The sequence below is a fragment of the Xenorhabdus sp. SGI 60 genome, assembly GCF_056632175.1.
Genome location: NZ_CP196860.1, coordinates 1,318,695 through 1,376,365 on the forward strand (window position 1 = coordinate 1,318,695; position 57,671 = coordinate 1,376,365).

The window sequence follows — 57,671 nt, forward strand, 5'->3', positions numbered from 1 at the left end:
TCACCACATTTGGTGAGTCTCACGGAATCGCACTGGGATGCATTGTCGATGGTGTTCCTCCGGGCATTGCTATTACAGAAGCTGATTTACAAATCGACTTAGACAGGCGTCGTCCGGGAACTTCCCGCTATACGACACAACGTCGTGAACCAGATCAAGTTCGCATTCTTTCTGGTGTTTTTAACGGTGTGACAACAGGTACTAGCATTGGTCTGATGATTGAAAACACCGATCAGCGTTCACAAGATTACAGTGCAATTAAAGATGTTTTCCGTCCGGGCCATGCTGACTATACCTACGAACAGAAATATGGGTTGCGTGATTACCGTGGGGGGGGGCGTTCGTCTGCCCGTGAAACCGCCATGCGCGTTGCAGCAGGGGCAATTGCTAAAAAATATCTGTTCGAAAAACACGGCATCCTTATTCGTGCTTGCCTCACTCAGATGGGCGATATTCATTGTGAACTGAAAGATTGGGATCTGGTTGAACATAACCCTTTTTTCTGCCCGGATGCAAGTAAGTTAACTCAGCTTGATGAATTACTCCGCACATTGAAAAAAGAGGGGGATTCTATCGGTGCGAAAGTCAGTGTAATTGCTGAAAACGTACCGGCCGGATTGGGAGAGCCAGTTTTTGACCGTTTGGATGCAGACATCGCTCATGCTTTGATGAGCATTAACGCGGTCAAAGGTGTTGAAATTGGTGATGGTTTCGGTGTTATCAATTTACGTGGCAGCGAAAACCGCGATGAAATGACGACGCAGGGATTTACCAGTAACCATGCTGGCGGCATTTTAGGCGGAATTAGCAGTAGTCAGTCAATTATTGCACATATTGCTTTGAAACCGACATCCAGCATTATGGTGCCAGGCAGGACTATTAATCGTCAGGGAGAGGAAGTGGATATGGTGACTCGCGGCCGCCACGATCCTTGTGTTGGTATTCGTGCCGTACCTATTGCAGAAGCCATGATGGCGATTGTGCTGATGGACCACTTATTACGCCAGCGGGCACAATGTGCCGATGTGATACCATCGCTTCCGCGCTGGTAATCGGGAAGAGACTCCTGATACCCACTTCGGTTAGTGCTGAAAGGTATCATGAGAATAGGCAAGCAGTTTTCTGGTGAAATGCATAATGGAATGGTCATTATTGGGGCCGGAAATTTACGGTTTCCTCTTTTTGGTTGCGATGGTGGCGGGGTTTATCGATTCTATTGCAGGAGGCGGTGGATTATTAACCATTCCTGCGTTGCTATCGGTGGGGGTTTCTCCTGTCCAGGCACTGGCAACAAGTAAGTTACAGGCTATAGGTAGCTCTTTCTCTGCCAGCCTTTATTTTATCCGCCGTGGTGTAGTGGATTTGCGTTCCCAGCGTTTTGCTATCTTCATGACGATAATTGGCGCTATGCTGGGAGCTTTGCTGGTTCAATTTGTGTCACCGGATTTTCTGCGTTATTTATTGCCGGCATTAGTGATTATTATCGGCCTTTATTTCCTCTTAGTACCGAATATTGGAGCAGAAGATCGGCAGCATCGTCTTGGCCCAATTGCATTTGGTTGCCTTGCCGGATGTGGTATTGGCTTTTACGATGGTGTGTTTGGGCCGGGAACGGGATCTTTTTTCGCACTCTCTTATGTCATGCTGTGTGGCTACAATTTGGCGAAAGCGACGGCCCATGCCAAGGTACTGAACTTCGCATCTAACATCGGAGCCTTGGGATTCTTTGTGCTGGGTGGACAGATCTTATGGCTGGCGGGCGTTGTGATGTTGGTAGGCCAGATCATCGGCGCGCGATTAGGGGCGAGTTTGGTGTTGAGCAAAGGGAAGAAACTCATTCGTCCGCTGTTGGTGACAATTTCCTTTTTGATGAGCATCAAACTTCTTTATGATCAGCACGGAGATACCGTCCGTTCTTGGCTGGCATTTTATTTTTGATTTAGGATCTGGCATTAATACATGACCGCACATCATTATCAACAACTGATTGAAATTTTTGATAATTGCTTTAGCAATGACTATAACACCCGCCTGATAAAAGGTGATGATGAGCCGATTTATCTGCCTGTAGATGATGAAGTTAACTATAACCGGATAGTGTTCGCCCACGGTTTTTATGCCAGTGGATTACATGAAATTTCTCATTGGTGCATTGCGGGTAAAGAGCGTCGCAAACTGATCGATTTTGGTTACTGGTATTGTCCTGATGGGCGTGATGCCCAAACTCAGGGAGAGTTTGAAAAGGTGGAGATTAAACCACAGTCACTGGAGTGGTTATTCTGTGTAGCTGCGGGGTTTCCCTTTAATGTCAGTTGTGACAACCTTGAAGGCGATTTTGAGCCGGATCGCCTTACTTTTCAGCGGAAAGTGTATGCGCAAGTCATGCAATACCTTGAAAAGGGGATACCCGCACGAGCAGCACGCTTTATTCAAGGTCTGCAATCGTTTTACAATACGCCACCATTAAAAGCAGAGCATTTTCCTTATTCGGAAGATCTCTTTGCTAACAGAAATTGATTTTGAGGAAAAAAATGATGCTCGCAGAGTTTGAAACACGTATTCTGGCGCAAATTGATGATATGGTTGAACATGCCAGTGATGACGACTTATTTGCTGGTGGTTACCTCCGCGGGCACCTGACATTAGCTGTTGCTGAATTAGAGGAAGAAGGCGCGAATACGATTGAACAGCTCCATCAACGTGTTGAAGAAAGCATCCACAAAGCCATTAAAGTGGGAGAACTGACTCCACCAGATCAGGTTTTGGTTTTGGCAACTTGGCAAAAACTGCTGGATGGTGCAAAAGACTAATTATTTGATATAAAAATAACTTTATTTAGGGCTATGCATATAGCCCTTTATTTTTTGCTTGAATTGAGTAACTCTCCATCTTCAATTACAAAAAAATTCGTAGTGCATCTCAATAATGATAATAAATAGTGATAATTAAATCTTTATTGATCTTTTTATAGTAAATATAAAGTACAGTTATCTGGTTGTTCAATTTATTTCAGATACAGCTTTAAGTACTCTTTGGCGGAATAACATTGGTTTTAATTATTTATAATTAAAACAATTAGGATGTTAATATATTGAATGTGATTAAATATAAACAGCACATAAAAATGATATTCTATTTATTACTATAATCTAAGGATGTTTTTTTATGTCACGTCAAAATGACGTATAAATATATTAAGTTTTAACGAGTATGAATATGATTGTTTATCATTGCTTTTAAATAATCATGTTATTAGTAGAACAACTGATGATTAAAATAAAGAGTAATGCTAAATTTTAGGTAATGATATGCAGGGAAATAAAGTGACTTTTACTTGATTAACTAACTGAAGCAAGGGCACGAACTCTAAGTAAAAAATCAATAAGAGTTCATATTAAAAAACAGATAAGTTCCTCTTTGGAAGTCAAGATTAGAAAAGGATATTTCAGGAGATAGTGACATGAAACTGGAAAGTAGCTTTGTTCAAAGTGGTTACAGAGAGTATGCTGAAAATAGTAAAGTACTTTTATTACCTGAATCGATAAATTCTGACTCATTAACATTTGCTGAGAAAAAGGCGATGAATACAACATTGGAAAAAAGAGTTGAAAATCTGGAACCAGACGTTGTTCAAATCAAAATGGATGTTGCTGTTATAAAATCAAATTATGCAACAAAAACAGATATTGAAATAGTCAGTTCTTTGATTTACAAAGAAATATCCTCTGTACGTAGTGATATCTCATCTATACATCAAAAAATATCAACTTTAAATGAGGAGCTATCCAATAAAATAGTTGCTCAAACCAAATGGATGGTCACAATGCTGTTTGGTTTTTCTGGTGCCATTATTGCCGCAATGAGGTTTATGATTTGAACACAATGCCTTCTATTCGCTTAACACAAAAATCAGATGTAACCCAATTACCCGCAGTAGAACGTTCTGCTGCGAAATTATTTAGGTTTATACCTGAATTGGCTTGGATAACCGAGGGGCACGTGCAAACTGAGCAGCAACATTTGAGCTATATTGCGCAAGGCAATAGCTGGATTGCCCTTAATGAAGATGCCCTGCCTATTGGTTTTATTTTGGCTAAGCTGTTAGATGATGGACTCCATATTATAGAGCTTTCTGTGCATGAAAATTGGCAGAGAAAAGGGATTGGAAAGATATTGATTGAAAAAGTCATTCAGGTTGCTGAACAGCGTCATCTTAACGCTGTGACATTGACAACTTTTCGTTATGTTAACTGGAACGCTCCCTTTTATCATAAATTGGGATTTGAGATCTTAGATTCGCAGCAACTTTCTAGGTCATTACAGCAAATACTACAAAGTGAAGTCGATTATGGGTTTGCTGAAGAACAACGTTGTGCAATGAGACGATTGCTTAAGATAACCACTGCACCTGAATAATTTACTGAATTTGAAATAATAACAATTTTGAAAATAAAGATTGTAGGAGGTTGCATCAGACATAATTTTTCCATGCCTGATGCAACAGAATAAACTACTTCAAGGTTTTTCTGTTCTTACTGCCTTGCCGCGTAATAACTTCCTGACCCAAAAGCGATTTGGGTGTAAAGCCACCAATGTCTCATCATCAAGCGGTAGAGCTTCCCCAAAAATCTGGCTAGCCAATAATTCTGCGCTTAAAGGAGCGGAACATAATCCACGTGAACCCAACGCGCCAAGAATAAATAAGTCTGGGTAACAAGGAGATTCTTCAATCATTTTATTAGTGTTTATTTGCAGAGATAAATTTGCATATTTATCCATAAGTTCACTGAAAGCAGGAACATTCCCGACCATTGGCATATGATCTCGAATGACACACCGGATACCCTGACGAGACTTCTCTTCTGAAATGTCAACTTCCTGTGGCCAATCAACATCCGGGAAACATTTTAATAAACGATCTCGGTTTTCTTGTTGCTCGATAGAAGAGTACAGTGTATCCAACCGATTGCGTTGATAACTGGCACCGATACAGTGATATTGGTTATTAGGATTAACAGGAGTCATGTAGCCATCGTAACACAGTACACTTTTCAATTGGCTCAGGTTATCTGTAGTTGGAATATGGCTAACTTGACCGCGAACAGCGGTTACAGGGAGTTTTTTAGTCTGTTCAAATTGTGGCAGACAGTGACCATTGGCAATAATGACAACGTTGTGACCCTTGCATTGCAGGTTTTCCTTATGTTCAATCTGCAATTGCCAGCCGTTTTCACTTTGAATAAGCTGAGTTATTTTATGATTAAAATAAAATTGCATTCCACGTTGTTCAGCCAGTTTAATTACTGCTTGAGTCAGTTGTGCGGGGTATAACCATCCGCCTTGTGGATAGTGAATGCCATCATAATTCACATCTATTCCACTGACATGGCTTAATTGGTTACGGTTCATGCCGAGGGCAATTTCTTCTGGCCATGTTGTCCGTAGCATTTTGCTAATTTTCTTCGCGCTTTTTTCATCATAAGCTAGTTGGCTGACACCACACCATTGATGGTCAAACGATACATTTTCGTCAATTAATTGATCGTACTGACGGCGGGCAAAAGTAAATGCTGATGTAAAGAAACGTTCTAATGGATCGTCATTACCATTCAGTAAGGGATAAATGGCCCCTTGTTGATTGCCGGATGCATTTTGGGCTGGTTGGGCATCCTGGCAATATAGTGTGACTTTGGCGCCACGGCGCAATAGGGCAAGTGCAGTGAGTGCGCTGGCAATACCACCACCAATGATGGCTATATCATCAGTATGAGTAGCGGCTTTGCGAGAAAACCAGGGTTCATAAGGTAAGTGAAGTGGGCCACTTGATGAAGATAACGTACCGGTCAGCATCTCTCTTTTACGTCCAAAGCCTTTAACCTTAGTGACATTAAAGCCAGCTGCCTGCAATCCTCGGCGGACTATTCCGGCGGAGGTAAAGGTTGCAAACGTACCTTCAGGACGACAAAATTTTGCCATTGCAGCGAACAACTGTTCACTCCACATTTGTGGATTTTTTGCTGGCGCAAAACCATCTAAAAACCAGGCATCAATTTTCTCTGTCAGGCTTGAACTTATTTTCGGTAATAGATCATTTACATCCCCAAACCAAAGATCCAGGGTGATAGCGCCATTATCCAGCATTAATCTATGGCAACCCGCCAGTGGTAAGGGCCATTGTTGGCATAATTGCGCAGAAAATGCCTTAAACTCTGGCCAACGTTGGTGTGCTGTTTTCAGGTCAGATGGTTTTAATGGGTATTTTTCAAAACTGATATAATGTAGCCGTTTTAATGCAGATTCAGGATATTGTTGTTTAAAATGGGAGAAAGATCGCCAAAGTGTCAGGAAATTCAATCCAGTACCGAATCCCGTTTCTGCAATAACACATTCTGAACGGGAATGTGTATTAAAACGTTGAGGAAAATGATTACCTTTCAAAAATACATATAATGTTTCTTCCAAGCCATCTTGATTTGAAAAATAAACATCATCAAACTGTTCTGAAATGGGGGTGCCCTGCTCATTCCAGCTTAGGGTTGCGTTGCTGATAGCACTGTTTTTCACAATAATGCCTGTACTGTTGATAACAATAATAGGTGGATTTTAACGGTCTTCGTTTAGTTGCACCACCCATGACAAAGCTTCAAAGTTGAGTCAAGATCAATTTTTCTTTGAATTTTTAACCTGATCGGACTTGTTCGGCTTACAAGTGTAAGCTAAAGTGCAGGTGAATAAATCCCGCAGGTAAACATATTGATGAGGTAAGTAATGAAACGTGCAGTGATCACCGGTCTGGGTATTGTTTCCAGTATTGGTAATAACCAGAAAGAGGTGTTGGAATCTCTGAAAGAGGGCCGTTCCGGGATAACTTTCTCAGAAAAATTTAAAGAAATGGGCATGCGCAGCCATGTTTGGGGAAATGTAAAACTGGATACCTCTGGTTTGATTGACCGCAAAACTTTACGTTTCATGAGTGACGCATCGATTTATGCTTATCTGGCAATGGATGAGGCAATTAAAGATTCCGGCCTGTCCGATGAACAAGTTTCTAACCTTCGTACTGGATTAGTTGTCGGTTCAGGAGGAGGCTCTCCCTATAACCAAGTCGCAGGTTCAGATGGTATGCGTGCCCGTGGATTGCGTGGCGTTGGGCCTTATATGGTCACACGGGCAATGGCTTCTGGTGTATCAGCGTGTTTGGCAACACCGTTTAAGATCAAGGGAGTCAACTACTCCATCAGTTCTGCCTGCTCAACTTCTGCACACTGTATCGGCCATGCCGTTGAATTAATCCAACTCGGTAAGCAGGATATTATTTTTGCCGGCGGTGGTGAAGAATTAAGTTGGGAAATGGCTTGTGAATTTGATGCAATGGGAGCACTTTCCACTAAATATAATGAAACACCAGAACAAGCCTCCCGTACTTATGATCAAAACCGTGATGGTTTCGTGATCGCTGGTGGTGGCGGTATTGTGGTTGTTGAAGAGTTAGAGCACGCATTAGCCCGTGGTGCGCATATTTATGCTGAAATTATCGGTTACGGGGCAAATTCAGATGGCGCAGATATGGTCGCTCCTTCTGGAGAAGGCGCTGTGCGTTGTATGAAGATGGCATTAGATGGTGTTGAAGGTGGGGTCGATTACATTAATACTCACGGAACTTCGACACCAATTGGTGATTTGAAAGAGTTGGAAGCCATTAGAGAGGTTTTTGGCGACAATACACCAGCCATTTCCGCCACTAAAGCGATGACAGGGCATTCATTGGGTGCAGCAGGTGCCCATGAAGCGATTTATAGCTTGTTGATGTTGGAGCATGGAATTATTGCACCAAGTATTAATATTGAAGATCTGGATGAAAAAGCACAGGGCATGAATATTATTACTGAACCTACCGAACGCGAGCTAAAGACAGTGATGTCCAATAGCTTCGGGTTCGGTGGTACAAATGCATCCCTGGTGATGCGCAAGCATTCAAACTGATTTTTTAAGTAATAAAAAATTTATAGCCAATCCATTGATTTTGTGGATTGGCTATTTTTATTAAGGCGCCACAATTTTATTGCGGCGTTTATTAATGATGCGCAGAATGGGTGGAATAACAATTACCAATACTGCCAGAGTCAGCAAAACTTGTGTGATAGTACTACTCCATAGGATCTCAAAATCTCCATTACTGATTGATAGTGCCCGTCGTAGGTTTTGTTCCAGCATTTCGCCTAAGACGAAACCTAAAATCAGTGGTGACATTGGGAAATTCATTTTTCGCAGTATGTAGCCGAAAACACCTAATCCGACCATCAACATAAGGTCAAAAGTGGTACTGTGGATGGCATATACTCCAACTGCGGAAACGATGGCTATTGAAGGAACCAAGAACCACATTGGTATACTCAACATACGGGTAAATAGCCCAATCATCGGGATGTTCATGATCAGTAACAAAATATTGGCGATCAACAAAGCAGCAATAAGTCCCCAGACGATATCAGGTTGCTCGGTGAACATGGTAGGACCGGGAGTGATGTTATAAAGTGTCAAAGCGCCCAGCATCACAGCGGTTGTACCTGAGCCGGGGACACCGAGAGTCAGCATGGGAATAAATGAACCACAGGCTGATGCGTTATTGGCGGCCTCTGGTGCAGCGACACCGCGGATATCACATTTACCAAATGAATCACTGTTACCGCTGATCCGTTTTTCTGTCATGTAGGTTATTGCACTGGCAATGGTAGCCCCTGCACCGGGTAATATTCCCACAAAAAAGCCAATCACTGATGAGCGTAAGGTTGGTCCTACACACGTTGCCGCTTCTTTCCGATTGAATAGCAAACGCCCTGTTTGGCGAATGACTTTTTGCCCCGCAGAAGTACTCTCCAACATCAATAAAATTTCACTGACGGAAAATAGCCCAATAACGACAACAATAAATTGAATACCATCGGAGAGATGCACGTTATCAAAGGTGAAACGATAAACGCCGGTGTTGGCATCCACGCCCACGGTTGCTAAGGCCAAACCGATTAAGGCTGCAAGAAGTGACTTTATGGGATTTTGGCTCATCATGCTGCCGAGGCAAGCAATGGCAAATACCATGAGTGCAAAATACTCAGCAGGCCCAAATGCTAAAGACCACTGTGCTAAAAGTGGAGCAAATAAAATGATACCCATGATAGCCAAAAGTGAGCCACAAAACGAACTAACAGCAGAGATAGAGAGTGCAATCCCCGCTCGTCCCTGTTTTGCCATCGGGTAACCATCAAGCGTTGTCATAATGGCAGCGGCATCTCCCGGTACATTCAGTAAGATTGAAGAGATACGGCCCCCATACTCACAACCAATGTAGACAGTTGCCAATAAAATTAGGGCAGATTCAGCGGGTAATTTTAACGCAAAAGCCAATGGCAGCAGGATCGCCACCCCATTTATGGGACCAAGACCAGGTAGTAACCCAACAACAGTACCGATAAAACAGCCGATTAATGCAATGACCAAGTTTTTAGGCACTAATGCGACTTCAAAACCATGGATCAGATATATCCAAGTATCCATTGTTGTCTCCTTAGCTGAACCAACTGCCGACGGGCAGAGTGACTTCTAGCAGACGATCAAAGGCAAAAAAGAGCGAAATACCGAGAAATACCCCAGAAAAAATCGCTGTAAGGAGCGTGGCGTTAAAGAGTAGTGCCACACAGATAGTCAATAGCGTGGTTGCGAGTGGAAAACCTAACCATTCAAATGACCATGCGTAAATGGCTAGTGTGGCAATTAATAAAACTAAGCGACGTAACGCTTGTGGTGTCGGCCAGTAAACAGGATCAGGTTTTTTAAACAGCAACAGTAAAGCACAGAGTGCCATCAATGAAATAATAGCAACTGGAAATGGACGAGGACCCAGAGGTTCATAGCTATATTCACTATGGATACCCCATCCAATCACCAACCCTATTCCACATAGCACCAGCCATACAGTAGCAAAGATACGATCGCTCATGATGCTATCCCTGTTATTTTGCTAAACCAAAGGATTTGGCCATTTCATGGTATTGAATAACTTGTTTTTTCACATAGTCATCCAGCTCTTTACCAGTCATATTGAATTCAAATAATCCACGCAGTTCACGCTGTTTTTTAAATTCGTCAGTTTGTTGGAGTGTTTTAAAGGTATCTACCCACCATTGATATTGTTCATCAGAAACTTTGGGTCCCATATAAAAGCCGCGAATAATTGGCCAAACAAAGTCATAACCCTGTTCTTTTGCGGTCGGAATTTTTGCCAAGTTGCCGTCCAGACGTTTATCAGCATAAACCGCGAGTATGCGAATTTTATCGCCACTGAGATAAGGTAAAGTTTCACTTAGATCACCGGATACGACTTGGATATGATTACCCAACAGGGCAGTGATAGGTTCACCGCCACCTTCAAACGCGACATAGCGCATTTTGCGGGGATCAACACCTACCTCTTTTGCCAGTAATGCGGTTTTCATCCAGTCTTGACTACCGATGGAAGCACCTGCACCAAACACAATACTATCGGGCGCTTTTTTAAACGCCTCCATCAAATCTGTCAGCGTCTTGTAAGGCGAATCATTGCGTACAGCAATCATGCCGTAGTCTGTGCCGACACTGGCTAGCCAGCGTACATCATTGACGTTGTAGCGACCAAATTTGCCTTGTGCAAGATTCAATAAGGAACCGCCGGAAAAGGCAACGATAGTACCGGGTTCCGCAGGCCGTTGAGCAATAATGGCATTATAAGCAACTGCGCCGACACCGCCGGGCATAAATGTCACCCGCATGGGAGAATCGATAGTTTTAGTTTCTAATAGTGAAATTTGGATGAGTTTGCAGGTTAAATCAAAGCCTCCGCCAGGTTTGGCGGGTGCAATACATTCGGTTCTATTGGGAGCAGAAGTTGCAAAAGCGCAGGCACAAATAAACAGGCTTGCAACGGTTAATAATGTTTTAAAAGTTCTCATTTTTATTCCTCACATAGCACCAGTAAAGGATATGAATGACAAATTTCTGGTGCATGTTCATTTATAGAAAGGAAACCTTTCAATTACCTTTCATTAACAACAAAAGTTGTCTGGATGTGACTTCAATCGCTTAATTTGCGTAGTGTTTTACATAATTTTGTTAATTAATTGTTTGTATTAATGTTTTTTGTTAACTCCTAAGCAATTGTTAAATCTTAATATTGCAATTATGTGATATCTCCGCTTTATTTCTCTGGTTAATTTTTAACAATAGGTATTATTCAATGCGGCTATTATTGGTTGAAGATCACTCAGAATTATCACATTGGTTACAGAGGGCATTGAATAATGCCGGGTTTGTGGTGGATCTGGCGCAAGATGGTATCGTGGCAGATCAGCTTTTGCAGACTGAAAATTATGCGTTGTTGATTCTGGATGTGGCCTTACCCAGATTGGATGGTTTGTCTCTGTTATCACGACTGCGTAAGCGTGGTCAAAACTTACCCGTATTGTTATTGACTGCTAAAACAGAGGTTACGGATCGTGTGAAAGGATTGAATTCCGGTGCCGATGATTATTTGACTAAGCCTTTTGATTTTCAGGAATTGGAAGCCCGTATTCGTGCATTGTTACGCCGTAGTTCAGCTATACCACAAGAAGCACAGAAATTTGGTTCATTAGCTTATGAAAGCGAAGGGTATTTTGTATTGAACAATGTACTGCTGGCACTGACACCCAGAGAATTGTCTGTTTTAACAACACTATTTCATCGTCGAGGGCGTCCGGTCTCTAAACAGCAATTGTTTGAGCAGGTGTTTTCCCTATCGGATGAGGCAAATCCACAAAGCATAGAGCTATATGTTCATCGGTTGCGGAAAAAATTAATCAACAGTGACGTAGAAATCAGGACATTACGTGGATTGGGATATCGATTGGAGCGGCTGGCATAATGAAGTATCTGAAAGTACCGCGATCGTTATTCCACCAATTATTGCTGTTCCTGGGCGTCCCTTTACTATTACTGGGTTGTGTTTCTGTTTATAGCCAGTATATCGGTGTGAAAAATGCAGCTATGTTGGCTTATGACAGAACACTGCTTGCTTCAGCAAGAACAGTCGCTGAACGTTTGATTGTCAGAGATCAAAACTTGCTCGTTGATGTACCTTATGTTGTTTTGGACAGTTTCGAACGCAATACAAATGATCGCCTGTACTATCAGGTCATATCGCCGAAAGGAAAGACGATTTCCGGTTATGACGACCTCCCGCGAATACCGCAGAACGTCCAGCGTTCACCCTTGTATACGGCATTAGCCTATTTTTATGATGCGGAATATCAGGGTCAGCCTATACGTGTAGTGGGGTTATACCAACCCGTCAATGAAGGCAACATAATGGGGATGGCGTTGATATTGGTGGCAGAAACTGTGTCTTCCCGCCAATATATGGCTCAACAGTTACTGCTGTCTTCGCTGGTTAATCAGGGGACGGTCGTATTGTTGACATTACTCCTTGCTTACATTCTGCTCAAGTTCCTGCTGAAACCGTTGCGAAGGCTTTCAGACATTATGATCCGCCGTTCAGCTAATGATCTAACACCATTACCAAATATTTTACCGTGGTCCGAACTTGTTCCATTACTGCAATCGCTTAACCGATATATTGGGCGGTTGGGTTTAATGGTTGGACGCCAAGAGCGATTCAGTGCGGATGCTTCTCATCAACTGAGAACACCTTTAGCGGTATTGAAAACACAGGTTGCAGTAGCGCGTGGCAACCAGGATCCAGAACAGAGGGATAACATACTGACGGCGATTGATAAGAGTTTGGATAATATGATCTTGCTGACTGATCGTCTGCTGCAACTTTCACAACTTAAAGTGCATGAAAAAGAAGCAATACAAAATTATCAGCCGGTCAATATCGTGGAGCTGTTGCAACAAGTCTGCTTTTCTCGCTTACAGCAAGCAGAAAGCAAAAACATTGACTTAGGTTACGAAGGGGAAGATGCCTTATGGATCAGAGGAGATCCCCTGTTGTTAGCCGAAATGAGCGCTAACTTGCTGGACAATGCCATCAAATATACCCCGCAAATGGGAGTGGTGACGGGAAGGGTGAGCATCATGCCAGATAAAAAATACGTTTGCCTTGAGATCGATGATTCAGGGTCGGGTATCGCCCAAGAAGATATTCGTCAATCGCTAATGGCATTTAACCGTTTGGACAACGCTGCTGGGCTGGAGGGGGCAGGATTAGGGCTGACTATTGTTAAAGAAATTTGCCAGTATCACAGTGCCACTCTCCAGCTTTTACCCAGTGAGGTATTGGGGGGATTATTGGTAAGAATTGTGTTCAGGCTTTCTGCGAGTGAGCGGGATGCGTAACTGTTGTGCAAGTATCACACCAGCTAACACAATGCCTCCCCCAATTAAGTGGTAACTGTGCATTTCCTCATGAAGAGCCACGATAGCAATGATGGCAGTAAATACAGGCGCCAGGTTCATAAAAATAGAAGTCATATTTGCGCCAATGCGGGTGACACCTTGTATCCACAAATAGGGCGCAAGAATGGAGGCGGGAATGCCAGCAAATAGAACAAGGGAAAGATTATCGGCTGTTAACTGAACATTGTCCGTTATCATAAAATTAGGCAGAAGCAATAAAACGCCAAACCCAATTTGTACATAGAGTGATTGCCAGTTGGGTAATGGAATTGCCCAGCGTTTGGTTAAAACCCCATATAAGGCATAAGAAGCTGCGGCAATAAACATCATCACTTCCCCAATACCCAGGCCATGTTGCAATAAGGAAGAGGGTTCCCCTTTGCTGACCAGCCACACAAGGCCAAACAGAGATAGCACGGTGCCGAGAGTGATACCAACCGTGGGGGTAACCCGTAAGGCAAAGATACTGATGATGACGGTTAATAAGGGTATCAATGAAGTGAAAATGCCGATGATTGTCGCGCTGACGGTGTGAGCGGCATAATATGCCAGGCTTTGGTTAAGGACCATGCCCAGAGAACCCAAAATCAATAGCTTCCACCAATATTGAGCAACGATTTTCCGCTGCTTTAGGGCTGGCAATAAGAGAAAAGGCGTCAAGGCCAGAAAGGCAATAAACCATCGGTAAAAAGAAATGGCAGCAGGTTCAATCAGGGTGGCAGCAGCTTTGCTGACAACGGCATTGATTGACCAGATCAACACCGCGACGAGGGGGAATAATAAGTTCTTCATTGGGCGAAATTATTTATGTAAGTAAATCGTTTAGTTAGTCTATCAATGACCGATTTATTATATATATTGATAATCAGACAACCGATATGGCAATTAAGACAACATATATACCCTTTATTACTTTATGGGTAAAAATTGCGGGAGTGAAATGATAAAACGGGTGGAGACGAATCAAGCCATATTTCAGCCAATCATGCCAGATATTCTCTCTTTTCGCGATGAAACATTGAGTGCTGATACTGAATGTCGGTTACATACGCATTCTTTTGGCCAATTAATTTATGTCGTTTGTGGCGTGATGGAAACGCAGGTGGGAAAACAGCGCTTTCTTGCTCCACCAGAGTTTTGTATCTGGATACCGAAAAATACCGCCCATTCAAGCTATAACGGGAAGGAATTGCGCTTTTGGATCATTGACATTTCTCCTCAATGGACGGATACCTTACCGCAACAATCTTGCATTATCCGTTTGAGTGGCATCTTCAATGCCATCATGGTGGATTTTTTTGAACGAAAGATCCGGCTGCCGGAAACAGAAAAAGATCGGCGGTTGGCACATATATTGATTGATCAGTTGGAATTGTCGCCAAAGCAGTGTACCTATTTACCTTCCTCAAAAGATAAGTTGCTTGCTCCGATATTACAAATGTTGGAACACAATCCGGCGGATAATACCTCTTTAGCTGAGTGGGCTAAAAAGCGTTATACCTCAGAGAGAACTTTATCACGGCGTTGTAAGCAAGAGTTGGGAATGTCATTTAGTGAATGGCGACAACGGCTGCGTTTTCTGCACGCGATATCCTTATTGGAACAGGGGAAAAGTATTTACGAAATTGCGTTTGATGTGGGGTATAGCTCATCATCGGCTTTTATCGCCATGTTTCAGCAGATTGCGGGCACAACACCAGAACGTTTCAGAAAAGGCTGAGGGCATACAGGTTTTATGTGGATATAGGTTTTATGCAGATAAAATGGCAGAATAGTGGATCACGCCCATTTAAGCCATTGGATGAGAAAAGTGAAAATCTTAGTTGATGAAAATATGCCTTATGCTGAACAGCTCTTCCAGCAATTAGGTGAAGTGCAGGCAATTCCAGGACGCCCGGTGCCTGAAGGAATTTTGGAACATGCCGATGCCTTTATGGTTCGATCTGTCACTAAAGTCAATGAATCTTTGTTGCAAGGTAGTTCGGTGAAATTTGTCGGAACTGCCACTGCGGGTATGGATCATGTTGATCAGCAATGGTTATCTCAGGCAGGGATTGGTTTTTCCGCCGCTCCTGGATGTAACGCCATTGCCGTGGTTGAGTATGTATTCTCGGCATTGATGCTATTGGCTGAACGAGATCGATTTCAGCTTAAAGACAAGATTATCGGTATTGTCGGTGTTGGTAATGTCGGAGGACGCTTAGCTGATCGACTGGCGGCCTTGGGCGTGAAGACTTTACTGTGTGATCCTCCCCGGGCAGATCGTGGTGATAAAGGAGCGTTTTGGCCGTTAGAAAAATTGGTGCAAGAAGCGGATATTCTGACTTTCCATACACCGCTTAATCACTCTGGCCCATACCAGACTTATCATTTGGCTGATGCAGAATTACTTTCTGCATTACCGGATAACCGTATTTTGATTAATGCCAGCCGTGGAGAGGTGATTGATAATCAAGCGTTACTTTCCGCGCTGCAAAATGGAAAAAAGTTACGCACAGTGCTTGATGTTTGGGAAGCAGAGCCTAACCTTTCTCTACCCCTGTTAGCTTTAGTGGATATTGCGACTCCACATATTGCTGGCTATACCCTGGAAGGCAAAGCACGAGGTACAACTCAGGTTTTTGAGGCCTATTGTGAATTCCTGGGGCAACCTCGCAAGACAGAGTTGGCTGATCTGTTGCCGACACCTGATTTCAGTCAGGTCACAGTACGGGGGGAAGTGACACAAAGTCTCCTCAAGCGTTTGATGCATTTAGTGTATGATGTGCGCCGTGATGATGCCCCTTTACGTCAAGTAGCGGATCAACAGGGTGCTTTTGATCGATTACGCAAATACTATCCAGAACGTCGGGAATGGTCTTCCCTGACCGTGCATTGTGACTCAGAAGAGAGTGCTCAATTACTGTCCGAAATTGGATTTAATGCAAAAGTAATTTAATACAGGCAGGGACTCCTGTCTGTCAGCAAAATAAGAGAAGTGGAGAAAACCAACATGTCAGAAGGTTGGAGTATTGCGCTTTTGGGTGCAACGGGCGCAGTAGGTGAAGCGATATTGGCGTTATTACAGGAACGTCAATTTCCGGTTGGTGAACTGCATCTTCTTGCCAGTGAGCAAAGTGTTGGAAAGATCCAGCGTTTTAACGGAAAAAACATCACGGTTCATGATGCGGCAGAATTTGACTGGTCACAGGTACAACTCGCTTTTTTTGCCGCGACGATGGAAATAACGGCACAATATATTGAAAAAGCAACAGAATCTGGCTGTCTGGTGATTGATAGCAGCGGCTTATTTACAGCAGAACCCGATGTGCCTCTGGTTGTTCCTGGCGTTAACCCATACGCATTGGCTGAATATCGTAACCGTAACATCATTGCGGTGGCAGATAGCTCAACTAGTCAGGTTCTGACAGCCATCAAACCATTAATTGATGCGGCAGGCATTGCCCGTTTACATTTGACCAACATATTGCCGGTTTCTGTTCATGGTAAAGCCGCTATTGATGAACTGGCAGGTCAGAGTGCCCGCTTATTGAATGGCATTCCACCAGATGAAGGCCGTTTAAGCAAACAACTGGCTTTCAATTTACTGCCTTTGTTGCCAGATGCAGAAGGTGTGGTGCGTGAAGAGTGCCGTATTGTCGATCAGGTTCGCAAGGTATTGCAGGATGAAGGATTGCCGGTTTCTGTCAGTTGCGTCCAATCCTCCGTTTTTTATGGCATTGCGCAAATGGTGAGTGTGGAAACACTGCGTCCGGTTGGTATCGAAGAAGCTCGTGGTGAGTTTGAACGCCTTGAAGAAATTCGGGTTTCCGAAGAGGGGGATTACCCGACTCCGGTAACGGATGCTTCGGGCAGTGATAGTTTGAGCATAGGTTGTCTGCGTAATGATTATGGTCTGCCAGAGATGCTGCAATTCTGGTCAGTTGCCGATAATATCCGTTTCGGTGGTGCCTTGATGGCGGTTGAAATCGCCGAGAAACTGATGCAGGAGCAATTTTACTGATGTCTGATACAGAGCTGAGTCAGTCTGTGCCAGAGGCAAAAAAAGTAAAAATTGCACTGGGGATTGAATATGACGGCAGTCGATATTATGGTTGGCAGCGTCAGCAAGAAGTGAAAAGTGTGCAGGAGTGCCTGGAAAAAGCCCTGTCGAAAGTCGCGAATGAGCCGATTTCAGTTTCTTGTGCGGGCAGAACGGATGCAGGAGTACACGCAACTGGGCAGGTTGTGCATTTTGAAACCTCAGCCCAACGTAAAGATGCCGCATGGACAATGGGGGTAAATACCCATTTGCCACCGGATATTGCAGTACGTTGGGTTAAAACGGTGGATGATGAGTTCCATGCCCGTTTCAGTGCTACCGCTCGTCGTTATCGCTATGTGATTTTCAACCATCGTTATCGTCCGGCGGTATTGGCGCACGGCGTCACGCATTTTCATTATCCATTGGATGAGAAAAAAATGCATGAAGCGGCACAAAGCTTGTTGGGAGAAAATGATTTTACCTCTTTCCGGGCCGTGCAATGCCAATCCAATTCACCGTGGCGCAATATGATGCATATTAACGTGAGTCGGCACGGGCATTATATTGTCGTGGACATTAAGGCGAATGCTTTCGTGCATCACATGGTACGCAATATCGTTGGCAGCTTGCTAGAGATTGGTTGTGGTAACCAGGATATTGGCTGGATGGCTGAATTATTGGCACTGAAAGACAGGACAAAAGCGGCAGCCACTGCCAAGGCTGAAGGCTTATATTTAGTCGCTGTGGATTATCCTGAGCGTTTTGGTTTACCTGAACCCATCATGGGACCACTGTTTCTGGCAAATCATTTAATTTGACATTTTTGAATAGTGGCAGGGATGTTCGGTCATCACGAGGAATATTATGGAGTTTTTGACTCATTTTGTTGATTTTGCGAAATTCATTGTCGATTTTATTTTACACATTGATGCCCATTTAGCTGAATTAGTTGCCAGTTATGGTAATTGGGTTTATGGCATCCTATTTCTGATTATATTTTGTGAAACAGGTTTAGTGGTCACGCCATTTTTGCCAGGGGATTCCTTGCTGTTCGTGGCTGGCGCACTATCTGCATTAGATTCCAATGATCTGAATGTACACATCATGGTGGCTTTGATGATTACGGCCGCGATTATTGGTGATGCTATAAACTATACCATTGGCAGAATTTTTGGTGAGAAATTATTTACCAATCCAAATTCAAAGATTTTTCGCCGTAGTTATTTAAATAAAACCCATGAGTTTTATGAAAAACATGGTGGAAAAGCAATAATCTTGGCTCGATTTGTGCCAATTATTAGAACGTTTGCACCGTTTGTTGCAGGAATGGGGAAAATGTCTTACCGCCACTTTGCTGCTTATAATGTCATCGGTGCATTTATCTGGGTGCTATTATTCACTTATGCCGGTTATTTATTTGGTGATATGCCAGTTATACAGCAAAATCTGAAATTATTGATTGTTGCCATTATTTTTATTTCTATTCTGCCAGGCATTATAGAAATTTGGCGTCATCGCCGCGCTGCATCGAAAAAAGCAACAAGCAGTGCAGTAGATAAATAGAAGATAGATAAATCGACAACCGTAAACAGGTTTGAGCAGTTTTTTATCCACACTGCAATGGCATTGTGGTTTAATGGCACGTAAAACAAAAGCTGGCAGCAGCCAGATTCAGACGGAAAGGTTCATTAATGAGCTGGATTGAAAAGATTCTAAATAAAAGCAAAATTATACAAACTCGTAAGGCAAGTATCCCTGAAGGAGTTTGGACAAAATGCGACAGTTGCAGTCAAGTACTTTATCGTGCTGAATTAGAGCGTAACCTTGAAGTGTGTCCAAAATGCGACCACCATATGCGTATTTTAGCCCGTAAGAGATTGCATTCATTTTTGGATGAAGGCACTGGCACAGAATTAGGCAGTGAGCTGGAACCCAAAGATATCCTGAAATTTCGCGATACCAAAAAATATAAAGATCGCTTAGTTGCAGCCCAGAAGCAGACGCAAGAAAAAGATGCACTCATCGTTATGAAAGGTAAGCTGCATGATATGCCAATTGTGGCCGGTGCCTTTGAGTTCAATTTCATGGGCGGTTCAATGGGTTCTGTGGTTGGCGCTCGTTTTGTGCGTGCTGTTGAACAGGCTCTGGAAGACAATTGTCCATTTGTCTGTTTTACTTCCAGTGGCGGGGCACGTATGCAGGAAGCATTGATGTCACTGATGCAGATGGCAAAAACCAGTGCAGCGCTGGCAAAAATGCAACATCGTGGTTTGCCTTATATTTGTGTGTTGACCAACCCAACAATGGGTGGGGTAACGGCAAGTATGGGGATGCTGGGTGATATCAATATCGCTGAACCTAAGGCATTGATTGGCTTCGCTGGTCCTCGTGTCATCGAGCAGACAGTGCGTGAAAAATTGCCGGAAGGTTTCCAGCGTAGTGAATTCCTGCTGGAGAAAGGTGCGATTGATATGATCGTGCGTCGTCCAGACATGCGCGATAAAGTTGCCAGCCTGCTTGCCATGTTGACCCACAAACCCCATCCGGGCACAAAAGCAGAGCCAATAGAAGCAATCGTTGTTGATTCTGCTGATGTCGAAGCTGATATAAACATCACTCCTAATAAAGAAGATGTCTGATATTTCACAAATTCCTCAAGCCACGTCGTCACTCATGACGTGGCTTTCCTATCTGGGAAACCTGCATACCAAAGCCATTGATATGGGGCTTGAACGTGTGGGTAAACTGGGTCGCCAGTTAGGCTTATTGAAACCGGCTCCAAAAGTTATCACGGTATCAGGCACCAATGGCAAGGGAACCACATGCCATGCCCTGGAATCTGTTTTTCTGGCCGCAGGGCTTAAAGTCGGCGTGTACAGTTCCCCGCATTTAGTACGCTACACCGAGAGGGTGCGTATTCAGGGAAAAGAACCCGCGGAACAAGATTTCTGCCGTGTATTTGCAGCGATTGAAGCCCAGCGTGGCGACATCTCATTAACCTATTTTGAATATGGGACGTTGGCTGCATTACAGCTTTTTAAAGAAGCTTCTCTTGATGTTGTGATTTTGGAAGTTGGGCTGGGTGGACGTTTGGATGCCACCAATATCGTTGATGCCGATATTGCCGCAATCACCAGTATTGCACTGGATCATACGGATTGGTTGGGAGCAGATCGCGAACACATTGGCCGTGAAAAAGCGGGCATTTTCCGCCGTGGACATTTTGCGGTGGTGGGTGAACCTGAGATGCCTCACTCAATTGCTGAAGTTGCGGATGAATTGGGGACTAAGCTCTTTCGCCGTGGCGTTGACTGGCATTTCTCACAGCATGAAAATAGCTGGAACTGGCGAAGCGATAAGCAACAATTCAATGAGTTACCTTTACCTAATTTGCCGTTAGCAAATGCTGCAACTGCAATGGGGGTGATCGATTGCTTGTTGCAGCAGGATGACAACGTCAGCCGGGCTATTGATGAACAAGCAATCCATGCAGGGCTAAGAAATGCTCAATTACCGGGGCGTTTCCAAATTGTCAGGGAAAATCCGCTGGTCATTTTGGATGTGGCCCATAATCCACATGCTGCGGGCTATCTGGTGCAAAAACTGGCAGAATGGCCTCGCTCACCAGACAGTAAGATCCGTGGTGTGGTTGGCATGTTGGGAGATAAAGACATAGCAGGTACACTTGCCTGTCTTTCTCAACAAATTGATGAATGGTATTGCGCATCATTGCATGAACTAAGGGGAGCAGAAGCCGACGTACTGTCTGAACATCTTGTGCAGGCGCGGACATTTCCCGAAGTAAAAACAGCCTGGCAGCAGGCAATGGAAGATGCATCAGTGCAAGATATTATCGTGGTTTGTGGCTCTTTCCACACGGTCGCACATGTCATGGAAGCACTGGAGGAGGGCAAGGAAAGTGGCCAGTAAATTCCAAAATCGCTTGGTTGGCGCCATTGTTCTTGTTGCATTGGGTGTCATTGTCCTGCCTATGATTTTTGATGGCGATAAGAAATATAACGAAGATCAATTTGCTTCGATTCCTTTGGTGCCAAAACCGGGTGATGAAGAGGATATTGATTCGATCCCCACCATTGACACAAAACATGCCGTCTACACCGCCTGAGGGTGCTGCGGAAGCAATGCAATCACAGGAGCAAGAGCCAGATATAGATATGCTGACTCGGCCATCGCCTTCAGAGCCAATAACAGCACCTCCCTGTCACGCAAGATCCTAAAACAGTGGTGCAACCTGAGTCATCTTCTCAACAGAAAGCGGCAACTAAACCACAGGTTAAACCGGAACCTCGCATTGAAAGCAAGCCAGAAACTAAACCTAAACCGAAGCCAACCGAGCAAGCCCCTCAGGCAACGGCATATGTTGTTCAGCTTGGCGCATTAAAAAATGCGGACAAAGTTGGTGAAATAGTGGCAAGGCTGCGTCTTTCCGGGCACCAGGTATATACAGTGCCTTCTTCTCCGGTACAGGGACAGTTAACCCGGATTTATGTAGGGCCGAATGCATCAAGGCAGGCATTGGAGTCTATTTTGTCCGAATTAAGAAAACTTACGGGATTACAAGGGCAGATCAAAAATTATAAGCCATAATCTGATTGGCACAGCAAATGCGGTTTGTTTACCTGCCGAAAATTATTTTCAGTAGAGTGATGAATCTACTACGCAAACGTTTTCGTTTTCTGTTAGAATGCGCCCGACCTGAATGTCGGGAGCCTGTTTTTGGATTAAAATATGGTCTGGATTGATTATACGATCATTGCCATCATTGGTTTCTCGGCACTGGTTAGCTTGATTCGGGGTTTTGTTCGCGAAGCGCTCTCCCTGATAACGTGGGGCTGTGCTTTCTTTGTTGCAAGCCACTTTTATACTTATTTGGCGGCTTATTTTACCCGCCTTGAGGATGAACTGGTGCGCAATGGGGTAGCGATTGCTATCTTATTTATTGCAACACTGATTGTTGGCGCGGTAGTAAACTATGTCATTGGTTCACTTGTTCAGCGAACGGGCCTGTCAGGCACTGATCGGGTCCTGGGGATCTGCTTTGGCGCCTTGCGTGGTGTCTTGGTGGTGTCTGCCATTTTGTTTATTGCGGACTCTTTCACGCCACTGCCCAAAAGTCAGGATTGGCAACAATCACAACTGATCCCACAGTTTAGTCAAATTATCAGGTGGTTTTTTGACTACCTACAAAGTGCGTCGAGTTTCCTGCCGGAGAGATAACGCTCTCCGCTTGGCTGATGAGGAAAGGCTACATGTGCGGTATTGTCGGTATCGTCGGTTATACACCGGTTAACCAGTCGATTTATGATGCATTGACGGTGCTTCAGCACCGTGGACAAGATGCAGCAGGTATTGCAACTATTGATGGTAACAATGAGTTTCGTTTACGTAAGGCTAATGGATTGGTCAAAGATGTGTTTGAAACACGGCACATGTTACGTTTACAGGGAACCGTCGGCATTGGACATGTCCGTTATCCTACGGCGGGTAGTTCCAGTGCATCTGAAGCGCAGCCCTTTTATGTGAATTCTCCTTTTGGTATCACGTTGGCACATAACGGCAATCTGACAAACGCACATGAATTGAAAAAAATGCTGTTTGAAAATGCCCGCCGTCATGTCAACACCACCTCAGATTCTGAAATTCTACTGAATATTTTTGCCAATGAACTAGCCCAATTTCCTGATTTCCCCTTAGAGCCTGATGATATTTTCTCGGCAGTTTCAAAAATGCACAAAAAAATTCGTGGCGCTTATGCTTGTATTGCCATGATTATTGGGCATGGGGTGGTGGCTTTTCGTGATCCACATGGCATTCGTCCTCTGGTGCTGGGAAAGAAAACACGGGAAGATGGTCGCAATGAATACATGGTGGCATCGGAAAGTGTGGCGTTGGATACATTGGGTTTTGAGTTCCAGCGTGATGTGGCTTCTGGGGAAGCGATTTATATCACTGAAAACGGGCAACTGTTTACTCGCCAGTGCGCAGAAAATCCGTCATTAACACCTTGTTTGTTCGAATTTGTCTATTTCGCTCGCCCGGATTCTTTTATTGACAAGGTTTCGGTATATAACGCCCGGTTGCGGATGGGGCGGAAATTGGGGGAAAAAATTGCCCGTGAATGGGAAGACTTACATATTGATGTCGTTATTCCCGTACCGGAAACCTCTTGTGATATCGCCCTGGAAATCGCCCATATTCTGGATAAACCCTATCGTCAGGGATTTGTCAAAAACCGTTATGTAGGGCGTACCTTTATCATGCCTGGTCAGCAAGAGCGACGTAAATCCGTTCGTCGTAAACTGAATGCTAATCGCGCTGAATTCCGGGGTAAAAATGTTTTGCTGGTGGATGATTCCATCGTGCGTGGAACCACTTCTGAACAGATTGTTGAACTGGCGCGTGAAGCGGGCGCTAAGAAAGTCTATTTTGCTTCGGCGGCACCGGAAGTTCGCTTCCCGAATGTTTATGGTATTGATATGCCGAATGCCAATGAACTGATTGCTCACGGCCGGGAAGTGGATGAAATTCGTCAGATCATTGGTGCCGATGCCCTGATATACCAAAACCTCCACGATCTTGTCCAGGCTGTCCGGGAAGAAAACCCGGATATTGAAAAATTCGAATGCTCCGTATTCGATGGTATCTATGTCACGAAAGACATTGACCAGTGTTACCTCGACTATCTGGAAAACCTGCGCAAAGATGATGCCATGAAAGTGCGTGGCCAGAGCGAAATAGAGGATCTGGAAATATATAATGAAGGATAATATTGTTATTATCATGAAGTTATAGCCAGAATCTCAGGGGAAAACATGAAAAAATTGATTGTCGGGCTGACCGGCGCGAGTGGTGCGATTTATGGTGTCAGGTTGCTGCAAGTTTTGCGGCCAATAGAAGGCATTGAAACGCATTTAGTGATCAGTCAATCAGCCCGGCAGACTCTGGCATTGGAGACGGACTATACGTTGCGGGATGTACAGACTTTGGCCGATGTTGTACATGACAATCGTGATATTGCCGCATCCATTTCCTCTGGCTCTTTTAAGACATTGGGTATGGTGATTTTGCCTTGCTCCATAAAAACCCTATCAGGAATTGTACATAGTTACACTGACGGCTTAATTACCCGTGCCGCCGATGTTGTTTTGAAAGAAAAGCGCAAGCTAGTGCTGGGGGTGAGGGAAACTCCCTTGCACTTGGGGCACTTGAGATTAATGACGCAGGCAGCAGAAATTGGGGCGGTGATCATGCCACCTGTTCCGGCATTTTATCATCGTCCTGAACATATTCAGGGTATCATCGACCAGACAGTGAACCGGGTACTTGATCAGTTCGATATTGACCTGCCAGAAGATCTATTTAGCCGTTGGCAGGGGGTCAAGCCCATTGGATATGGCATGTAAGTTGAGTCAATATGCTGTTGTGAGGAGACCACAACAGCATATCGTTTATTGCCTTATATTTGTTCAGGCTATATAAGCATTGTCCTTTTCCTCTATTATATTTTGCAAGGCTTCTTCCAGTTGAAAATAACGGAAACCAAATCCGGCTTCTTCCAGTCTTTTGGGAATGGCTTGTTGACCACCTAAGACTAACTCAGCGGCTTCTCCCATCATTACTTTTAACACAAATGCAGGAATGCGCATAAAGGCAGGACGATGTAATACAGTTGCGAGTGTGGCACTAAACAGCTCATTATGAACAGGGTAAGGAGATGTCATATTAAAGGGGCCATGGAGATCAGGTGATACCAGCAGGTAATAAATACCATTGACCATGTCGTCAATGTGTATCCACGGCATATACTGCTTGCCAGTGCCGATTGCTCCCCCTAAACCTAACCGGAACAGTGGCAACATTTTTTGCAGTGCGCCCCCTTTGGGAGCCAAGACAATGCCTGTACGTAGCAAACAGACACGGGTTTTATCACTTTGGGCCTGTAGGGCCAGCTGCTCCCAACGTTCACAAAGCTGATGGGAAAATTCATTGTGAGGAAGATCGTTTTCGGTAACGATTGATTGTCCCTGATCGCCATAATAGCCAACGGCTGAACCGGAAATAAAGACAGATGGCGGAGATTCACTGGTCTTGATTAGCTTGCTCAATTGTTCAGTGATCAGCCAACGGCTTTGACACAGTTTCTCTTTTTGTTTCGGTGTCCATCGTTTATTGATAATAGACTCGCCAGCAAGATTGATAACAGCATCAAAGCCATTGAGATTGTGTTGGTCATTTAACGTTGTCCAACATTCAACGCGATCAGAAAACAGAGAATACGCCTTTTGTGGTGAACGACTCAAAATGGTGATGGAATGGGAGAGCGAAATCAACTGGCAGGTCAAGCGATGACCAATTAACCCTGTTCCCCCCGTAATTAAGATACGCATAGCCACCCCCTGTAATAAAAGATCATTGCATATTGGACTATAACAAGGGATGACTTAGCTGGCAGCGAAATATGCTGCTATCTGTTACCACTATCAAGTTTTATGGTGCAAAATCTCGCCATCAGATGAATTTATTACATATATGGAGCTAAGCTTCCTTATAGGCGGCTTGTGTCGCAGGGCGCTGGCTGATCTTATCCAGCCATTTAGCAACCGCCGGATAATCCTGTAGGTTGATTTTTTGGTGTTCATGACATTTCGCCCACGGATAAGTGGCAATATCTGCGATACTATATTCGTCTCCTCCGAGATAAGCCGTTTTTTCCAGTTGGGTGTTTAGCACCTTGTATAAACGTTTTGATTCTTCCACATAGCGATTAATGGCATAGGGAACAACTTCTGGAGCGTAGCGGTTGAAATGGTGATTTTGACCGAGCATTGGGCCAAAGCCAGCAACTTGCCAAAACAGCCATTGCAGTTGTTCGGTGCGTTCACGCGACTCTTTGCTTAATAGCTGGCCTGTTTTGTTTGCCAGATAAAGTAAAATGGCCCCTGATTCGAAGATAGCGACAGACTCTCCCCCATCGGCGGGTTGATGATCGACAATAGCCGGGATCTTGTTATTGGGTGAAATGGTGAGAAATTCAGGTTTGAACTGTTCGCCAGTGCTGATATTGATAGGGTAGATAGTGTAAGGAATGCCGACTTCTTCAAGAAAAAGGGTAATTTTGTAGCCATTTGGCGTTGGGGCATAGTATAGATCTATCATATAACCTCCAGCGATAATAACTTTCTGAAAAATGTAACGGTGTTACCTTACCATCGTTTGTTTATAAATGTTATAAATTTACTGCAAAAAGTAACATGCAACTCATTGATAAAAGGTTTTTAGAATGATGCAAGAAAAATCAGCAAATATTGAATGGATTGATATCGTCAGCGAAGGCAATGAAGTCATTGCCCAATCGACGCGTCAGCAGATGAGAGCACAAAACTTGAGGCATCGTGCTACTTATATTGTCGTGCATGATGGTATGGGCAAAATTCTGATTCAGCATCGTACAGAAACGAAAGACTTTTATCCGGGAAAATTAGATGCCACGGCGGGAGGTGTTGTTATGGCGGGAGAAACTTTGCTTGAGGCTGCACGTCGGGAGGCAGAAGAAGAGCTGGGGATTGCCGGTGTTCCTTTTGCCGAACATGGTGTTTTTTATTATGAAGAGGACATTTGTCGTATATGGGGGGGGTTGTTCAGTTGTGTTAGTCATGGGCCATTTGCATTGCAGGAAGAAGAAGTCGCCGCAGTTTACTGGCTGACGCCGGAAGAAATCACGGCCCGTTGTGATGAATTCACGCAGGATTCATTGAAAGCGCTCTCCTTATGGTTAACGCGTAACCATCAAGTAGAATAGTTTTAACTATCATTAATAATTATTTGTTACGGGAATGAGGACCTTCCGTTGATATTAAATAATAATTTAAAATAGGAGTATGTATATCTATAATACATACTCCTTGTTTTATAAAATTTAATAATTGAACTTTATCTTTAAAAAAGGATTTGTTTAATTTATATTCTTTTCTATTGATAAATGAGGCTATTTAAATTTGTAATCCAGCTATGGCCGATGCTAACCCTTGAACGAAAGGTTGACGCATAATGGTGATATGATCACCAGATAAAGTCTCGGAGATAACTTCCCCAGTCACCAGCGTTTTCCATCCATCAATAATGCTTTCGGCAGAGATATGTTGTTCTTCATACTCTTGGTTATCGCTAGCCAGAAACAGGTGGAGTTTTCCTGAATAGCGTTCTTGCGGTTGATAAGTCGCCAAAGATTGGGTCTTGAAGACATGTAAATAGGCAGAGATTTCCTTAGATTCAAGTTGAGGAGGTAAGAGTTCCTCTTCAATTAGACGAAGTCGCAAGTTATCGAATTGCTCTTCTTCTGTCATGAATTGGAATTGTTCTTCGGTAAAGTTTTCCTCTGCACCTGCCAATGCAGCAAGCACATTGCCAAACTCGGCCAGCCAGCGGCTATTGGACCATTCTGATTCGCTCCTTTGGGTTAAACCCTCTGGCGGGGATTCACTATCGACTAAAGCCAGTAAGCCAATGCTTTCACCCTGTTGGACGAGTTGTCGGGCCATTTCGAATGCGAGCCAGCCTCCGAAAGAGTGTCCACCTAAATAATAAGGGCCATTGGGTTGAACTTTCTTAAGAAAGTCGATCATAACGCTGGCCATTACCTCAAGGCTTTGTGGGGGATCGCTGCGTCCATCTAACTCTGGTGATTGCATACCCCAAACGGAATAAGCACCTTCCAATGCTGTTGCCAATTCCCGCAAATAGAGCACATGTCCTCCGGCGCCGGGCGCAAAGAACAGCGGTGTTGCTTTGATGTTCCGTGACAGGCCGACCATAGAACCAACATGGATATTATCTCGATCTTCAATGGCTCGGGCTTGTTCTTTGATAGTGGTAAACGACATCAAGCTTGCCATCATATTTTGCTGAAGCCCTAGTTTTTCTATTGCTAAGGAGCTGGCTTTCAAAATAAGCAGTGAATGTCCTCCTAACTCAAAAAAATGGTCATGACGGCTGATACGCTCTAATCCGAGCAGATCTTGCCAAATCTGAGCCAGGGTTATTTCAACTTCACCTTGGGGGGCTTCATAATCACGCGCTACGATGGCAGCTTGATCGGGAGCAGGAAATGCCTGACGGTCGATTTTACCATTAGCGGTAAGCGGGAAAGCGTCAAGAATGACAAATGCACTGGGTAGCATAAACTCGGCAAGTTGTTGAGCAAGCTGCTGACGCAGTTCACTGGGCACCAAGTTTACACCGGATTCAGGCTGAACATAGGCGACGAGACGTTTATCATCAGAGGTTATTTCCCTAACCAAAACAATGGCTTCCTGCACTCCCTGACATTGCACCAGACGAGTTTCTATTTCACCCAGTTCAATACGGAAGCCCCGGATCTTGACCTGAAAATCATTACGTCCCAGATATTCAATCATGCCATTGGATAACCAACGCCCCAGATCACCCGTTTTATACATACGAGCATCTGGCTGTTCACTAAACGGATCAGCCACAAATTTTTCCGCGGTTAAATCCGGGCGATTGAGATAACCACGGGCTACACCTGCTCCACCGATATGAATTTCACCACTGACGCCAATAGGCACCGGCCGGCCGTGCGGATCCAGAATATAAATACGGGTATTGGGCAGGGGATAACCAATCGGGATAACGTCAGTCATTTCAGGCGAATCTTGACCGTTATCAGCGAGGGTTAAGGTGGTGGCAATCACCGTCGTTTCGGTAGGGCCATAAGAGTTAATCCAGCGGCAGGATTGCGTTTCTGGTATAGATTGCCAACTCAGCAAATGGCGCCGTTCCGCTTTTTCACCACCGACGATAACGGTGCGCAGGTATTGGCCGAAACCACTGTGCCCCGCCATCATCTCCTGTACCCAGTGGTGCCAGAAGGCCGTTGGCATATCCATAATGGTGATTTTCTGCTCATTTAGCAGATCGACAAATTCTGCATCCGGTACACGGATATGAGCAGGGCGCAGAACCAGAGTGGCACCGGATGCGAGGGTAGGGAAAATATCGGATACCGAGGTATCAAAGGCGATGGTCGCAAATTGCAGGATACGATCCCCCAATTGGGGTTCGCTGGTCTGGTGCTGGGCATGGATAAAGTTCACCACATTGCGGTGCTCCAGCATCACGCCTTTGGGCTGTCCGGTGGAGCCGGAAGTATAGATGATATAGGCCAGATGATGGGGTTGAAGTTGCACAGCAGGATTATGGGCTGGCTGTTTTGCCACGTTATTTCGGTGAGCTTCATTATCCAGCAACCAGACGGGGATGTCTGATATTGGCAACAGTTCCTGCAAATGTTGCTGGGTCAGCAATAACACCGGCTGGCTGTCCGATAACTGGTAGGCCAAACGTTCAGCAGGGTATTCGGGATCGAGCGGAATATAGCCGGCCCCCGCTTTAAGGATAGCGTACAGGCCGATAATCAAATCCAGACTGCGGTCAACACAAATAGCGATGCGATCATCAGGGCGCACGCCCGCCGTAATCAATTGGTGTGCCAGTTGGTTGGCGTGATGGTTCAGTGCCGCATAACTCAGTTCACTCTCGCCAAATACTACGGCCGTGGCATCCGGCGTGCACGCTGCCTGCTGTTCGAACAGTTGATGGATTAATCTGTCCTGCGGATAGTCCATCGCCGTATTGTTAAAATCCTCCAGTAATTGGGTACGTTCGGCTAATGGCAGGATATCGATTGACTCAATGGCTTGCTCAGGCGCATATTGCAGTGCGGCCACAATGCCGTTTAAAGCTGTCTTCATATAGGCATTAATGCGCACCGGGTCCACGTGCTGGCTGCATTGGGTAGTCAGCGCAAAACCATCGTCAAAATCATCGACATCCAGCGACAAGGGGTAATTGCTGCGCTCTTCACTGTCCAGCTCCTGAATACCGTCCCAGGCCGGTGAAGCGGATTGTTCCTCGTTACGCGGGCTGTGGCGGAAATTAAGCAGGCTGTTAAACAGTGGCAATGAAGCCGGCACACCGCTGCACCGCTGGGCAATCGCCAGCGGGGTCTGTTCATGGTCCAGCAATTCGCTCAGGCGCTGGTAGGTTTCCTGTACCGCCTGTTTTACGGTACGGGCCTGTAATTGGATACGGACGGGCAGGGTATTGATAAACATCCCCAGTACCTGGGAAGCGCCTATACCGCCCTGCAATCGGCCCAATAACACCGTCCCGAATACCACATCTTCACGGCCGCAACACTGTGCCAATACCTGTGCCCAGGCCACATGGAACAGTACAGCCGGACTGATCCCCAACTGACGAGTGCAGTCCCGGATCTCTTGTGCCAGTTCATCATCTAACGTGACGATATCTTCCACGATTTTATCGTGCTTATCGCGGCTGTTTCCCTGTACATCCAGTAACCCAAACGGCAGAGTCGGCTCTTCCACGTCGCCCAATAACTGCTGGAAATAAGCCTGATGCACTTCAATCGGCACCTGACGGGTTTGGGCAATAAAATTGCGGTAAGGCAACGGGGCGGGCAGAGACGCTTCTTCACCTAAGATTAACGCCTGTACTTCGCTGAAAATGATTTCCAGTGACAGATGGTCACAGACCAGATGATGGTGCAACAGACTCAGCCACCATAAATCGGTGTCGGGATCCCGGGCGATATAGGCGGCCAATAATGGCGCCTGCGTGATATCTAAGCGGATACGGTCAGGATCGGTCAGACGCCGGAGCTGGCTTTCAGCATTCTCTCCCGCTGATAACATCAGTTCAGTGACCGGCAGGGGCGCATGACGGCAGACCACTTGCACGGGGATTGGAAGTTCCTGCCAGTGGAAGGCACTGCGTTGAATATCGTGCCGGTCAATTACGCGTTGAAGCGCCTGCAAGAAACTCTCCAGCCGTGTCCGGCTGTCAAAGTGCATCAGAATATTTTCAAGATAGGTGTCACCGGTTTCTGCCAGTAAATGGTGGAACAGAATGCCTTCCTGCAACGGGCCGAGCGGGTAAATATCCTGAATATTGGCGACACCGCCCGGTACACGGTCGACAATCTGGTCAATTTGGGCCTGAGTCAATGTTACCAGTGGCAGCATAGCCGGCGTAATACGCTGGCTGTCTTCGCGGATCAAATTGGGTGGAATGACCCATGTCTCCACATCTTGCTGCTGACTTAAGCGGGCGCTCATGGCTGTCAGGGTGGGGGCAGCGAAGACCGCGCTGACCTCCAGAGACAGCCCTTGCTGGCGTAACTGTTCGATCAGGCTGACCACCAGCAGAGAATGGCCGCCCAGTTCGAAGAAGTTGTCATGACGTCCGACCTGCTCCAGTTCCAGAATCGATTGCCAGACGGCCGCCAGTTTCTGTTCGGTTTCGCCTTGTGGTGCTTCGTACTCACGGCTGACGATAGCGTGCTGATCCGGCGCTGGCAGGGCGTTGCGATCCAGTTTACCGTTGGCGGACAGCGGGAAGGCATCCAGCATCACAAAGGCACCGGGCAGCATGTATTCCATCAGGCGGGAACGGAGTTGTTCACGCAGATCGGCCGGTTTTAGTGTGATGCCGGTTTCCGGGATCACATAGGCGATTAAACGCTTATCCCCCGTTTCTTCTTCACGGGCGATCACCACGGCATCGCTGACGCCTTCGCAAGCCACCAGTTGGGTTTCAATTTCCCCCAGTTCAATGCGGAAGCCCCGGATCTTGACCTGAAAATCATTGCGTCCCAGATACTCAATCGTGCCATTGGGCAGCCAACGCCCCAGATCGCCGGTTTTATACATGCGGGTATCGGGCTGTGCGCTGAACGGATCAGCCACAAATTTCTCGGCGGTTAAATCCGGGCGATTGAGATAACCACGGGCCACCCCTGCGCCGGCAATATGGATTTCACCACTGACGCCAATAGGCACCGGCTGGCCGTGCGTATCCAGAATATAAATGCGGGTATTGGGCAGCGGATAGCCAATCGGGATAACCCCTTTGAGATGCAGTGGACTTTGGTGGTCCAATTTCAGGGTGGTGGCAATCACCGTGGTTTCCGTGGGACCATACGAGTTAACCCAGCGGCAGGATTGGGTTTCCTGATGAGACAGCCAGCTGATTAAATGGCGGTACTCCGCTTTTTCGCCACCCACAATAAGGGTATGCAGATATGGGCTAAAGCCGCTGCGACCGGCCATCATCTCCTGTACCCACAGGTGCCAGAAGGCCGTTGGCATATCCATAATGGTGATCTTCTGTTCACGCAGGAAAGTGACAAAAGTCATATCCGGTATTCGGATATGGGGCGGCCGCAGAATCAGAGTGGCACCGGATGCGAGGGTAGGGAAAATATCGGATACCGAGGTATCAAAGGCGATGGTCGCAAATTGCAGGATACGATCCCCCAATTGGGGTTCGCTGGTTTGATGTTGGGCATGGATAAAGTTCACCACATTGCGGTGCTCCAGCATCACGCCTTTGGGCTGTCCGGTGGAGCCGGAGGTATAGATGATATAGGCCAGATGATGGGGTTGAAGTTGCACAGCAGGATTATGGGCTGGCTGTTTTGCCACGTTATTTCGGTGGGCTTCATTATCCAGCAACCAGACGGGGATGTCTGATATTGGCAACAGTTCCTGCAAATGTTGCTGGGTCAGCAATAACACCGGCTGGCTGTCCGATAACTGGTAGGCCAAGCGTTCAGCAGGGTATTCCGGGTCGAGCGGAATATAGCCGGCCCCCGCTTTAAGGATAGCGTACAGGCCGATAATCAAATCCAGACTGCGGTCAACACAGATTGCCACGCGATCATCGGGGCGCACGCCTGCCGTAATCAATTGGTGTGCCAGTTGGTTGGCATGGCGGTTCAGTGCCGCATAACTCAGTGCGCTCTCGCCAAATACTACGGCCGTGGCATCCGGCGTGCGCGCTGCCTGCTGCTCGAACAATTGATGGATTAATCTGTCCTGCGGATAGTCCATCACCGTATTGTTAAAATCCTCCAGTAATTGGGTACGTTCGGCCAGTGGCAGGATATCGACAGACCGGATAGGTTGCTCAGGCGCATATTGCAGCGCGGCCACAATTCCTTTCAGGACGGTGTTGACATAGGCATTAATGCGGATTGGGTCCACGTGCTGGCTGCATTGGGTAGTCAGCGCAAAACCATCGTCAAAATCATCCACATCCAGCGACAAGGGGTAATTGCTGCGCTCTTCACTGTCCAGCTCCTGAATACCGTCCCAGGCCGGTGAAGCGGATTGTTCCTCGTTACGCGGGCTGTGGCGGAAATTAAGCAGGCTGTTAAACAGCGGCAATGAAGCCGGCACACCGCTGCACCGCTGGGCAACCGCCAGCGGGGTCTGTTCATGGTCCAGCAATTCGCTCAGGCGCTGGTAGGTTTCCTGTACCGCCTGTTTTACGGTACGGGCCTGTAATTGGATACGGACGGGCAGGGTATTGATAAACATCCCCAGTACCTGGGAAGCGCCTATACCGCCCTGCAATCGGCCCAATAACACCGTCCCGAATACCACATCTTCACGGCCGCAACACTGTGCCAATACCTGTGCCCAGGCCACATGGAACAGTACAGCCGGACTCATCCCCAACTGACGGGTGCAGTCCCGGATCTCTTGTGCCAGTTCATCATCTAACGTGACGATATCTTCCACGATTTTATCGTGCTTATCGCGGCTGTTTCCCTGCACATCCAGTAACCCAAACGGCAGAGTCGGCTCTTCCACGTCGCCCAATAACTGCTGGAAATAAGCCTGATGCACTTCAATCGGCACCTGACGGGTTTGGGCAATAAAATTGCGGTAAGGCAACGGGGCGGGCAGAGACGCTTCTTCACCTAAGATGAACGCCTGTACTTCGCTGAAAATGATTTCCAGTGACAGATGGTCACAGACCAGATGATGGTGCAACAGACTCAGCCACCATAAATCGGTGTCGGGATCCCGGGCGATATAGGCGGCCAATAATGGTGCCTGCGTGATATCTAAGCGGATACGGTCAGGATCGGTCAGACGCCGGAGCTGGCTTTCAGCATTCTCTCCCGCTGATAACATCAGTTCAGTGACCGGCAGGGGCGCATGACGGCAGACCACTTGCACGGGGATTGGAAGTTCCTGCCAGTGGAAGGCACTGCGTTGAATATCGTGCCGGTCAATTACGCGTTGAAGCGCCTGCAAGAAACTCTCCAGCCGTGTCCGGCTGTCAAAGTGCATCAGAATATTTTCAAGATAGGTGTCACCGGTTTCTGCCAGTAAATGGTGGAACAGAATGCCTTCCTGCAACGGGCCGAGCGGGTAAATATCCTGAATATTGGCGACACCGCCCGGTACACGGTCGACAATCTGGTCAATTTGGGCCTGAGTCAATGTTACCAGTGGCAGCATAGCCGGCGTAATACGCTGGCTGTCTTCGCGGATCAAATTGGGCGGAATGACCCATGTCTCCACATCTTGCTGCTGACTTAAGCGGGCGCTCATGGCTGTCAGGGTGGGGGCAGCGAAGACCGCGCTGACCTCCAGAGACAGCCCTTGCTGGCGTAACTGTTCGATCAGGCTGACCACCAGCAGAGAATGGCCGCCCAGTTCGAAGAAGTTGTCATGACGCCCGACCTGCTCCAGTTCCAGAATCGATTGCCAGACGGCCGCCAGTTTCTGTTCGGTTTCGCCTTGTGGTGCTTCGTACTCACGGCTGACGATAGCGTGCTGATCCGGCGCTGGCAGGGCGTTGCGATCCAGTTTACCGTTGGCGGACAGCGGGAAGGCGTCCAGTATCACAAAGGCACCAGGCAGCATATGCTCCATCAATCGGGTACTCAGTCGCTTACGTAATTCAGCCGGGCTAAGTGTCATGCCGGTTTCCGGGATCACATAGGCGATTAAACGCTTATCCCCCGTTTCTTCTTCACGGGCGATCACCACGGCATCGCTGACGCCTTCGCAAGCCACCAGTTGGGTTTCAATTTCCCCCAGTTCAATGCGGAAGCCCCGGATCTTGACCTGAAAATCATTGCGTCCCAGATATTCAATCGTGCCATTGGATAACCAACGCCCCAGATCACCCGTTTTATACATACGGGTATCGGGCTGTGCGCTGAACGGATCAGCCACAAATTTCTCGGCGGTTAAATCCGGGCGGTTGAGATAACCACGGGCCACCCCTGCGCCGGCAATATGGATTTCACCACTGACGCCAATAGGCACCGGCTGGCCGTGCGGATCCAGAATATAAATGCGGGTATTGGGCAGCGGATAGCCAATCGGGATAACCCCTTTGAGATGCAGTGGACTTTGGTGGTCCAATTTCAGGGTGGTGGCAATCACCGTGGTTTCGGTGGGGCCATACGAGTTAACCCAGCGGCAGGATTGGGTTTCCTGATGAGACAGCCAGCTGATTAAATGGCGGTACTCCGCTTTTTCACCGCCGACAATAAGGGTATGCAGATATGGGCTAAAGCCGCTGCGACCTGCCATCATCTCCTGTACCCACAGGTGCCAGAAGGCCGTTGGCATATCCATAATGGTGATCTTCTGTTCACGCAGGAAGGCGACAAAAGTCATATCCGGTATTCGGATATGGGGCGGCCGCAGAACCAGAGTGGCACCGGATGCGAGGGTAGGGAAAATATCGGATACCGAGGTATCAAAGGCGATGGTCGCAAATTGCAGGATACGATCCCCCAATTGGGGTTCGCTGGTCTGGTGCTGGGCATGGATAAAGTTCACCACATTGCGGTGCTCCAGCATCACGCCTTTGGGCTGTCCGGTGGAGCCGGAAGTATAGATGATATAGGCCAGATGATGGGGTTGAAGTTGCACAGCAGGATTATGGGCTGGCTGTTTTGCCACGTTATTTCGGTGAGCTTCATTATCCAGCAACCAGACGGGGATGTCTGATATTGGCAACAGTTCCTGCAAATGTTGCTGGGTCAGCAATAACACCGGCTGGCTGTCCGATAACTGGTAGGCCAAGCGTTCAGCAGGGTATTCGGGATCGAGCGGAATATAGCCGGCCCCCGCTTTAAGGATAGCGTACAGGCCGATAATCAAATCCAGACTGCGGTCAACACAGATTGCCACGCGATCATCGGGGCGCACGCCCGCCGTAATCAATTGGTGTGCCAGTTGGTTGGCATGGCGGTTCAGTGCCGCATAACTCAGTTCACTCTCGCCAAATACTACGGCCGTGGCATCCGGCGTGCGCGCTGCCTGCTGTTCGAACAATTGATGGATTAAGACATCTTGCGGATGTTTGACCGTCGTATCGTTAAAGGTTTCCAGTAATTGGGTACGCTCAGTTAGCGACAGGATGTCGATTGACTCAATGGCTTGCTCAGGCGCATATTGCAGTGCGGCCACAATGCCGTCTAAAGCTGTCTTCATATAGGCATTAATGCGGATTGGGTCCACGTGCTGGCTGCATTGGGCGGTGAGCGCAAATCCGTCATCAAAATCATCGACATCCAGTGACAAGGGGTAGTTGCTGCGCTCTTCACCCTCTATCTCGTCAATCCCTTCCCAAGCAATTGAAGCCACTTGTTCATCTTCGCGTGGGCTATGGCGGAAGTTTAGCAAGCTGTTAAACAGCGGCAATGGTGCCTGAATGCCACTGCAACGTTGGGCAACCGCCAGAGGTGCCTGCTCATGTTCCAGTAGTGCGGTTAACTGCTGATAAGTTTCTTGTACTGCTTGCTTAACGGTACGTGCCTGTAACTTAACGCGAATAGGTAAAGTATTGATAAACATCCCCAGTACTTCGGATGCACCAATCCCGCCTTGTAACCGTCCTAACAGGACGGTACCGAATATGACATCGTTCCGTCCACTGCATCGCGCCAGCACCTGTGCCCAGGCCACATGAAACAGCACGGCAGCACTCATACCCAATTGACGGGCGCAATCACGAAGACTTTGGGCCAGTTGACTATCCAGCGTGAGAACATTTTCCACTATCTCATTGAGGCTGCCACCTTGTACGTCAAGCAGCCCAAACGGCAGAGTAGGTTCTTCTACATCGCCCAATAATTCGCGGAAATAATTTTGGTGAACCTCTAACGGTACGTTGCGGATCTGCGCGATAAAGTTTCGGTAAGGCAGCGGCGTTGGTAAATTTTCACTTTCCCCCAAAAGCAAGGTTTGTATTTCACTGAATATCATATCCAGTGATATGTGATCACAAACTAAGTGGTGATACAGCAAGGAGAGCAGCCATTGATCGGAGGCGGGATCTTTGGCGATATGAGCAGCTAACAGGGGCGCTTTGGTCATATCCATCCGTATTGCACGGGGATCGGTGAGGTGGCGTAGTTGGGTTTCTGGGGCTTCCCCTGCCGATAGTGTGAGTTCAATAATTGGCAATGGTGCATGGCGATAGACGATTTGTACTGGTTTAAGAAGTTCTTTCCAGTAAACGGCGCTGCGCAGAATATCGTGCCGGTCAATTACCCGCTGCAACGCTTGCAAGAAACTCTCCAGCCGTGTCCGGCTGTCGAAAATCATCAAATGGTTGTCCAGATAGAGATCCCCTTCCGTCTCCAGCAAGTGGTGGAACAGAATACCTTCCTGCAATGGCCCTAACGGGTAAATGTCCTGAACATTGGAGATACCGTCCGTTACATGGGAAATAATCAGGTCTATTTGATCTTGGGCTAATTCCACCAGTGGCAGCATATCTGGCGTAATGACGGAACTGTCTTCTCTGATCAGGTTAGGTGGTATTTCCTGTATAGCCGTGGTTTGAGCGCTATTGTGGCTGATTAGGCTACTCATGGTTGTCAGCGTTGGCGCAGAGAATACTGCACTGACATCCAGAGACAGGCCGTGGGAGCGTAACTGCTCAATCAAATTGACCACCAGCAATGAATGCCCGCCAAGTTCGAAGAAATTATCTTGTCGCCCGACTTGTTCTACGTTCAGCAAGGATTGCCAGATGGCCGCCAGTTTCTGTTCGGTTTCGCCTTGTGGTGCTTCGTACTCACGGCTGACGATAGCGCTCCGATCCGGCGCCGGTAGTGCTTTGCGCTCCAGTTTACCGTTGGCGGACAGCGGGAAGGCGTCCAGTATAACAAAGGCACCAGGCAGCATATGCTCCATCAATCGGGTACTCAGTCGCTTACGTAATTCAGCCGGGATAAGTGTCATGCCGGTTTCCGGGATCACATAGGCGATTAAACGCTTATCCCCCGTTTCTTCTTCACGGGCGATCACCACGGCATCGCTGACGCCTTCGCAAGCCACCAGTTGGGTTTCAATTTCCCCCAGTTCAATGCGGAAGCCCCGGATCTTGACCTGAAAATCATTGCGTCCCAGATACTCAATCGCCCCATTGGGCAGCCAACGCCCCAGATCGCCGGTTTTATACATGCGGGTATCGGGCTGTGCGCTGAACGGATCAGCCACAAATTTCTCGGCGGTTAAATCCGGGCGATTGAGATAACCACGGGCCACCCCTGCGCCGGCAATATGGATTTCACCACTGACGCCAATAGGCACCGGCTGGCCGTGCGTATCCAGAATATAAATGCGGGTATTGGGCAGCGGATAGCCAATCGGGATAACCCCTTTGAGATGCAGTGGACTTTGGTGGTCCAATTTCAGGGTGGTGGCAATCACCGTGGTTTCCGTGGGACCATACGAGTTAACCCAGCGGCAGGATTGGGTTTCCTGATGAGACAGCCAGCTGATTAAATGGCGGTACTCCGCTTTTTCACCGCCGACAATAAGGGTATGCAGATATGGGCTAAAGCCGCTGCGACCGGCCATCATCTCCTGTACCCACAGGTGCCAGAAGGCTGTTGGCATATCCATAATGGTGATCTTCTGTTCACGCAGGAAAGTGACAAAAGTCATATCCGGTATTCGGATATGGGGCGGCCGCAGAATCAGAGTGGCACCGGATGCGAGGGTAGGGAAAATATCGGATACCGAGGTATCAAAGGCGATGGTCGCAAATTGCAGGATACGATCCCCCAATTGGGGTTCGCTGGTCTGGTGCTGGGCATGGATAAAGTTCACCACATTGCGGTGCTCCAGCATCACGCCTTTGGGCTGTCCGGTGGAGCCGGAAGTATAGATGACATAGGCCAGATGATGGGGTTGAGAGTTGCACAGCAGGATTATGGGCTGGCTGTTTTGCCACGTTATCCTGATTATGGTGATCATCCAGCAGCCAGACAGGGATATCCTGTATTGGTAAGCGAGTCTGTAAATGTTGCTGGGTCAGCAATAACACCGGCTGGCTGTCCGATAACTGGTAGGCCAAGCGTTCAGCAGGGTATTCCGGATCGAGTGGAATGTAGCCAGCGCCGGCCTTAAGGATGGCGTATATCCCAATGATCATATCCAGACTGCGATCAGCGCAGATTGCTACGCGATCATCGGGGCGCACACCAGAGGCGATCAAATGGTGTGCCAATTGGTTAGCGTGGCGGTTTAGCCCTGCATAACTCAGTTGACTATCACCAAACACTAACGCGATGGCGTCAGGAGTTTGTTCCACCTGTTGTTCAAACAGTTGATGGATCAATAATGTTTGTGGATATGGGAAGGCCGTATCATTGAAATCGTCTAACACTTGAGTGCGTTGGTATGGTTGCAATAGTGGTAAACTTTCCACTGCTTGCGAATCATCTTTAACCATCGCGGTCAGCAGGGTTTGCAGGTAACGGGCGATGCGTTCAACGCTGGTAGGGTCAAACAGATCACTGGAATACTCCAGGCCACCCACTAAGCCATTTTCAGTATCATTTATCGCGAGGGACAGATCGAAATGCGAGCTGTTTTCGGCCAGATTGATTTCACTAATAGTAATATCCGGCAATGCTATATTCTGCTGTCCAGGGGTATTATCCACTGACATCATCACCTGAAAAATCGGGCTATGGCTGAGGCTACGTGGTGGTTTTAGTATCTCTACCAACTGTTCGAATGGCAGATCTTGATGTGCGTAGGCGTTCAATGAATGGGCCTTAACCCTGGCTAGCAGAGCGCTGACCGTTGGATTGTCATCCAGTTGGATCCGCATCGCTAGCGTATTAACAAAGAATCCAATCAGCGGCTCCAATTCACTATATTGCCGATTAGCGACAGGAGTACCTATCACCAGATCTTTCTGCCCGCTAAGACGGGAAAGTAAAATTGTCCATCCCGCCATCAGAGTCATAAATAATGTTGTCCCGTGACGCTGGCTAAGGCTTCTTAATCCGGCACTTAATTCCGGTGACAGAGCGATATCGACATACCCGCCGGCATAACTCTGTTTCTCTGGGCGTGGCCGGTCAGTCGGTAGTTCCAAAAGTGCGGGAGCACCTTGTAACGCATCGCGCCAGAAACTCACCTGTTTTTCCAATATTTCTCCCTGTAGCCACTCTCTTTGCCAAAGGGCATAGTCAGCATATTGGAGTGTCAACGCGGGCAGGGGATCATCCCGCCCTTCGCTGAATGCATGATACAGCGTGGAAAGCTCGTGCATCAGGATGTTAAGGGACCAACCATCGGAAATAATATGATGCTGGGTTAATAGCAGGATATGTTCATTTTCAGCCCGCCGCAGCAAGCGCCCTCTGATGAGGGGGCCTTGTGCAAAGTCAAATGGCTGGCTGGTTTCACGCTGGATTATCTCTTCGATAGTAGTTTGTTGATCTTCCGCAGGCAGATGGCTGAGATCTTCCACTGCCAAAGAGAAGCCGCTCTCTGGTTTACCAATAATTTGCAGGGTCCGGCCTTCGGCCATCTTGATACCCTTGGCTCTCCTGATCGTCGTGCGCAGAATTTCATGCCGAGCAACAATTCGGTTTAACGCTGCTTGCAGGGCATCTAAATTCAGATAACCTTGCAGACGCAGAGCACCTGGAATGTGGTATGCCGTTTGTGCGGCTGGATCTAACTGCGCCAGAAGCCATAAGCGTTGCTGTGCCCAGGATAGAGGAAGCGCTTGCTGATCAGCGTTTCTCGGTATAATTTGCCTTTTTTCTCCGATCTGCTTTTTTTCCCCAATCTGGCTGTTTTCAATGCGTTCTTTAATTTTTTTCTGGAGTACCGCTTGTCTTAATTCAAGTAGGCTTAGTTCTTTGTGACTCATTTAATTAATTATCTCCATTTAGCAGGGCACGCAGTTCATCTTCGGACAAGTTTTCCAATTCTTTTTGCAGCAATTCGATATCTTCTTGTGCGAAAAAGGTTTCGATCTGTCTTGATGCGATAAGCTCGGCGAGTTCAGAAAGTTCTGGATGGGTAAATATGTCTTGAATGGACATTTCAAGATGGAATGCATCACGTAGTCTTGCCATTAACTGAATGATTGATAGGGAATTTCCACCCAGATCAAAGAAGCTGTCATGGCGTCCTATTTGTTCTAACCCCAATAAATTTTGCAGGATAGCGGCAATTTGCTGTTCGATTTCACCTTGGGGCGCTTCATATTCACGGCTGGCGATGGATGAACGATCTGGCGCTGGCAGGGCTTTGCGATCTAATTTGCCGCTTCCGGTTAGCGGGAAGGCTTCCAGCACAACAAACGCGCCAGGCACCATATAACTAGCCAGACGGCTATTCAGTTGTTCACGCAGCCTATTGGCTTCTGGTGTGAAACCGGATTGTGGAATGATATAGGCCACCAGACGTTTGTCGCCAGTTTCTTCTTCACGGGCGATGACCACGGCATCCCTGACGCCGTCACAGGCGATGAGTTGGGCTTCAATTTCGCCCAGTTCAATGCGAAAACCGCGTAACTTGACCTGAAAATCATTGCGTCCCAGATACTCAATCATGCCGTTTGGCAACCAGCGTCCTAAGTCACCGGTTTTGTACATGCGCGCATTTGGCTGTGCGCTGAATGGATCGGCAACAAATTTCTCCGCTGTCATCTCCGGCTTATTCAGATAACCCCGTGCGACACCTAAACCAGCGATGTGAATTTCACCACTGACACCAATAGGAACCGGTTGACCGAGGGTATCCAAAATATAGATACGGGTATTGGGCAATGGGCGACCAATCGGAATATTGTCATTAATATATGGAACTTGCGTGTTATCTCTCGTCAGGTTATCTACGGTCAATGTTGTGGCAATAACGGTCGTTTCAGTCGGGCCATAGGAGTTAATCCAGCGGCAGGATTGAGTTTCCGAGTGAGACAGCCAGTTCATTAAATGACGATGTTCTGCTTTCTCACCGCCCACAATAAGGGTGTGCAGATATGGGCTGAAACCACTGTGCCCTGCCATCATCTCCTGTACCCAGTGGTGCCAGAAGGCAGTGGGCATATCCATGATGGTGATCTTCTGTTCGCGTATGAAGGCGACAAATGTCGCATCCGGTATGCGGATATGAGGTGGTCACAGAACCAGTGTCGCACCGGCTGCCAGGGTCGGGAAAATATCCGATACCGAGGTATCAAATGCCACGGTGGCAAATTGCAGAATACGATCACCCCATTTTGGTTGGCTGGTCTGATGTTGCGCATGGATAAAGTTCACCACATTACGGTGCTCCAGCATCACGCCTTTAGGTTGTCCGGTGGAGCCGGAGGTATAGATGATATAGGCCAGATGATGCGGTTGCAGCCCTATTTGGCGAACATCAGGGTTATGACTAGGTTGCTGTGCTACCGCGTTACGGTGGTTATCATCATCCAACAACAAGGTTGGAATATCCTGCATCGGCAAATGTGCCTGTAAATGGCGCTGAGTTAACAGCCAGGCTGGTTTACTGTCTGATAATTGATAAGCCAGTCGTTCTGAGGGGTACTCTGGATCAAGGGGAATATAACCAGCCCCCGCTTTAAGGATACCGTACATGCCAATAATCATATCCAGACTGCGATCGACACAGATAGCGATACGATCATTAGGGCGTACACCAGATGCAATCAGATGATGAGCCAGTTGGTTAGCATGACGATTTAATTCGTTGTAACTCAGTTGACTATCGCCAAACACTAGTGCGATCGCATCAGGTGTTTGTTCCGCTTGTTGCTCGAATAGTTGGTGGATCAACCTATCTTGCGGATAGACCAGATTGGTATTATTGAAATCCACCAATAATTGCTTGCGTTGTTGCGTTTGCAGCAACGGCAAATCTTGTATCCGTAGAGAATCATCAGCAACCATCGCTGCTAATAGGGTTTGCAGATAGCTTGCGAGCCGTTCAATGCTGGCACGGTCAAACAGATCACTGGCATATTCCAATTCACCGATTACCCCATTATCGGTATCGTTCATGGAAAGAGACAGATCGAAATGGGTGCTTCTTCGGGTTAATGGCAGTTCATCCAGCACTAAATTGGGTAATTCAAGGGATTGCTGTATCGGTGTGTTATCCAGCGCGAGCATGACCTGAAATATCGGGCTATAACTTAAGCTACGTGGCGGTTGCAGCGCTTCGACCAGTTGTTCAAATGGTAAGTCTTGATGTATATAGGCGGCCAGTGCATGGGCTTTGACTTGTGCTAATAACGCGCCAACGGTGGGGTTATCTTCCAGTTTCACCCTGAGCGCCAGCGTATTGGCAAAGAAACCGATCAACGGTTCTAATTCACTGTGCTGTCGGTTAGCGATAGGCGTTCCGATAACAATATCTTGTTGACCACTGATGCGGGCAAGCAAGATTGACCATGCTGCCAGTAATGTCATGAATAATGTGGAACTATGGCGCTGGCTCAATGCCTTTAAGCCATCACTTAATGCAGGTGAAAGGGTGAATGCCACTTGATCACCATGGTAGCTCTGAACCGCAGGGCGTGGCCTGTCTGTCGGCAGTTCCAGTAACGCAGGGGCACCTTGCAGTGCTTCTCGCCAGAAACTGACCTGTTTTTCCAGCACTTCACCCTGTAGCCATTGTCGCTGCCAGAGAGCATAGTCAGCATATTGTATTGTCAGTGCAGGCAGTGGATCGTCTTGTTCCTGAATAAAAGCACGGTAGAGGGTGGTGAATTCATATATCAGGATGTTCAATGACCAGCCATCCGAAATCATGTGGTGCTGAGTCAACAACAGAACATGTTCATCACTGGAGAGTTTTAGCAATTGTCCGCGAATTAATGGTTCCAGAGCAAAATCAAAGGGATGGTGAGTTTCAAATTGAGCGGCTGCATCAATAGCCGCCTGTTTTTCTGTCTCAGCTAATTGACTGAAATCTTTAATGATCAACTTGAAGCCACGCTCTGCATCGGCAATCACTTGCCGGGCGATACCATCCTCCATTTTGATCGTTGTGCGCAGAATTTCATGGCGGGCAACAATCCTATCCAGAGCCGCTTGCAGCGCATTCAGGTTTAACCGCCCTTTCAGACGCAACCCACCAGAGATGTGATATGCCGTTTGGGCGGCAGGATCTAACTGCGCCAGGAACCACAGGCGTTGTTGTGCCCAGGAGAGCGGAAGCGCTTGTTGTCGGTCGGCGGGGAGTATCACCGGTTGTGTGGCATGCTGTGCTGGTTGATTGGCTGTAGCCAACGATTGTGCCAAATCTGACAAAATTGGATGGGTGAATAGATCTTGCAAGTCCACTTTGCTGTTGAAAACTTGGCGTAAGCGGGTAGCCATCTGTACTGTCAGCAAAGAGTGCCCACCCAATTCAAAGAAATTATCGTGACGTCCTACTTGCTCCAGCCTCAGCAGGGATTGCCAGACTTCCGCCAGTTTCTGCTCAATTTCCCCTTGAGGGGCTTCGTATTCACGACTGGCGATTGCAGTACGATCCGGTGCAGGCAAGGCCTTGCGATCTAATTTACCACTGCCGGTCAGCGGGAATACCTCCAGTATGACAAATGCACTGGGGATCATGTGCTCCATCAGATGGATGCTCAATTGTTCACGCAGATGGGAAGGCATGAGCATAACATCAGGTTGTGGTATCAGGTAGGCAATCAGACGCTTGTCGCCATCAGCTTCCTCACGGGCAATGACCACCACATCTTTGACTCCGTCGCAAGCTGCCAATTGCGTTTCGATTTCGCCCAATTCAATACGGAAACCACGCAGTTTGACCTGAAAATCATTGCGCCCCAGATACTCAATAGTGCCATTGGGTAACCAACGCCCCAGATCGCCGCTTTTGTACATTCGAGCGTTGGCTTCTTTATTGAATGGATCGGGCACAAAGCGTTCTGTCGTCAGTTCCGGTCGGTTCAGGTAACCACGGGCAACCCCCGCTCCACCAATATAAATCTCCCCGCTGACACCGATGGGAACGGGTTGGCCGGAGGGATCGAGAATATAAATACGGGAATTGGCATTGGGGCGGCCAATGGGAATGTTGTTCACCATCTCGGTGAAGGAACCCCCATTCAGTATTAGTGAAGTCACGATAACCGTGGTTTCCGTTGGGCCGTAGGTGTTGATCCAACGGCAGAATTGTGTTTCCGGTAATGATTGCCAATCCAGCCAATGTCGGTATTCCGCTTTCTCACCACCCACAATGACCGTATGCAGGTAAGGGCTGAAACCTGTGCGATCGGCCTTTATCTCCTGTACCCATTGGTGCCAGAACGCAGTCGGTACATCCATGATGGTGATTTTCTGCTGTTGTAAAAAATCAATAAATTCTGTATCCGGCACACGGATATGAGCGGGACGCAGGACTAACGTCGCCCCCGCCGCCAGTGTCGGGAAAATATCTGATACCGAGGTATCGAACGCCATGGTCGCAAATTGCAAAATACGATCCCCTGGCTGAGGTTGACTGATTTGATGTTGAGCATGGATAAAGTTGACCACATTGCGGTGTTCCAGCATCACACCTTTAGGCAATCCGGTCGAACCGGAAGTGTAGATGATATAGGCCAGATGATGTGGTTGCAGCCCTGATTGGCTGGCATCAGGATTATGGGTTGGCTGTTGCGCCACAACCTTTAGATAATTTTCACCATCCAGTAACCAGACCGGAACTTCCGTCAGCGGTAAACTTGCCTGTAAATGTTTTTGGGTCAGCAATAACTTTGGTGTGCTATCTGATAACTGGTACGCCAATCGTTCGGCAGGATATTCTGGATCAAATGGAACGTAGCCTGCTCCTGCTTTGAGAATGCCTAACATACCCATGATCATATCCGGGCTGCGCCCGACGCACAGAGCCACGCGGTCGTCTGGGCGTATGCCAAAGGCAATCAGGCTGTGTGCCAGTTGGTTGGCACGCTGATTCAATTCTGCATAACTCAGTTGCGTATCTTGATACACCAGGGCAATAGTATCAGGCATCGACTCTGCGTGCTGTTCAAAGAGCTGGTGGATCAATTTATCCTGTGGGTAGATGAGGGTAGTGTCATTAAAATCCACCAACAATTGTTGGCGCTGTCGGGGGGTGATCAACGGTAGTTCAGCCACACGCTGGCTATCATCAGTCACCATTGCCGCCAGCAAGGTGTTTAAATGGCTGACCATACGCTCAATCGTGGCGTGGTCGAACAGATCACTGGCATATTCCAGATCACCCACTAAACCCTGTTCAGTTTCATCCAGAGTTAATGTCAGGTCAAAGTAAGCACTATCCCTGATTAATGGCCGTTCATCCAATACCAAGCCCGGCAGCTCGAAATGCCGTTGTCCCGGCGTATTATTGGTTGCCAGCATAACCTGAAAAATTGGGCTATGGCTCAGGCTGCGCGGAGGTTGTAAGATTTCGACCAATTGTTCAAAGGGCAGGCCTTGATGGGCAAATGCATTGATTGCTTGTTCTTTTACTTGTGCCAGAAGTTCATTGACACTGGGGTTATCATGCAATTGCACACGTAATGCTAATGTATTGGCAAAAAAGCCGATTAAAGGGGCTAATTCAGGCTGCTGACGATTAGCAATGGGCGTACCAATCACAATATCATCCTGACCACTGAGACGGCAGAGCAATGTCGCCCATCCAGCCAATAACGTCATAAATAGGGTTGTTCCGTGACGTTGGCTGAGTTCTTTTAAACCAGTCTGCAATGCGGGAGGCAGAGCAATATTAACGCGTCCGCCAATATAGCTTTGCTTCGCAGGGCGTGGACGGTCGGTGGGTACTTCCAGAAGTGCGGGAGCACCTTGCAGGGTACTACGCCAGAATTCGACTTGTTTTTCCAGCACCTCTTCCTGTAACCCATTTTTTTGCCAGAGAACATAATCAGCATACTGAATGGTCAGGGCGGGCATGGGATCAGGCTGTCCTTGACAGAATGCGTGATAAAGTGTGGACAGTTCTTGCATAAAGATACTGACTGACCAGCCATCAGAGATAATATGGTGCTGAGTTAACAGCAGGATATGTTGATCTTCTGCCAGTTTTAGCAAGCGTCCCCGTGCTAATGGACCATTAACAAAATCAAAGGGGTGGTTTGCCTCAAGATAGGCGACTTTTTCAATTGCCGCTTGCTGTTCTGGCGTCGTTCCCTGTTCTGAATATAGCTGGCTGAAATCTTCTTGTATCAGGGGAAAACCACAATCTGCATCATGGATAATTTGCTGTGCTTCGTCTTCTACCGTCATGATCGTGGTACGGAGAATTTCATGGCGCGCCACAATACGATCCAAGGCTGCTCGCAAGGCATTCAGATCCAGTTTGCCCTTTAGATTTAACCCCACTGACATATGGTATGCCGTTTGTGCAGCAGGATCTAATTGAGCAAGGAACCATAAACGTTGTTGTGTCCAGGATAATGGCACGCCGTTATCACGCGGCTGAGCCGTGATTGTTGTTTTTTTCGTCGATTGGCGGGTTAGTTTTGCTGATGTGGCTAACTTAAGTAGTCTTCTGCGTTCCGCTAAGGGTAGAGATGAAAGCTCGTTATTATTCATTGGATTATCACCACTTAAAACAAAGTAAATTAAAATCTAATTCATTGATTTATAAATATCTTGTAGAGATTCTGAATCAAATTGCCCTAATAGAGAGTCGATAATGCATTCTTCAAGCTGACAGAGAGTTGGGTTGGAAAACAGTTGATGAATAGATAATTCAACATCAAATATTTGTTTTATTTGCGACTGTAGCTGTAGTACTAACAGTGAATGTCCGCCCAATTCAAAAAAGTTGTCATAGCGGCTTATCCGATCCAGTCCCAATAACACTTGCCAAATGACGGCCAACTGCTCTTCCGTTTCGCCTTCTGGAGCCGCATATTCACGACTTGACATGGCAGCATGATCGGGAGCAGGCAGGGCCTTGCGATCGAGTTTGCCATTTGGGGAGAGAGGAAACGCCTCCATCACCACAAAGGCACTCGGTATCATGTAATCGGCAAGAGTTCGGCTTAATTGCTCACGTAGTTGAGAAATGTTCGGAGTGCTATCCTGATTTGGGATCAAATAGGCAACCAGTCGCTTGTCATTGGTTCCATTGGCACGGGCAACAACCACCGCTTCACGAATGCCTGCACACTGAGTCAGGCAAGTTTCAATTTCACCCAGCTCAATACGTAATCCGCGAATTTTGACTTGAAAATCATTGCGTCCCAGATAGGCGATACTGCCATCCGGTAGCCAACGTCCCAGATCGCCGGTTTTATACAGACGAGCATCAGCATCGGTATTGAATGGGTCATTAATAAAACGTTCAGCGGTCAATTCAGGCAGGTTCAAATAACCACGGGCAACACCCACTCCCCCGATATAAATTTCCCCCGCCATACCAATTGGAACGACTTCTCCGTGGGTATCGAGAATATAGATTTGGATATTGGCAATAGGATACCCAATCGGCACTTGCCCGATATAGCGACCCGGAACACATTGCCAGGCCGTGACATCAATGGCTGCCTCCGTAGGACCATATAAATTATGCAGTTCGCTGTGAGGCAAGTGGGACAGACAGTGTTGTTGCAAGGCATAAGGCAGTGCTTCCCCACTGCATAAAATTTGGCGCAGGGAAAGGCAGCGTCCGGCCGGAATATAATGAAGAAAACTTTGCAACATGGAAGGCACAAAGTGGATCGTCGTGATTTGACGGTTTTCTATCTCTTCCAATAAATAGTGCGGTTCTTTGTGACCGCCGGGGCGAGCCATCACTAATTGACCGCCAACCATCAGGGGAAGGAAGAATTCCCAAACAGAAACATCAAAGCTAAATGGCGTTTTTTGTAAAACGCGATCTTGCGGGGTTAATTGATAAGTATCCTGTGCCCAGAGCAAACGGTTAACCACACTGCGGTGCTCATTCATCACGCCTTTGGGTAATCCCGTGGAGCCAGAGGTATAGAGTACATAGGCCAGATGACGCGATGTTAGCCCTAAATGAGAAGCCTCTAAGTTATCATCATCCTGGCGGGCAATATTGGCCTGAACGGTTGAGTTATCTAAAAACCAGACAGGAATTTCGGTCACGGGCAATTGTTTTTGCAAGCCATGATGGGTCAGCAGGACCACAGGTTCACTGTCTGACAGGATATAAGCGAGCCTGTCTGTGGGATATTCAGGATCGAGTGGCACATAAGCTGCCCCCGCTTTTAAAATCCCCAACAGACTAATGACCATATCCAAACTACGCACCATGCAAATGGCGACGCGATCATCTGGATGAATTCCCGCGGCGACAAGAGCGTGAGCTAGCTGGTTAGCCCGCTGATTTAATTCCATGTAACTGAGTTGCGTATCCCCATACAGCAGTGCAGTTACAGTTGGGTTGCGTTCTGCTTGTTGCTCAACAAATTGATGGATTAAGGCGTGTTGCGGGAAGGGATTATCCGTATTGTTAAAATTATGAAGGATTTGCTGACGTGCCTGTTCATCCATCAGTGGCAAACGATCAATTGTTTGCTGTTCGTTATCTACCATCGCTTCCAGCAGAACCAAGAGGTTCTGCATAAGCTGGGAGATGAATGCTGCATCAAATATTGCAGTGTCATAATAAAAGGTATAGCCGATATGATCGCCGGATTCTAAGACATTTATCATCAATGGAACGGGAACATCGGCATAGAGAGGATATGGGAAAGGCCGCAACTCGGCATTTCCCCACTGTACCGTGACATTGTCATCTTCCGCCATCCAGAGGGTGGTGAGATCACCAGTATATCTGGCTTTTTGGAATATCATGACCGTCTGGAAAATGGGGTGAACGTCTGCATTGCGTTGCAGTTTCAGTTGTTCCAGTACCTTGGTGAACGGATATTTCTGGTTTTCAATCCCTTGTCGGATGGTTTTTGTCGCTTGTGTGATATGTTCCTGTACTGTCATATCACCGTTTATCTGGCAGCGTAAAGCAACCGGATTGATAAATTCACCGACTAATTTTCCCCAACGAGCACGGCCTCTTCCCGGCAAGATAGAACCGATAATGACATCATCCACTTCGGTATAACGGTTCAGAAGAATTTGGTAGGCGGCCAGAAAAACAGCAAACAGGCTGTTATCATATTTTAGGGTCAATGCTTGCAACTTATGTGTCAGTGATTTGTTAATTATTTTCTTTAAAGATATTTTTCCTGTGGCGGTCAGGGTGCTGTTTTTAGGTGGCCATAGCGAGACAGCTAAATCACCCGCCAATGTGTTTTGCCAGAATCGTTGCTGTTTTTTAGCGCTGGCACTTTTTAGCCATTGTTGTTGCCATTCCACATAATCGTGGAAACTATTTTCTGGTGCGGGTTCCAGGGGTTTTGCAGAAAGCAGAGCATCAAGTTCATCTAACAGTATCCAATAAGACCAACCATCAACGGCCAGATGATCAAAGGTCAGGACCATAACGCTGTCCTGTTGACTGCACTGATACCAACTGGCATAAACCCGCAGCGGATGGGCTAGATCAAACATATGCCAGCAATCGTCTTGAACACGCTGTTTAAGCGTTTCTTCGCTAAGATGTTGGGCATCATGTATTGTCAGTGTGATTTTAGCGCTGTCTGCGATGCAATAGCCTAAGTCGCCGTAGTATAGTCCGAAACTTGCCCGCAGCATCGGATGTCTTTGTACCAATTTATTGAGAGCTTCTTCTAAACGCTTAGCCGTCAATCCTTTAATATGAGCGCAAAATGCACTATTATTTTGACCGCGCTTGTCAGGGTCAATTTGATATTGAAACCAGCGGCTGCGTTGAGCTTCTGATAAAGGGAATGATTTCAATTTTTCAGGGTAATTCATTCTATAGCTCCCTTTTTATGGGTACATTAAAAATAAAAACATGAGAACTGATAAAACAAGAAATCACACTTGGGTTTAAATAATAAAAATAGCTGACCATTCTAATAAAAAAGAACAGTCTTATTTTTATATTTATTCAATCTCTTCTTGCCGCTGAGAAAATTATATTTATTACAAAATTAGATAATTTTACATTAAATAATCCTATTACACATTTCTAATAATGTTTTTCTAATGTGTCTAATTTTATTATAGGCATTATGTGATAAAATTTATTGCCATTGGTGATTTTTTGTTCAGTAAGCTTTTTTGGGGGTATAAAGTGAAATAAGAGCCTATTTTATTAGGCTCTTTGCTATAAGCTTTATTTCATTTTATTGAATATAATGGTCCTTATGATCCACTTCTTTAATATGACCATCTTCTAATTTGATAATGCGGTCAGCTATATTAAAATAAGCATCATCATGACTAATAACCAGGACAGTTTTACCTCTGGCTTTTAATTCTGGCAGCAGCTCAGTATAGAATAAGCGTTTAAACACAGGGTCCTGGTCGGCTGCCCACTCATCAAACAGATAAATAGGACGATCTTCCAGATAAGCTGAAACTAAAGCCAGTCGTTTCCGTTGACCTGCGGAAAGATTTGTGGTGGAAAATCCGCCATCAACGATTTTAACTTTGTGTGTCATGTTTAATGCTTCAATATAATGTGTTGCTTTTTCGGTGACATTCGCATCGCTGTTGAGTAACTGCTCAAATAGATGGTAATCAGAAAAAACAGCAGCAAAATGTTGCCGATAATGTTCATTATTCGCTGATGTTACTTGCACATCATTTAATGAGATAGTACCGGATTCTTGCTCAAACAGGCCAACAAGCAACATGGCGAGCGTTGTTTTCCCACTACCATTCCCACCGACGATAAAAACAATTTCGCCTTGCGATATTTTCAAACTTAATGGACCGAGTGCAAACTGGCGATCTTCTTTATCCGTTGTGTAATGGTGGACAACATCTTTCAGTTCAATCTCGATGGCTTGTTGCTTGTTAAATGGATTCGTGCCTTCAACTTGTACCGATAGAGCTTCATCCAATTGGCTGTCAAGACGCCGCATTTTATTCAATGAAACTTCCGCTTCTCTCAGCTCTGGAATTGCTCCAATAACTTCACTGATGGGGCCTGATAAGAAGAGAACAAGCAGCGATACAGTCACCAATGTTGCTGGTTCTTGGGGAAGCCAAATCGGGACAACAAAAATAATAATACCAATCATGACATAAAATGTAACAGAACTGGAATTAATCACCCAGGCATAGCTGGAGTTCGCTTTAGTACAGATCTCCTGGAATACTTTGGCGGCAGGAGCAATCACTTTGTTAATGAAAAGATGACCTTTTTGTTTATTGAGTTGCAGCTCTTTACTACCATCAATCAGGCTTTGGAAATTAAGGTATATTTTATCTACTTGATCACGCATATCTGTCATTAATTGTAATGGATATTTTTCCCACAGATAAAACACATACATTCCGATAAGGCTGAGTGCCGCTAAAATGAGAAACAGTTGCCAGGACATCCAGGCCAAATAACCAAAACAGGCTATGATTAGGGTAATATTACCAAAAACAGAGGGGGCCAACATAAAGGAATGGACAAAAACATCGACATCTTTGGTTAAAACCGCCAATAAACCGTGCCGCCCAAGTTTATGCAGTTTTTTGAGTGGCGCCCGCAAAATTTTATTACTTAAACTTAGACGTAATGAAAAAACCGTGGATTGGGCTAAGTGAGATAATGTGATTTCTGACACGGTTTTAGTAATAAAAAAAATAAAACAGATGCCAAAAAAGCTCCAAAGAAATGTAATCAGGTTAATCTCTTCTGTTACTCCTTGACTGATCATCCCGACTATCGAAGCACCGGCAAACCCACTAATTAATGCGCTTATTGTCGATACCAACAGTAATACCCAAGATTGACGATATAAATAAGCTATTAGAGTCATAAAAAACAAGCCATTGTCGAAGGTTATAATTAATATGAAAATTCATATTTCTGCTTACTCAATCCACTATGGTTATTTTTTTCTTATAAAACTGCAAGTGTGATTTATAGTATGGCAATATTAATAAATATAATCGTGATAAAGATTATTCCAATATGAATGGTAACTATGTATGATTATATAGGTAAATTATTTGAATGATGATAAGACGGAGGAATGGCACTGCTATTAACAGACAAAAGTATTTTTCTACATGGCTAATTTTCTTCATAACGTAACCAGAACGGGAGTTCATTTGCCCCCAAAGCATCATATTCCTCAAGCGATCTGTCTATCTCGGTGATACAATATGGAATATCTGTCACAATCACCTTAACGGGACTATAAGTGCCGAAATCTTCATAAAATCCCTTAGCTGATATTATACAATGCTCAAGCCCTTCAAAATACTTTTGAAACTTTTGTAATAAATCTCCAGAAAAATTATCCTGATTTTTTATTAATGACAACATATTATCCAAATCTTCAAAAGGAAGGTAACGAAGATAAAACTGAGATAATAGTTTTTGCTCTCCTATATTATCAACACCTTGATTCAACAAATTGAAAAATTCAACCATATCAGCGCTTGAACCAAGTTCCACCATAGTACAACCGCCATGAAATCCTATATTTTTCATACTGGTCACCATTTAAAATCAATATTAGTTTTTTCGATAGTACTATTAGATTTTTACGTAAAAGTAGAATAGGTAAAACGGACTTCCCTTATTATCTCACTATATAATATCCCAAATTTTATAGCTGGAATTGATAATCCAGCTGATACACAGTCCATTGATATATCAGTCAATGAAAAAATCACGTCCAATACAGCTCGCCGCTCTCCAAAATCCGGTCACGTATTCAATTTGTTGTTTCTCATGTATACTCCTCACTTTTTCAGGAAATCAGATGGCAACGGTAGAAGTGAAATGTCGATTTTGTCAACAAACCGAATCGGTAAGAAAACATGGCACGGGTCAAGGTGAACGTCAGCGTTATCGTTGCCTGTCTTGTCGCCGTACTTTTCAGCTTGAATATGCTTATCGTGCTTGCCGGACGGGCATAAAAGAACAAGTTGTGGATCTTGCCATGAATAATGCCGGTATCCGTGACACTGCACGGGCACTACATATCAGTATTAATGCTGTCGTTCGCACTTTAAAAAATTGTCCCCACGATGTGTAACCACATTACCGCTGGAACAGGTGGAAATTGAGCTCATCTGTGAAGTCGATGAGATGTGGTCATTTGTTGGGAATAAAAAGCAACAACGTTGGTTATGGTATGCTTGGGAGCCTCGTCTGAAGCGTATTATTGCCCATACTTTCGGCCGACGAAGCAAAAAGACGTTGAAGAAACTGCTCAAAAAATTATCGCACTTTAACGTCGCTTTTTGGTGTACCGATAAATTCAAGGCTTACACCTTGTTGCCCACGGATAAACACCTCATCGGAAAAAGTTTTACGCAGCGTATTGAACGTGAAAACCTCACCCTTAGAAACCGAATTAAGCGGCTGAATCGTAAAACATTAGGCTATTCAAAATCACCGGAAATGCATGACAAAGTCATCGGGACTTTTATCGAAAGAGAATATTATATTTAAGACCAATCAACATTTTGAATACGTGACCAAAAATCACGTCCAATACAGCTCGCCGCTCTCCAAAATCCACACAATCCCCCCCGGGCATTCCTCAAAAACGAACCATAGCCCATCATATAATTCTTCCTCCGTTTCAGGGAAAGCTGCCCGCAAGCGGGCTAACTGTTCATCAATAGTTCCCGCCAGAAATTCGTCATGTTTGGCGAGCTTAATCCTGCCTTTTTTTAACAGTAACTCAAGAAACTCAAGAAAATAGTCTTGTTTATCCTTATAAGAAAAATCAGTCTTGCCAAAATTCTTTGCTCTCATTGCTGACCACACAATACTGGGAGAGCTTCCTTCTAATTCTTCCAGAAATAACTTATACTGACTTTCACTAAATAGCATATTTCCCCCTTATTAGCAGGTTTATGGCAGAACTATCTTCTAGTCTAGCAAAAAATCTGGTTTATTAGGAATGTATATGAACCGGAAGGCGGGGGAATAAAGTGAAAGCACCAGATAATTACAATTCTTTCACACAAAAAAGAAAGCTGTGGGATCTTTTCATCCACACAGCTTGATTTGAAAAACTGTCACTCACTCAAAAAATCACGTCCAATACAGCTCGCCGCTCTCCAAAATCCACACAATCCCCCCCGGGCATTCCTCAAAAGCAAACCAGAGTCCATCATATAATTCTTCTTCCGTTTCAGGGAAAGCTGCCCGCAAGCGGGCTAACTGTTCATCAATAGTTCCCGCCAGAAATTCGCCATGTTTGGCGAGCTTAATCCTGCCATTTTTTAACAGTAACTCAAGAAACTCAAAAAAATAGTCTTGCTTATCCTTATAAGAAAAATCAGTCTTGCCAAAACTCTTTGCTTCCATTGCTGCCCACACAAGGCTAGGAGAGCATCCTTCTAATCCTTCCAAAAATAACTTATACTTACTTTCACTAAATAGCATATTTCCCCCTTACCTAAACTTTATTTCCACGTTTCTTTTAGCATCATCACTAACTTGAAATTGTTTATCGCGTACAATTTCAACCGTCCAGCGTGCCTTGGTTTTATCTGCGCTGGTTGAAACTGCACGCAGGTTTATGGTACTGCCATCAGCGAGTTTGGCAAAATAAAATCCTGGTTTATTAGGAACTTGTGTGAGAGGTACACCGCCTGTTAAACTTTCAGCGTAAGCACGGATATTCTGCTCAGTCAATTTCTGGGTTTCAAACACTTTAACAGTACCTGCTGCATTGCTTCCCCCATCACCGTACACTTGTTTAAATTTCTGTCCAAAGACAGTCAATTCACTTTCAGTGTTGTTCCTGTCAAAAATTTTAAACACGTTTTCTTTATGTGTTCTCTTGATTGATTCCAGAGCATCAAGAGTCGGTTTTGACAGCGCATCATTCTTAATTTCAGCCTGAACGATCTGGGAGAGCGATTTTCCTTCTAATTTACCCGTCTTTGAAAAAGTTTCTCCTGATTCATTCAGGGCTTTTGCCAGTGCACGCGTACTCTCTTTGCTTTTGCCCAGAACCAAGATGGAGCTACTTGTCAAAACACCCGTACCTATGGCAGCTTCGGGTGCTGCCGCATCAAGAGCTGCAATTGACGCCTGGTTCAGGCATAACAAAGGATTGGCCTTACAGCTTTGAAGAGCGACACGCCCCGCAGCGAGCAATCTTGCAGAGCCGGCGACTAATATATGTCCACCAATAGTAGTAGTATAGCCACCTGCTGCTGTGATTGTCACAGCAATCGCTGCATCTCGCCGAGCAGCAACACGTTCAGCGGCGGCTTTATCCCCTTTCGCTGCCGCTAGTATGTCTTTTTGGTTTTCAAGCACCAACCAAGACCACATATGCTCAGTCCAGTTATTACGATAAACCAGTTCTGCGGTACTCGCTGCCTGATAAGCTCCTTCTGGGGTATGACTAATTAATGCCCCCGACAATGCGCCAATAAACTTAGCCAATTGGGCTTTGGCTTCATTTCCTCTTAATGCTTCCTGAATTTTATAAAGCTGGCGTATTGATTCATTTTTATACGCAGGTTCAAACAACCTGTTTTCCATTGTAATTGCAGCAAATTCAGCCGCTAAAGCCCCGACAACAGCCCCTTTAGCATCCCCACCTGCAATTTCCGCACTGATCCCTGAGACAACAGCATGACTGAGCGTCTTACCGGCATGCCCTAAAATTTCCCCGTTATCACCAACCAGTTTGGCCCCTTGCGCCTGAATTTGGTCTCCAATATTATTCAAGAATGCTGTTTTCAAATTATCCGTAAAACTGCCGCCATTCATGGCTGTCCCTAGTGTTGAACTCACAATAGAATGCGCGGCAACACGCTGGGCTACCTTAATCCAGTCACTATTCACCAAAGGAAGCTGGGCCTTGGCAGGATCAACAACCCCGGTCTCTCCTGCGATGTTTCCCCATCCCATTGAGTGATCCAGACCAGCCAATGTCCCCCCCATTGCCATTTTTGTTACGAGAGATTTTACGGAATCACGCTTTGCCAGCGCGGTCAGTGTCCTGGAGAGATTGC

35 protein-coding genes and 3 pseudogenes (2 of these 38 cut by a window edge) are annotated in these 57,671 nt (G+C 46.2%); 22 read left to right on the top strand and 16 right to left on the bottom strand.

Features of this window, described 5'->3' with window-relative positions; translation table 11 throughout:
• From aroC to ACSJJG_RS06520, 6 genes are all read left to right on the top strand, one after another.
• Positions 1–1,052: the 3' portion of a chorismate synthase gene (aroC, locus tag ACSJJG_RS06495; protein ID WP_481090392.1), read on the top strand. 34 nt of this gene lie to the left of the window's left edge; the window shows 1,052 of its 1,086 coding nt (coding positions 35–1,086); its start codon lies off the left edge, out of view; its stop codon occupies positions 1,050–1,052.
• 85 nt (positions 1,053–1,137) lie between these two features.
• Positions 1,138–1,938 (top strand): sulfite exporter TauE/SafE family protein, encoded by an 801-nt coding sequence (locus ACSJJG_RS06500; protein ID WP_481088834.1) that lies wholly within the window; start codon positions 1,138–1,140, stop codon positions 1,936–1,938.
• A gap of 21 nt (positions 1,939–1,959) precedes the next feature.
• Positions 1,960–2,517 carry an elongation factor P hydroxylase gene (locus ACSJJG_RS06505; protein ID WP_481088835.1) on the top strand — a complete coding sequence of 186 codons (558 nt, stop codon included), beginning with the start codon at positions 1,960–1,962 and terminating at the stop codon, positions 2,515–2,517.
• Between the two features lie 17 nt (positions 2,518–2,534).
• Positions 2,535–2,810, top strand: a complete 276-nt coding sequence (locus ACSJJG_RS06510) for a YfcL family protein (protein WP_481090393.1) — start codon at positions 2,535–2,537, stop codon at positions 2,808–2,810.
• A gap of 650 nt (positions 2,811–3,460) precedes the next feature.
• Complete coding sequence (locus tag ACSJJG_RS06515) at positions 3,461–3,877, top strand: hypothetical protein (RefSeq protein ID WP_481088836.1); 417 nt, start codon at positions 3,461–3,463, stop codon at positions 3,875–3,877.
• Between the two features lie 5 nt (positions 3,878–3,882).
• Positions 3,883–4,416 carry a GNAT family N-acetyltransferase gene (locus ACSJJG_RS06520; protein ID WP_481090394.1) on the top strand — a complete coding sequence of 178 codons (534 nt, stop codon included), beginning with the start codon at positions 3,883–3,885 and terminating at the stop codon, positions 4,414–4,416.
• Between the two features lie 99 nt (positions 4,417–4,515).
• On the opposite strand, the gene mnmC is transcribed toward ACSJJG_RS06520, so the two are convergent.
• Positions 4,516–6,564, bottom strand: a complete 2,049-nt coding sequence (gene mnmC, locus ACSJJG_RS06525) for a bifunctional tRNA (5-methylaminomethyl-2-thiouridine)(34)-methyltransferase MnmC2/FAD-dependent 5-carboxymethylaminomethyl-2-thiouridine(34) oxidoreductase MnmC1 (protein WP_481088837.1) — start codon at positions 6,562–6,564, stop codon at positions 4,516–4,518.
• 204 nt (positions 6,565–6,768) lie between these two features.
• Here mnmC and fabB point away from each other — a divergent pair, with 204 nt between their 5' ends.
• Positions 6,769–7,983: a beta-ketoacyl-ACP synthase I gene (fabB, locus tag ACSJJG_RS06530; RefSeq protein ID WP_481088838.1), complete on the top strand. Its 1,215-nt coding sequence runs from the start codon at positions 6,769–6,771 to the stop codon at positions 7,981–7,983.
• Between the two features lie 60 nt (positions 7,984–8,043).
• Here fabB and ACSJJG_RS06535 read toward each other — a convergent pair whose 3' ends face one another.
• The 3 genes from ACSJJG_RS06535 to ACSJJG_RS06545 are packed head-to-tail and all read right to left on the bottom strand — an operon-like array spanning position 8,044 to position 10,982.
• Positions 8,044–9,552 (bottom strand): tripartite tricarboxylate transporter permease, encoded by a 1,509-nt coding sequence (locus ACSJJG_RS06535; RefSeq protein WP_481088839.1) that lies wholly within the window; start codon positions 9,550–9,552, stop codon positions 8,044–8,046.
• Positions 9,553–9,562: 10 nt separating this feature from the next.
• Positions 9,563–9,994, bottom strand: a complete 432-nt coding sequence (locus tag ACSJJG_RS06540; protein WP_481088840.1) for a tripartite tricarboxylate transporter TctB family protein — start codon at positions 9,992–9,994, stop codon at positions 9,563–9,565.
• A gap of 13 nt (positions 9,995–10,007) precedes the next feature.
• On the bottom strand, positions 10,008–10,982 hold the full coding sequence (locus ACSJJG_RS06545; RefSeq protein WP_481088841.1) for a Bug family tripartite tricarboxylate transporter substrate binding protein: 975 nt from the start codon (positions 10,980–10,982) through the stop codon (positions 10,008–10,010).
• A gap of 284 nt (positions 10,983–11,266) precedes the next feature.
• Here ACSJJG_RS06545 and tctD point away from each other — a divergent pair, with 284 nt between their 5' ends.
• Positions 11,267–11,932: a transcriptional regulator TctD gene (tctD, locus tag ACSJJG_RS06550; protein WP_481088842.1), complete on the top strand. Its 666-nt coding sequence runs from the start codon at positions 11,267–11,269 to the stop codon at positions 11,930–11,932.
• Positions 11,932–13,365 (top strand): sensor histidine kinase, encoded by a 1,434-nt coding sequence (locus ACSJJG_RS06555; RefSeq protein WP_481088843.1) that lies wholly within the window; start codon positions 11,932–11,934, stop codon positions 13,363–13,365. Before tctD ends, ACSJJG_RS06555 begins: the two co-directional genes overlap by 1 nt.
• Here ACSJJG_RS06555 and ACSJJG_RS06560 read toward each other — a convergent pair.
• Positions 13,315–14,217 (bottom strand): DMT family transporter, encoded by a 903-nt coding sequence (locus tag ACSJJG_RS06560; protein ID WP_481088844.1) that lies wholly within the window; start codon positions 14,215–14,217, stop codon positions 13,315–13,317. The two genes, ACSJJG_RS06555 and ACSJJG_RS06560, sit on opposite strands and share 51 nt — an antisense overlap.
• A 148-nt stretch (positions 14,218–14,365) precedes the next feature.
• On the opposite strand from ACSJJG_RS06560, the gene ACSJJG_RS06565 reads away from it, so the two are divergent.
• The 11 genes and pseudogenes from ACSJJG_RS06565 to ACSJJG_RS06615 all read left to right on the top strand — a co-directional run bounded on the left by ACSJJG_RS06565 (position 14,366) and on the right by ACSJJG_RS06615 (position 24,873).
• On the top strand, positions 14,366–15,145 hold the full coding sequence (locus tag ACSJJG_RS06565; protein ID WP_481088845.1) for an AraC family transcriptional regulator: 780 nt from the start codon (positions 14,366–14,368) through the stop codon (positions 15,143–15,145).
• Between the two features lie 90 nt (positions 15,146–15,235).
• A complete protein-coding gene (gene pdxB, locus ACSJJG_RS06570; RefSeq protein ID WP_481088846.1) occupies positions 15,236–16,363 on the top strand; it encodes a 4-phosphoerythronate dehydrogenase PdxB in 1,128 nt (375 codons plus the stop codon).
• Between the two features lie 54 nt (positions 16,364–16,417).
• A complete protein-coding gene (locus tag ACSJJG_RS06575; RefSeq protein ID WP_481088847.1) occupies positions 16,418–17,428 on the top strand; it encodes an aspartate-semialdehyde dehydrogenase in 1,011 nt (336 codons plus the stop codon).
• Positions 17,428–18,267 (top strand): tRNA pseudouridine(38-40) synthase TruA, encoded by an 840-nt coding sequence (gene truA / locus ACSJJG_RS06580; RefSeq protein WP_481088848.1) that lies wholly within the window; start codon positions 17,428–17,430, stop codon positions 18,265–18,267. Before ACSJJG_RS06575 ends, truA begins: the two co-directional genes overlap by 1 nt.
• A 46-nt stretch (positions 18,268–18,313) precedes the next feature.
• The gene (locus tag ACSJJG_RS06585) at positions 18,314–19,012 is read left to right on the top strand and encodes a DedA family protein (RefSeq protein WP_481088849.1); all 699 of its coding nucleotides are present in this window, start codon (positions 18,314–18,316) and stop codon (positions 19,010–19,012) included.
• Positions 19,013–19,140: 128 nt separating this feature from the next.
• On the top strand, positions 19,141–20,088 hold the full coding sequence (gene accD, locus ACSJJG_RS06590) for an acetyl-CoA carboxylase, carboxyltransferase subunit beta (RefSeq protein WP_481088850.1): 948 nt from the start codon (positions 19,141–19,143) through the stop codon (positions 20,086–20,088).
• Positions 20,081–21,379, top strand: coding sequence for a bifunctional tetrahydrofolate synthase/dihydrofolate synthase (folC, locus tag ACSJJG_RS06595; protein ID WP_481088851.1), 1,299 nt, complete (start codon positions 20,081–20,083; stop codon positions 21,377–21,379). The genes accD and folC overlap by 8 nt, the downstream gene beginning before the upstream one ends.
• Positions 21,369–22,057, top strand: a pseudogene (gene dedD / locus ACSJJG_RS06600) (cell division protein DedD). The gene folC and the pseudogene dedD overlap by 11 nt, the downstream one beginning before the upstream one ends.
• Positions 22,058–22,198: 141 nt before the next feature.
• Positions 22,199–22,687 carry a colicin V production protein gene (gene cvpA / locus ACSJJG_RS06605; protein ID WP_099132017.1) on the top strand — a complete coding sequence of 163 codons (489 nt, stop codon included), beginning with the start codon at positions 22,199–22,201 and terminating at the stop codon, positions 22,685–22,687.
• Positions 22,688–22,719: 32 nt separating this feature from the next.
• Positions 22,720–24,237, top strand: coding sequence for an amidophosphoribosyltransferase (purF, locus tag ACSJJG_RS06610; protein ID WP_481088852.1), 1,518 nt, complete (start codon positions 22,720–22,722; stop codon positions 24,235–24,237).
• A gap of 45 nt (positions 24,238–24,282) precedes the next feature.
• Positions 24,283–24,873, top strand: a complete 591-nt coding sequence (locus ACSJJG_RS06615) for a UbiX family flavin prenyltransferase (protein ID WP_481088853.1) — start codon at positions 24,283–24,285, stop codon at positions 24,871–24,873.
• A gap of 63 nt (positions 24,874–24,936) precedes the next feature.
• Here ACSJJG_RS06615 and ACSJJG_RS06620 read toward each other — a convergent pair whose 3' ends face one another.
• Complete coding sequence (locus ACSJJG_RS06620; RefSeq protein WP_481088854.1) at positions 24,937–25,857, bottom strand: TIGR01777 family oxidoreductase; 921 nt, start codon at positions 25,855–25,857, stop codon at positions 24,937–24,939.
• A gap of 148 nt (positions 25,858–26,005) precedes the next feature.
• The gene (locus tag ACSJJG_RS06625) at positions 26,006–26,626 is read right to left on the bottom strand and encodes a glutathione binding-like protein (protein ID WP_481088855.1); all 621 of its coding nucleotides are present in this window, start codon (positions 26,624–26,626) and stop codon (positions 26,006–26,008) included.
• 124 nt (positions 26,627–26,750) lie between these two features.
• On the opposite strand from ACSJJG_RS06625, the gene yfcD reads away from it, so the two are divergent.
• On the top strand, positions 26,751–27,269 hold the full coding sequence (yfcD, locus tag ACSJJG_RS06630; RefSeq protein WP_481088856.1) for an NUDIX hydrolase YfcD: 519 nt from the start codon (positions 26,751–26,753) through the stop codon (positions 27,267–27,269).
• A gap of 190 nt (positions 27,270–27,459) precedes the next feature.
• On the opposite strand, the gene ACSJJG_RS06635 is transcribed toward yfcD, so the two are convergent.
• The 6 genes and pseudogenes from ACSJJG_RS06635 to ACSJJG_RS06660 form a co-directional block, all read right to left on the bottom strand.
• Positions 27,460–39,600 carry an amino acid adenylation domain-containing protein gene (locus tag ACSJJG_RS06635; protein WP_481088857.1) on the bottom strand — a complete coding sequence of 4,047 codons (12,141 nt, stop codon included), beginning with the start codon at positions 39,598–39,600 and terminating at the stop codon, positions 27,460–27,462.
• Positions 39,601–39,697: 97 nt separating this feature from the next.
• Positions 39,698–41,518: pseudogene (locus ACSJJG_RS06640) on the bottom strand (condensation domain-containing protein); the annotation flags it as partial.
• A 4-nt stretch (positions 41,519–41,522) separates the two neighbouring features.
• Positions 41,523–48,203 (bottom strand): annotated as a pseudogene (locus ACSJJG_RS06645) (amino acid adenylation domain-containing protein).
• A 36-nt stretch (positions 48,204–48,239) separates the two neighbouring features.
• Positions 48,240–51,479: a non-ribosomal peptide synthetase gene (locus ACSJJG_RS06650; protein WP_481088858.1), complete on the bottom strand. Its 3,240-nt coding sequence runs from the start codon at positions 51,477–51,479 to the stop codon at positions 48,240–48,242.
• Positions 51,480–51,853: 374 nt separating this feature from the next.
• On the bottom strand, positions 51,854–53,488 hold the full coding sequence (locus ACSJJG_RS06655) for a cyclic peptide export ABC transporter (protein WP_481088859.1): 1,635 nt from the start codon (positions 53,486–53,488) through the stop codon (positions 51,854–51,856).
• A 257-nt stretch (positions 53,489–53,745) separates the two neighbouring features.
• Positions 53,746–54,168 (bottom strand): hypothetical protein, encoded by a 423-nt coding sequence (locus ACSJJG_RS06660; protein ID WP_189760532.1) that lies wholly within the window; start codon positions 54,166–54,168, stop codon positions 53,746–53,748.
• 274 nt (positions 54,169–54,442) lie between these two features.
• On the opposite strand from ACSJJG_RS06660, the gene ACSJJG_RS06665 reads away from it, so the two are divergent.
• A protein-coding gene (locus ACSJJG_RS06665; protein WP_189761441.1) for an IS1 family transposase occupies positions 54,443–55,137 on the top strand; the annotation gives its coding sequence in 2 pieces (ribosomal slippage) (positions 54,443–54,692 and positions 54,692–55,137; 696 coding nt in all).
• Between the two features lie 33 nt (positions 55,138–55,170).
• Here the strand turns inward: ACSJJG_RS06665 and ACSJJG_RS06670 are convergent.
• From ACSJJG_RS06670 to ACSJJG_RS06680, 3 genes are all read right to left on the bottom strand, one after another.
• Positions 55,171–55,524 carry a DUF596 domain-containing protein gene (locus tag ACSJJG_RS06670; protein WP_189759321.1) on the bottom strand — a complete coding sequence of 118 codons (354 nt, stop codon included), beginning with the start codon at positions 55,522–55,524 and terminating at the stop codon, positions 55,171–55,173.
• A gap of 204 nt (positions 55,525–55,728) precedes the next feature.
• Complete coding sequence (locus tag ACSJJG_RS06675; protein WP_189759320.1) at positions 55,729–56,082, bottom strand: DUF596 domain-containing protein; 354 nt, start codon at positions 56,080–56,082, stop codon at positions 55,729–55,731.
• Between the two features lie 9 nt (positions 56,083–56,091).
• A protein-coding gene (locus ACSJJG_RS06680; protein WP_282885482.1) for a DUF637 domain-containing protein crosses the window boundary here: on the bottom strand, positions 56,092–57,671 show its 3' end. 3,547 nt of this gene lie beyond the right edge of the window; only the last 1,580 of its 5,127 coding nucleotides appear in the window; its start codon lies off the right edge, out of view; the stop codon is at positions 56,092–56,094.

Bases quoted from the DNA above. Each gene is read 5' to 3' on its own strand.
- ACSJJG_RS06500 (WP_481088834.1), top strand. From the start codon at position 1,138: ATGGAATGGTCATTATTGGGGCCGGAAATTTACGGTTTCCTCTTTTTG.
- ACSJJG_RS06505 (WP_481088835.1), top strand. From the start codon at position 1,960: ATGACCGCACATCATTATCAACAACTGATTGAAATTTTTGATAATTGC.
- ACSJJG_RS06510 (WP_481090393.1), top strand. From the start codon at position 2,535: ATGCTCGCAGAGTTTGAAACACGTATTCTGGCGCAAATTGATGATATG.
- ACSJJG_RS06515 (WP_481088836.1), top strand. From the start codon at position 3,461: ATGAAACTGGAAAGTAGCTTTGTTCAAAGTGGTTACAGAGAGTATGCT.
- ACSJJG_RS06520 (WP_481090394.1), top strand. From the start codon at position 3,883: ATGCCTTCTATTCGCTTAACACAAAAATCAGATGTAACCCAATTACCC.
- fabB (WP_481088838.1), top strand. From the start codon at position 6,769: ATGAAACGTGCAGTGATCACCGGTCTGGGTATTGTTTCCAGTATTGGT.
- ACSJJG_RS06535 (WP_481088839.1), bottom strand. From the start codon at position 9,552: ATGGATACTTGGATATATCTGATCCATGGTTTTGAAGTCGCATTAGTG.
- ACSJJG_RS06540 (WP_481088840.1), bottom strand. From the start codon at position 9,994: ATGAGCGATCGTATCTTTGCTACTGTATGGCTGGTGCTATGTGGAATA.
- ACSJJG_RS06545 (WP_481088841.1), bottom strand. From the start codon at position 10,982: ATGAGAACTTTTAAAACATTATTAACCGTTGCAAGCCTGTTTATTTGT.
- tctD (WP_481088842.1), top strand. From the start codon at position 11,267: ATGCGGCTATTATTGGTTGAAGATCACTCAGAATTATCACATTGGTTA.
- ACSJJG_RS06555 (WP_481088843.1), top strand. From the start codon at position 11,932: ATGAAGTATCTGAAAGTACCGCGATCGTTATTCCACCAATTATTGCTG.
- ACSJJG_RS06560 (WP_481088844.1), bottom strand. From the start codon at position 14,217: ATGAAGAACTTATTATTCCCCCTCGTCGCGGTGTTGATCTGGTCAATC.
- ACSJJG_RS06565 (WP_481088845.1), top strand. From the start codon at position 14,366: ATGATAAAACGGGTGGAGACGAATCAAGCCATATTTCAGCCAATCATG.
- ACSJJG_RS06575 (WP_481088847.1), top strand. From the start codon at position 16,418: ATGTCAGAAGGTTGGAGTATTGCGCTTTTGGGTGCAACGGGCGCAGTA.
- truA (WP_481088848.1), top strand. From the start codon at position 17,428: ATGTCTGATACAGAGCTGAGTCAGTCTGTGCCAGAGGCAAAAAAAGTA.
- ACSJJG_RS06585 (WP_481088849.1), top strand. From the start codon at position 18,314: ATGGAGTTTTTGACTCATTTTGTTGATTTTGCGAAATTCATTGTCGAT.
- accD (WP_481088850.1), top strand. From the start codon at position 19,141: ATGAGCTGGATTGAAAAGATTCTAAATAAAAGCAAAATTATACAAACT.
- folC (WP_481088851.1), top strand. From the start codon at position 20,081: ATGTCTGATATTTCACAAATTCCTCAAGCCACGTCGTCACTCATGACG.
- cvpA (WP_099132017.1), top strand. From the start codon at position 22,199: ATGGTCTGGATTGATTATACGATCATTGCCATCATTGGTTTCTCGGCA.
- purF (WP_481088852.1), top strand. From the start codon at position 22,720: ATGTGCGGTATTGTCGGTATCGTCGGTTATACACCGGTTAACCAGTCG.
- ACSJJG_RS06615 (WP_481088853.1), top strand. From the start codon at position 24,283: ATGAAAAAATTGATTGTCGGGCTGACCGGCGCGAGTGGTGCGATTTAT.
- ACSJJG_RS06620 (WP_481088854.1), bottom strand. From the start codon at position 25,857: ATGCGTATCTTAATTACGGGGGGAACAGGGTTAATTGGTCATCGCTTG.
- ACSJJG_RS06625 (WP_481088855.1), bottom strand. From the start codon at position 26,626: ATGATAGATCTATACTATGCCCCAACGCCAAATGGCTACAAAATTACC.
- yfcD (WP_481088856.1), top strand. From the start codon at position 26,751: ATGATGCAAGAAAAATCAGCAAATATTGAATGGATTGATATCGTCAGC.
- ACSJJG_RS06635 (WP_481088857.1), bottom strand. From the start codon at position 39,600: ATGATCACCATAATCAGGATAACGTGGCAAAACAGCCAGCCCATAATC.
- ACSJJG_RS06650 (WP_481088858.1), bottom strand. From the start codon at position 51,479: ATGAATTACCCTGAAAAATTGAAATCATTCCCTTTATCAGAAGCTCAA.
- ACSJJG_RS06655 (WP_481088859.1), bottom strand. From the start codon at position 53,488: ATGACTCTAATAGCTTATTTATATCGTCAATCTTGGGTATTACTGTTG.
- ACSJJG_RS06660 (WP_189760532.1), bottom strand. From the start codon at position 54,168: ATGAAAAATATAGGATTTCATGGCGGTTGTACTATGGTGGAACTTGGT.
- ACSJJG_RS06670 (WP_189759321.1), bottom strand. From the start codon at position 55,524: ATGCTATTTAGTGAAAGTCAGTATAAGTTATTTCTGGAAGAATTAGAA.
- ACSJJG_RS06675 (WP_189759320.1), bottom strand. From the start codon at position 56,082: ATGCTATTTAGTGAAAGTAAGTATAAGTTATTTTTGGAAGGATTAGAA.